This is a genomic window from Aeromonas oralensis, from assembly GCF_049665575.1.
Lineage (GTDB): Bacteria > Pseudomonadota > Gammaproteobacteria > Enterobacterales > Aeromonadaceae > Aeromonas > Aeromonas hydrophila.
The window spans coordinates 4,705,001-4,761,755 of sequence record NZ_CP187186.1; the positions used below are offsets into that span (position 1 = coordinate 4,705,001).

Here is a 56,755-nt window from a genome sequence, read left to right on the forward strand (position 1 = left end):
GGTGAGTCGACCCCTAAGGCGAGGCCGAAAGGCGTAGTCGATGGGAAGCAGGTTAATATTCCTGCACGACTTGTAATTGCGATGGGGGGACGGAGAAGGCTAGGTGGGCCAGGCGACGGTTGTCCTGGTGAAAGTGCGTAGGTGGTGTTTCTAGGCAAATCCGGAGACACAACACTGAGACACGAGACGAACGCACTACGGTGCGGAAGCCATTGATGCCCTGCTTCCAGGAAAAGCCTCTAAGCTTCAGATTACAAGTCATCGTACCCCAAACCGACACAGGTGGTCGGGTAGAGAATACCAAGGCGCTTGAGAGAACTCGGGTGAAGGAACTAGGCAAAATAGAACCGTAACTTCGGGAGAAGGTTCGCTCTTGACAGTGAAGTCCCTTGCGGATGGAGCAGTTGGGAGTCGCAGTGACCAGATGGCTGGGACTGTTTATCAAAAACACAGCACTCTGCAAACACGAAAGTGGACGTATAGGGTGTGACACCTGCCCGGTGCCGGAAGGTTAATTGATGGGGTTAGCGCAAGCGAAGCTCTTGATCGAAGCCCCGGTAAACGGCGGCCGTAACTATAACGGTCCTAAGGTAGCGAAATTCCTTGTCGGGTAAGTTCCGACCTGCACGAATGGTGTAACCATGGCCATGCTGTCTCCACCCGAGACTCAGTGAAATCGAATTCGCCGTGAAGATGCGGTGTACCCGCGGCTAGACGGAAAGACCCCGTGAACCTTTACTACAGCTTGGCACTGAACATTGAACCTACATGTGTAGGATAGGTGGGAGGCTTTGAAGGCGTGACGCCAGTTGCGCTGGAGCCGTCCTTGAAATACCACCCTTGTATGTTTGATGTTCTAACGCAGGCCCGTGAATCCGGGTCGCGGACAGTGCCTGGTGGGTAGTTTGACTGGGGCGGTCTCCTCCCAAAGAGTAACGGAGGAGCACGAAGGTTGGCTAATCCTGGTCGGACATCAGGAGGTTAGTGCAATGGCATAAGCCAGCTTAACTGCGAGACGGACAGGTCGAGCAGGTACGAAAGTAGGTCATAGTGATCCGGTGGTTCTGAATGGAAGGGCCATCGCTCAACGGATAAAAGGTACTCCGGGGATAACAGGCTGATACCGCCCAAGAGTTCATATCGACGGCGGTGTTTGGCACCTCGATGTCGGCTCATCACATCCTGGGGCTGAAGTCGGTCCCAAGGGTATGGCTGTTCGCCATTTAAAGTGGTACGCGAGCTGGGTTCAGAACGTCGTGAGACAGTTCGGTCCCTATCTGCCGTGGGCGTTGGATGATTGAAGGGAGTTGCTCCTAGTACGAGAGGACCGGAGTGAACGAACCTCTGGTGTTCGGGTTGTCACGCCAGTGGCACTGCCCGGTAGCTAAGTTCGGAATCGATAACCGCTGAAAGCATCTAAGCGGGAAGCGAGCCCTGAGATGAGTCATCCCTGACCCCTTGAGGGTCCTAAAGGGCCGTTGGAGACCACAACGTTGATAGGTGGGGTGTGTAAGCGTAGTGATACGTTGAGCTAACCCATACTAATTACCCGTGAGGCTTAACCATACAACACCCAAGAAGTGTTTCTGGCCTTGTAGCGAATGAACGAATTACTTACATCAGCTTTCTCAGATTGAAGAATTTGCCTGGCGGCCATAGCGCCGTGGAACCACCTGAACCCATGCCGAACTCAGAAGTGAAACGCGGTAGCGCCGATGGTAGTGTGGCATTCGCCATGCGAGAGTAGGACACTGCCAGGCATCAATTAAGCAATCACAGCGATGTGGTTGGTCGCGATACAACGTCAGGTTGTGTTGGACAGAAGATTTAGATAGCGCACACAGTGCGGTCTTTACCGGTTAGTGTGCTGATATGGCTCAGTTGGTAGAGCGCATCCTTGGTAAGGATGAGGTCCCCAGTTCGACTCTGGGTATCAGCACCATTAAATATTAAAGCCTCCCAATCGGGAGGCTTTTTTGTATCCGCTTTTCTCAGTTTACCGAAATCTGCCTGGCATCGAGATAGAACCGAGCCTGTCCGGAGGCTTCTATCTGAATGGCTGCCACCAGTCGTTCATTGCGAGTGTATTCCCACTGCTTGTCGATCGACGTCAACGGTGGCTTGTTGATACCCAGTGTCTGCAGATACTCGTGAAACAAGCCTGCACTGCCGATCTCGGTCAATCCTGCTTTCATCCCAATCAACTCCCTTTTATTGTTGCTGTTTATCAATAGTAACAGTCTCATATGTATTCAATATGAACGCTTTTCTATCAAATTGATCCAAGCTAAGTTGTGGATTGAAAAAGCCGTTGGTGTTTGAAAAAAGGAAGCAAAAACATGCTGATAAAGAACCTGCGTCTGGTCGGCAGGGAGGGGATGTGGCAGATCCTCTGCCAGGATGGCCAGATCAGTGCCATCGAACCCATGAGCACCCCTCTGCTCGCAGCCCATGAGCTTGATGGTGAGGAGGGGCTCGCCATCGCCCCCTTTGTCGAGCCTCACATCCATCTTGATACCACCCAGACGGGCCGGTGAACCGAGCTGGAACCTCTCCGGCACCCTGTTCGAGGGGATTGAACGCTGGGCTGAGCGCAAGGCACTGCTGACCCACGAGGATGTGAAGCAGCGGGCCATCCAGACGTTGAAGTGGCAGATCGCCAACGGCATCCAGTTCGTCCGCACCCACGTGGATGTCTCCGATCCCAATCTGGTCGCCCTGAAGGCGATGCTGGAGGTGAGGGAGGAGATGAAGGAGTGGGTGGAGCTGCAGATCGTCGCCTTCCCGCAGGAGGGGATCCTCTCCTACCCTAACGGCAAGGCGCTGCTTGAAGAGGCGCTCAGGTTGGGCGCCGATGTGATAGGCGCCATCCCCCATTTCGAGTTCACTCGGGAATATGGGGTCGAAAGTCTGCACTATGTGTTCGATCTGGCCGAGAAGTATCAGGTTCTGGTGGATGTGCACTGTGACGAGATCGATGACGAACAGTCCCGCTTCATCGAGACGCTGGCGACCCTGGCCTACGAGCGGGGCATGGGCCATAGAGTCACCGCCAGCCACACCACCGCGATGCACTCCTATAACGGCGCCTATGCATCCCGCCTGTTCCGGCTGCTGAAGATGGCGGACATCAACTTCGTCGCCAACCCGCTGGTGAACATCCACCTGCAGGGGCGCTTCGACAGCTATCCCAAGCGTCGCGGCATCACCCGGGTGAAGGAGATGCTGGAAGCGAACATCAATGTCTGTTTCGGCCATGACGACGTGTTCGATCCCTGGTATCCCATGGGCACCGCCAACATGCTGCAGGTGCTGCACATGGGGCTGCATGTCTGCCAGATCATGGGTTACGAGCAGATCAACGACAGCCCCAAGCTGATCGGCTGCCACAGCGCGCGCACCCTGAACGTGCAGGATCGCTATGGCATCGAGGTGGGCAAACCGGCCAACCTGCTGATCCTGCCCGCCGAGAGCGGCTTTGATGCGGTGCGCCGCCAAGTGCCGGTGCGTTACTCCATTCGCGGTGGCCGGGTGGTTGCGCAAACCAGTCCATCCCGCACCTCGATTCATCTGGATCAGGTCGAGCCGGTCGACTTTCGCCGCTGATGCGGGTGATGTCGATTAATTGCCCTGCTGTCCCCCAGGCCCGACATTTTGCATAATGTCGGCCCGATACTATGGAGGCGTGATCTCATGCAAACCTGGTTATATGTTGCCGCCGGCGGGGCCATCGGCGCCTGCCTGCGCTTTGGTATCGCCGAACTGATGGCGCTGTTGCTGGGACGCCATTTCCCCTATGGCACCCTGATGGTCAACGTGGTCGGCTCCTTCATCATGGGCATTGCCTTTGCGCTGATCAGCCATGGTCATGTGGTGGAGCACCCGCTGAAGCCGCTGCTGATGGTCGGCATCCTCGGTGCCCTGACCACTTTCTCCTCCTTCGCGCTGGATACAGTGGTACTGGCCCAGCAGGGAGCCTATCTGAAAGCCGCCCTCAATATCGGCCTCAACCTGTTTCTCTGTCTGGCCATGGTAGTGCTGGGGATGCAGTTGGTCGCCAGCCGGGTTTAAGGTGTCCGCACGCCATTGGCTCTGGTAAACTGGCGGCCATTCTTTGCTCTATGGGTGTTTAAGGGATGTCAGAACAGACTACGACAACGCATTTTGGCTTTAAAACCGTGGCCTCGACCGAGAAGGAAACCCTGGTCGCCGGCGTCTTCCATTCGGTGGCAGCCAAGTATGATCTGATGAACGATCTGATGTCGTTCGGCATCCACCGCCTGTGGAAGCGCTTCACCATCGACTGCTCCGGCGTGCGCAAGGGTCAGAAGGTGCTGGATCTGGCCGGTGGTACCGGCGATCTGACCGCCAAGTTCTCCCGCATCGTCGGCGAGACCGGCCAGGTGGTGCTGGCGGATATCAACGACTCCATGCTCAAGGTGGGCCGCGACAAGCTGCGCAATCTGGGGGTGGCCAACAACGTCTCCTACGTGCAGGCGAATGCCGAGGCGCTCCCGTTCCCTGACAACCATTTCGACGTCATCACCATCGGTTTCGGCCTGCGCAACGTCACCGACAAGGACAAGGCGCTCGCCTCCATGTTCCGGGTGCTCAAGCCGGGTGGCCGCCTGCTGGTGCTGGAGTTCTCCAAGCCGGTCAGCGAAGTGATCGCCAAGCTGTACGATCTCTACTCCTTCAAACTGCTGCCTAAAATGGGCGAAATCGTCGCGAACGACAGCGAAAGTTACAAATACCTGGCGGAATCGATCCGCATGCACCCGGATCAGCAGACCCTGGCGGGCATGATGGAGAATGTCGGTTTCGAACAGGTTGAGTTCTACAACCTGACCCAGGGCGTGGTCGCCCTGCACCGCGGTTACAAGTTTTAAGGTCGCCTATGCCGATGGATGCCATGGTTACCGCGCTGATCGAAACCAGCCTCAACCAGCTGCTGCGACTCGACAAGCAGAGTCCGGAGCGGCTGCGCAAATTGACGGGCAAGGTACTCAAGCTGGAGCTGCGCGAGCTCAAGCCACTCTGGTTTGTCTTCTCCGAGCGCCGGCTGGATGTGCTGGCCAAATTCGAAGGGGAGGCTGATGCGGTGCTGAGCCTCTCCCTGACCGCGCTCGGCCTGCTCAAGGACCCCTCCGCCCTGACCCGCTACATCCGCGAGGAGAAGCTGGATCTGAGCGGCGACCCTCAGCTGGTGCAGGCGTTCAGCGTGTTGCTGGGCGAGCTGAATATCGACTGGGAAGAGGAGCTGTCCCGTTATACCGGCGATGTGCTGGCCCACACCCTGCTGCGCGGTGCCAGTCAGGCACGCCGGTTCTTGGGGCGTGAATTGTGCCGTAGCCAGCGCCAGCTGGCCGAATACCTGACCGAAGAGATCCGGCTTGCGCCGGGTCCGCTGGAAGTGGCCAGCTTCAACGACGATGTCGAGTTGCTGGCCCAGCAGATGAAAGCGGTCGAGCTGCGGTTGGCCCGCTTCGAGCAGCAGGTAGCCTGATGACCCTGAAGGAGTTCAAACGCCTCTATCGCATCATCAGCATCCTGCTGGAGCAGGGCATCGACGAGCTGGTGCCCGCCCATTATCAGCCCTGGCCCGGCCGGTTGGCCCGTCGCAGCCTGTTCTGGCTCAAGAACAAACGTCAGGGGCTGAACCGCGGTGCCCGCATCCGGCTCGCCTTCGAGGCGCTCGGCCCCATCTTCATCAAGTTTGGCCAGATGCTCTCCACCCGGCGCGATCTGCTGCCGCCGGACATCGCCGAGGAGCTGGCACTGCTGCAGGACAGGGTGCCTCCCTTCTGTGGTCAGGCAGCCCGCCGCCAGATCGAGGCGAGCCTGGGCTGCACCATTGAGACCCTGTTTGACGATTTCGACGAGACGCCGCTGGCGTCGGCCTCCATCGCCCAGGTGCATACCGCCCGGCTGAAGGAAAACGGCCGCGAGATCGTCATCAAGGTGATCCGTCCCGATATCGAGCCGGTCATCGAGGCCGATCTGCGGCTGATGCAGGCGCTGGCCCGTCTGGTGGCCCGTTTCGTGCCCCAAAGCGGACGACTGCGCCCCATCGAGGTGGTGGAAGAGTATCGCAAGACCATCCTCGACGAGCTCAACCTGATGCGCGAGGCGGCCAACGCCATCCAGCTGCGCCGCAACTTCACCGGCTCCGAGGCGCTCTACGTGCCCGAGGTGTTCACCGAGCACTGCCGTGAGCAGGTGCTGGTGATGGAGCGGATCTACGGCATTCCGGTCTCCGACATTGCCGCGCTGGAGGCCAACGGCACCAACATGAAGCTGCTGGCCGAGCGCGGGGTGGAGGTGTTCTTCACCCAGGTGTTCCGCGACAGCTTCTTCCACGCCGACATGCACCCGGGCAACATCTTCGTCTCCTACGAACATCCGGAGAATCCGCTCTGGATCGGCATCGACTGCGGCATCGTCGGCACCCTCAACCGGGAAGACAAGCGCTACCTGGCCGAGAATTTCCTCGCCTTCTTCAACCGTGACTACCGCCGGGTGGCCGAGCTGCACGTGGAGTCCGGCTGGGTGCCGCCCGATACCAAGGTGGACGAGTTCGAGTTCGCCATCCGCACCGTGCTGGAGCCCATCTTCGAGAAGCCGCTGTCCGAGATCTCGTTCGGTCACGTGTTGCTTAACCTGTTCAACACCGCGCGCCGCTTCAACATGCAGGTGCAGCCGCAGCTGGTGTTGCTGCAGAAGACCCTGCTCTATGTGGAGGGGCTGGGTCGCCAGCTCTACCCGCAGCTCGATTTGTGGCAGACCGCCAAGCCCTACTTGGAGAACTGGATGTACCAACAGGTGGGGCCCAAGGCGGTGTGGAATGCCATCAAGGAGAAGGCGCCATTCTGGGCCGAAAAGCTGCCGGAACTGCCGGAGCTGGTCTACGAGACCCTGCGCCAGACCCGTCATCAGCAGCGCCACTTCGACCAGATGTTTGCCGATTTTCGCCGGCACAGTCGCCGCCAGGGTCAGGCTCGCTACCTCTTAGGGGTTGGAGCCAGCCTGCTATTGGCCGGTGTATTCTTGCTGACCCAAAAACAACACATTGAGTGGGGACAAATCAGCCTCGCCGGCGCCGGGTTATGCTGGCTGCTGGGTTGGTTGCGAACCCGTTCTCATTAAACAAACTGCGCCAGTGGGCGCCAGCTCTGGAGAGAAAGTCATGGGTGGTATCAGTATTTGGCAATTGTTGATCATCGCAGTCATCGTCGTGCTGCTGTTCGGTACCAAGAAACTGCGCGGTATCGGTGGTGATCTGGGTGCCGCGGTCAAAGGTTTCAAGAAGGCGCTGTCCGATGAGCCGGAGACCAAGTCCGAGCAGAAGGATGCTGAGTTTCCCCCGAAACAGCTGAACGAAGCGGCCACTCAGAGCAGTGAGACCGCCAAACAGAAAGACAAAGACCAGGCCTAAGCCATGTTCGATATCGGTTTTTGGGAGCTGGTCGTTATCGGTGTGGTAGCACTGGTGGTACTGGGGCCCGAGCGGCTGCCGGTTGCCATCCGCACGGCTGCCCACTGGATCCGCCTCATTCGTTCGACCGCGAACTCGGTCAAGTCCGAGCTGGAGCAGGAGCTCAAGTTGCAAGAGCTGCACAACGACCTGAAGAAGGCCGAACAGTTGCAGATGAACAACCTGAGCCCCGAGCTACAGGAGTCTATCGAGCAGCTCAAGGCGGCGGCACAGTCGGTCAATCGCCCCTATCAGGGGGAGAACGAGATCCGTCCTCCACGTCCCGAACCGGTCGCTCAGGCTGAACCTGCCACGCCGGTTGAGCCTGCTGTGCAGCTGAGCTACGACGTGCCGCCGGTCAACAGCCAGCGGGAGAGCGAGCCGGTGCCAGTCAGCGACTCCGCAGTAAAAGGGGAGGTGAAGCCATGAGTCAGGCCGAGCAACCCCTGATCAGCCATCTGGTCGAGCTGAGAACGCGCCTGCTGCGCTCCATCTCGGCCATCCTGCTGGTGTTCATCGCGCTGATCTACTTCTCCAACAACATCTACGACTTCGTGGCCCAGCCACTGCTGAGTCAGTTGCCGGAAGGGACCAGCATGATAGCGACGGATGTGGCGACCCCCTTCCTTACGCCGATCAAGCTGACCCTGGTGGTCTCCTTCTTCGTGGCGATCCCCTATCTGCTCTATCAGGCCTGGGCCTTCATCGCTCCCGGTCTGTACCAGCATGAACGGCGCCTGATCATGCCGCTGGTCGCCTCCAGTGCCGTGCTGTTCTATGCCGGCATGGCGTTCGCCTACTACGTGGTGTTCCCGCTGGTGTTTGGTTTCTTCACCAGCACCGCGCCCGCCGGGGTGACGGTGGCGACCGATATCGCCAGCTATCTGGACTTCGTGCTGACCCTGTTCTTCGCGTTCGGGGTGGCGTTCGAAATTCCGGTGGCCACCATACTGCTCTGCTGGACCGGGGTGACCAGTCCCAAGAGCCTGCGGGAGAAGCGTCCCTACGTCATCGTCGGGGTGTTCGTGGTCGGCATGCTGTTGACGCCGCCCGATGTCTTTTCCCAGACCCTGCTCGCGATCCCCATGTGGGGTTTGTGGGAGATAGGTCTGTTCTTCGCCCGCTTCTACGTGAAAGAAGAGAGCGAAGAGAAGCAGGAACAGACTGAAGAGGGGAGCTGAGGCTCCCTTCCTCTTTTCATGCCCCCGTTCGAGGCGTATGGTAAGGCCCCATTGAGTAGATGGTTTTCAAATACCTGATATGTCTTCCTTTTGTTCGGACCCGCTGACCCCATGATCGACATAGGTGTAAACCTGACCAGCAGCCAGTTTGCCGATGAACAGGCCGATCTGGTGGCGCGCGCCCTCGCCGCCGGGGTGGAGGCGCTGATCCTGACCGGCACCGATCTGGTCGGCAGCCGCGAGAGCGCCACCCTTGCCGCCCGCTGGCCGGGTTACTGTTTCTCTACCGCCGGGGTCCACCCCCACGACGCCAAGAGCGTCGATGAGGCGACCCTGCCCGCCCTGCGCGAGCTGGCAGCCTTGCCGCAAGTGGTGGCCATCGGCGAGTGCGGTCTCGACTACAATCGCGACTTCTCCCCCCGTCCGGTGCAGGATGCGGTATTCGACGCCCAGCTGGCGCTGGCCGCCGAGCTCGGGATGCCGGTGTTTCTCCACTGCCGCGATGCGCACGCCCGTTTCATCGAGATCCTGCGTCCCTGGTTGCCGAGGCTGCCGGGAGCCGTGCTGCACTGCTTCACCGGCTCCGACGAGGAGCTGGACGAGTGTCTGGCGTTGGGGCTGCACATCGGGGTGACCGGCTGGCTGTGCGACGAGCGTCGTGGCCAGTTGCTGCGCGAGCAGGTGGCCCGCATTCCGGCCGCCGGCTGATGATCGAGACCGATGCCCCCTATCTGGTGCCGCGGGATCTGAAGCCCAGACCAAAACGCAACGAACCCGCTTTTTTGCCGCACATCGCCCAGGTGGTGGCGGCCTGCCGTGGTGAAGCGCCCGAGGCCTTGCTGGCCCACACCCGGGCCACCTCCGCCGCGTTCTTCCAACTTCCTCTTCAGGAGTGATTCATGGCTACAACTCTTCCAGGCGCCTTTCCGGGTCGCCGTCTGCGCCGGGTGCGCAAACATGATTTCAGCCGTCGTCTGGTGCGCGAGAACGTACTGACCGCCAACGATCTCATCTATCCCGTGTTCGTGCTGGAGGGGGAGAACCGTCGTGAGGCCGTCACCTCCATGCCGGGAGTGGACAGGCTCTCCATCGATCTGCTGCTGAAAGAGGCTGCCGAGCTGGTTGCGCTGGGCGTGCCGGCCATCGCCCTGTTCCCGGTCACCCCGCTGGAGCAGAAGAGTCTGCTGGCGGAAGAGGCCTACAACCCGGACGGGCTGGCCCAGCGGGCGACGCGCGCCCTCAAGGCAAGCTTCCCGGAGCTGGGGGTCATCACCGACGTGGCGCTCGATCCGTTCACCACCCATGGTCAGGACGGCATCATCGATGACGAAGGCTATGTGCTGAACGACATCACCACCGAGATCCTGGTGAAGCAGGCTCTTTCCCACGCCGCTGCCGGGGTGGATATCGTGGCACCGTCCGACATGATGGATGGCCGCATCGGCGCCATCCGCGCGGCGCTGGAAGAGAACGGCTTCATCAACACCCAGATCATGGCTTACTCCGCCAAGTACGCCTCCTGCTACTACGGCCCCTTCCGCGACGCGGTGGGCTCTGCCGGCAACCTCGGCAAGAGCAACAAGGCCACCTATCAGATGGATCCGGCCAACAGCAATGAAGCCCTGCACGAGGTGGCACTGGATATCCAGGAAGGGGCCGACAGCGTGATGGTCAAGCCGGGCATGCCCTATCTGGACGTGATCCGCCAAGTGAAGGATCAGTTCGGCGTGCCGACCTTCGCCTATCAGGTGAGCGGCGAGTACGCCATGCACATGGCGGCCATTCAAAACGGCTGGCTGAAGGAGAAAGAGAGCATCATGGAGTCCCTGCTCTGCTTCAAGCGGGCCGGTGCCGACGGCATCCTCACCTACTTCGCCAAGCGCGTGGCGCAGTGGCTGAAGGAAGATGCCCGCTAAGCTGATGTGTCCGAGCGTGTAACGGATAGAAAAGAGGGGAGCCGATGGCTCCCCTCTTTCGTTACTGATAGCTGATTACAGCTTTATCCAGGCATCGCTCCAGGCAGTGCCGGTAGCGGTTGATGTATAGTGGCTGAGGGAGCCAACGGCTCCCTTTTTTATGACCGGCTAATTACAGCTTGATCCAGGCATCGCTCCAGGCTGTGCCGGTACCCGGCGCATAGTGGCTGGTCGAGCCGCCACACCAGCCGCTGTAGGGCCAGGGTTTGCACTCGTAGTTGCCACCGGCATTGCTGACCCGATCACCGGCCTGATAGCTGGTATTGGGGGCGTAGGCCGGGTAGTCACCCTCGCCACCGCCGCTGCTCTGTTCGGTCAGCGCAACCGGGAAGCGCTGTACCACCGGCTGCTGGCCATCTGCCAGACCGTTGATCACCACTTCATAGCTACCATTGGTCACATTGCTGCCCTGCAAAACCAGCGCGCTGGTGCCGTTCACCAGACTGGTAGTGTTGCCATAGCTGCGGCCGTGCTGCTCCAGCGTGGCAGAGATCTGCACCGGGTTGGCGGTGGTGATGTTGAAGCGGATGGAGACCTGACCGTTAACTATGGTGTAGTCGGAACCCATAGCACTGACAGTGAAGTCGCTGCTGCCGATCACCGGCGGCTTCTCGCCACCATCGCAGTCGCTGTCTCCCTGCAGACGCCAGACGCCCCACTCACCGGTAGTGCCCGGCTCATCGTTCTGGGTCCACCACTCGGCGCGCCAGCTCTTGCCGTTGTGGCTGACGATGTCGCCGCTGACGTAGGTCTTCTTGGCATCCCAGCTGTTTTGACAGATGGCACCCTGCTCTCTGACGGTCACGTTGCGCAGCTGGGTTACCTGCTGGTTGGCACTGTCGCTCACCTGATAGGTGAGGGTGTAGCGGCCGACCTTGCTGCTGTCGACGTTGCCGCTGACCTGAATGTTGGCGGTCAGATCGCCATCTTCCTCATCGTGGGCGCTGACGCCGGCCATGGCGTTGAACGGCGTACCGAGCTCGATAGTGGTGTCCGCAATACCGGTAAAGACCGGCTTCATGCTGTAGACCTCGACGGTACGCACCTGTTCGGTGACGTTATTGTCGCGATCGCTCACCTTGTAGGTGAGGGGATAGAGACCGATGCGCTGGGTATCGACGCTCCCTTCCACCTGGATCTGACCGGTCAGATCGCCATCTTCCTTGTCGCTGGCGCTGACGCCGGCCAGCGGGTCAAAGCGGGTGCCGTGCTTGACGCGGGCATCGCTCAGGCCACTGAACACCGGCTTGCCGTTTTCGTCCGGCGGGGTGATGTTCTGATCGTGGATGAAGGGGCCGTAGCTCTTGATGAAGGCTTCGTTGTAGGCCTGCCCGGCCGCGTTACGACCCATGTCCCAGTTGATGGACCAGGTCATCACGCCGCGCAGGGGCTGACCCTGGCTCTTGAGGCGGTTGAAGGCGTCGAAGAGATCCTGCGGATTCTTGACGTAACCGGTGGCGGCCGCATCGATATTGGTCGGAATGCCGAATACCAGCTTGTCGTGGGGGATCTTGTAGTAGCCGCGGCTGCCGTTGATCAGCGAGTCCGCCATGTAGTAGATGAACTCTTCTTTCAGGGCATCGTTGTTCTGGGCGATCCAGCCTACCCCGTCGATCCAGATACCGTCGCCACCCTGGTTGTAGAACTGGGGATTGATCCAGTCGTAGTAGCCTTCCAGCGCCCGCAGATAGGGGGTATAGAGCCCGCTGGCGGTCAGGTAGGGGAACTCGGGCGCCATGGTGATGAGGAAGTTTTTACCCTGGGCGCGGTAGTGATCCTTGACCAGCCGCAGGGCTGCCGGGATCACGGTCTGGTTGTTGGCGGCAGTGATGGCGGACTGCTCCAGATCGATGTCCAGACCGTCGAAGCCATAGGTCTCCACCAGACGGATGATCTCGTCGGCGAAGGCTTGCTCCTGACCGGTACGCAGCTCGATATGGGCATCGGCACCGCCCAGCGCCAGCAGCACGGAGCGGCCCTGACGGTTGAGCTCGGCGATCTGCTCGATAAACTGGCTCTCGCTCATGCCGGTAGCCGGGTCGAGTTTGAAGGTGGGGATGGGATCGCTGCCGTACACCTTCATGAAAGAGACATCGACCACGTTGTATTGCGGATTGACCTGGTCGAGCTTGACGCAGGGAGCGGTACCGCCCTGATAGCCAGAGCCACCGCACCAGTTGTGCCAGTAACCCACTACGACACCGGATTGGGGATTGACCATGGCCTGACCGGCCGATGCGGCCTGCGCTATGGGGGCGCCCATGCCGAGCAGACAGCCCAGCAGGGATAACTTCAATTTGTTCATCTTGATATCTCCATACAGTACAAACGGAGCGTCCAGCTATGGCCGAACGCTCCCGGGGGCAGCCCCGCTGTCATAGGAAATCTCCCTTAGACCGGTGGCTTTGCGTCGTGCCCTTTCGGGTCACTTTGCCTTTTTCACCCGTTCTCCGTGCGGCGCGGAGAATCAAGTGACCTGAGTAACAGGCTGCTTATGATACGCACTTAAAAACAAATTAATCAACGTATGTGCATGATTTGTTATGGTTATTAACTTTTTGATTAGTTATTTTCCAAGCGTGGAAAGGGCCGGTGATACGCTGCTGTGAACTACTCCTTTGTCGATTGGATTTGCTCTGCTCCCTTGTGGTTCGAGAGCTGAAAAAGCCGCAAAAAGGGCAAAAAAGTACCGATTATTCATGCTGTTGCCGTTAAGTATCTGGCAGAGAGGTGTTTGAGCTCACAAAGAGGGGAAAACAGTGCTGACAGGCGGATTGAAGCTTGATTATTGCGTGACTTGGCCACATGTTAGAGAACCATGAAGAGCTGCTAAAGCGGTCTGTTCAAGACCAAACAAGAGGTAACCGGGATGAATAACCCTTTGCTGACAATGGACTCGCTGCCCCCTTTCAGCCAGATCCAGCCCGATCAGGTCCAGCCTGCCGTGACGCAGGCCATCGCCGATTGCAAACAGAAGATCAGCGATGTGCTGGCCCAGCGCGACCCGCACACCTGGGACAGCCTGATCGCCCCGCTGGAAGAGGTCAACGACCGCCTGGCGCGGATCTGGTCGCCGGTCAGTCACCTCAACTCCGTACTCAACAGCGAAGCGCTGCGCGCGGCCCACGACGCCTGCCTGCCGCTGCTGTCTGAATTCCAGACCTATGTCGGCCAGCACGAGGGGCTCTATCAGGCCTATCGCGAACTGGCCGAGAGCGACGACTTCCCGCTGCTGAGCGGCGCCCAGCGCAAGGAGATCCAGAACACCCTGCGCGATTTTCGTCTGTCCGGCATCGGTCTGCCCGCCGAGGCGCAGCAGCGCTACGGCGAGATCCAGGCCCGCCTCTCCGAGCTGGCTTCCCGTTTCAGCAACAACGTGCTGGACGCGACCCAGGGCTGGCACAAGCTGGTGACCGACGAGGCCGAGCTGGCCGGTTTGCCGCAGAGCGCACAGGCCGCCGCCCGCCAGCTGGCCGAGCTGAAGGGCAAGGAAGGTTGGCTGTTCACTCTGGACATCCCCTCCTACCTGCCGGTGATGATGTATGCCGACAGCCGTGCGCTGCGTGCCGAGCTGTATGAGGCCTTCACCACCCGCGCCTCGGATCAGGGCCCCTACGCTGGCAAGTGGGACAACTCCGCCATCATGACCGAGCTGCTTGCCCTGCGCCGCGAGCTGGCCCAGCTGCTCGGCTTTGCCAACTACGCCGAGCTCTCCTTGGCCACCAAGATGGCGGACAAGCCCGAGCAGGTGGTGAACTTCCTCACCGATCTGGCGGCCAAGTCCCTGCCGCAGGGCAAGGCCGAGCTGGAAGAGATCCGAGCCTTCGCCGCCGAGCAACACGGTCAGAGCGAGCTGGCCGCCTGGGATCTCGCCTACTACGCCGAGAAGCTCAAACAGCACAAGTTCTCCATCTCCGACGAGCAGCTGCGCCCCTACTTCCCCGCCAGCAAGGTGGTGAAGGGGCTGTTCGAGGTGGTCAAGCGGGTGTTCGGCATGAAGGTGCGCGAGCGCCTCGGCATCGACACCTGGCACCCTGACGTTCGCTTCTACGACATCTTCGACGCCGAGGACGAGCTGCGTGGCAGTTTCTACCTCGACCTCTATGCCCGCGAGCACAAGCAGGGCGGCGCCTGGATGGATGTCTGCCTGGGCCGTCGCTACCGCCAGGATGGCTCGCTGCAAAAGCCGGTGGCCTACCTGACCTGCAACTTCAACGGTCCGGTGGACGGCAAACCCGCCCTGTTCACCCACAACGAAGTGGTCACCCTGTTCCATGAGTTTGGTCACGGCATTCACCACATGCTGACCCGCATCGATGTGGCCGGCGTGGCTGGCATCAACGGCGTGGCCTGGGATGCGGTGGAGCTGCCGAGCCAGTTCCTCGAAAACTGGTGCTGGGAGTCCGAGGCGCTGGCCTTCATCTCCGGCCATCACGAGACCGGCGAGCCGCTGCCTGCTGACCTGCTGGAGAAGATGCTGACCGCCCGCAACTTCCAAGCGGCGATGCAGATGCTGCGCCAGCTGGAGTTCGCCCTGTTCGACTTCCGCCTTCATCAGGAGTTTGACCCGGCCAGCGCGGATCAGATCCCGGCATTGCTGGATGAGGTGCGCAGCCAGGTGGCGGTGATGACGCCGCCGGCTTTCAACCGCTTCCAGCACAGCTTCTCCCATATCTTCGCCGGCGGTTATGCGGCGGGCTACTACAGCTACAAGTGGGCCGAGGTGCTCTCTGCGGATGCCTTCTCCCGCTTCGAGGAGGAGGGGATCTTCAACCCGGCCACCGGCCAGTCCTTCCTGAAGAACATCCTGGAAAAGGGTGGCTCCAAGGAGCCGATGGAGCTGTTCCGAGCCTTCCGTGGCCGCGAGCCTCAGGTGGATGCGCTGCTCCGTCACAGCGGGATTGCCGCGTGAGTTTGCGGGCCCCGGCTGGCGTGAGCTTCAAGCAGGTACAGTTTTGCCACATAGTGGGATCACAGCGTGATTTTTGAGATAAAAAGGGACCTTTTGGTCCCTTTTCTCAAGGCTTTTTAATATCTTGCGGATAGCATGTTTGCACTGTCCCCGGCTCTTCAGTAGAGTCGGGTCCTACCTTCCAAGGAGAGAAAGAACCTTGCCATGAGGCGAGCACTCGAGTCTGTCTATCAAATCATCTCAAGTCTGTCTCATTCGAGTGGTCAGGGATATTTCGATACCTTTGTGAGTGAAATCGCAGCAGCGGTCGGGGCCGACTTCGTCCTGATTTCAGCCAGGGATCAAACGGGGCTCCCTTTCAAGGTGCACGCCGCCCACCCCGCCTCTCTCGACATCACCAACTTCAGCTTTCCGGTCAGCGCCACCCTGGGGGAGATCACCCTGCAGGAGGGAGAGACCTGGTTCAGTGATCGGGTACAGCAGCTGTTTCCCCATGCCGCCGTGTTGCAGGCCTGGCACATCCAGGCCTATGCCGGCATCGCCCTCAAGAGTGCCCAGGGGGAGACGGTCGGCATCTGCAGCGTGCTGTTCAAGCGGCCGCTCACCAACATGGACAAGGTGATGGGCCTGTTGCGCCTGCTGGCTCCGCTGGCCGGGCGCGAACTGGCGCTGATGCTGCAACAGCCGGCACCACCCCAGCCCGAGTACCACGACTTTCTGCACACCATGATGTCCCACGCGCCGGTAGGGATCGGCAAGCTCGATCTGAACGGCAAGGTCCTCTGGACCAATCCGGCCATCGAAAAGATGCTGGGCTACAGCCAGAGCGAGCTGTTGCACCGCACCGCCGCCGAGCTCAATCACCCGGAAGACTGGCTGCGCAGCGCCGCCTGCTATGAAGAACTCAAGCGCGGCGAGCGCACCGCCTTCACCCAGGAGAAGCGCTACCTGCACCGGGACGGTCAGGTGCTGTGGGGGCGGGTCACCGTCACCCTGGTGCGGGACGATCAGTTGCAGCCCGACTACCTGATGGTGGTGCTGGAGAACATCGATCCTCTCAAGCGCCACGCCGAACAGCTCAAGCTCTCCCACCGGGTCTACGACAACCTCTCCGAGGCGATCCTGGTGTGCGATGCCGACAGCCGCATCATCTCGGTCAACCCGGCGTTCGAGCAGATCACCGGTTACAGCGAGGAGGAGGTGTGCGGCCAGCGCCCCAGCATGCTCAAGTCCGGGCTGCACGATCAGGCCTTCTACGCCGACATGTACCACGCGCTGGAGCGGGTGGGGGTGTGGCGTGGCGAGGTGTGGAACAAGCGCAAGAACGGCAAGCTCTACCCCCAGCAGCTGATGATCAGCACGCTGCGGGAAGGGGGGCGCATCAGCCAGTACATCGCCATCTTCAGCGACCTCTCCCAGACCAAGCTGGCGGAGCAGAAGATCGCCGCCCAGGCCAACTATGACAACCTCACCGGGCTGCCCAACCGCTGGCTGTTCGGCCGCTGCCTCAGCCGCTTCTGCGAGCGGGGCGAGCGCTTCGCGCTGATGGTGCTCGACCTCAACAACTTCAAGGCGGTCAACAACAGCATGGATCACCACGCCGGTGATGCCCTGCTGCGGGAGGTGTCGGATCGGCTGGTGAGCCGGGTGCGCACCGAGGACCTGGTGGCTCGCATCGGCGGCGACGAGTTCGCTTTCCTGGTGCCGGGCATCGTCAACCGTCGTCAGGCCGAGGTGTTTGCCAAGCAGGTGATCGGCGGCTTCGCTCGTCCCTTCATGCTAGCCAACCAGCACCTCTACGTGACGGCCACCATCGGTATTACCCTCTGCCCGGGCGATGGCCTGGAGAGCGACGAGCTGCTGCGCAACGCCGAACAGGCGCTGTTTGCCGCCAAGCGGCAGGGACGGCTGCTCGGCAGCTACTGTGCCTCCATGCGCGAAGAGGTGCGCCAGCGCCACCAGATGCAGCAGGATCTGGCGGAGGCGATCAAGCTCGAGCAGTTGACCATGGCCTACCAGCCGATCTGGGACAACCGCAGCGGCCGGGTGGCCAAGCTGGAGGCGCTGGTGCGCTGGTATCACCCTCACTGGGGCCAGGTGTCGCCGGCGGACTTCATTCCGCTGGCGGAGGAGGCGGGGCTCATCCAGGGGCTAGGGGCGCTGGTGCTGTGGCAGTCGTGCCGGGATCTGGCGCGGCTGCAGCAATCCGGCTTCCCGGATCTGCAGATGTCGATCAATCGCTCCACCCTGGAGTTCCAGACCATAGACCCGGAGGCGAGCGAGTGGCTCAAGGTGATCCACCACTTCGGGCTGGACCCGGCGGACATCGTCATCGAGATCACCGAGTCTCTGCTGATGGAGACCAGCGATCAGCACAGGGTGCGGATCGATGCCCTGCGTGAGGCCGGCTGCAAGCTGGCCATCGACGACTTCGGCACCGGCTATTCGGCGCTCAACTATCTGCGCAACTTCCCGGTGGATCTGGTCAAGATCGATCGGGCCTTCGTGCGCCACATCCCGTTCAATGAACAGGACCGGCTGCTGCTGGACGGCATCATCAACATAGTGCACAACCTCGGCATGCAAGTGGTGATCGAGGGGGTGGAGACTCGCGAGCAGCTCAACTTCCTCTGCCAGAAGGGGTGTGCCTTCACGCAGGGCTATCTGCTGAGCCGGCCGCTGGCCTACGACGACCTTACCGAGTACCTGCAGCTCAACGACAAGAGCATGTTCCTGCAGACCAGCTAAGCGTTACTGCGCCGCTTTGATCTTTTCCTGTTTCTCCTTCAGTGTCCGGTAATCCTCCCCGAGGTAGCGCAGATAGATGCGATCCAGCACGCCCTCGTCCAGCATCTGTTGCAGTGCCTTGTTGTAGGCAGGCAGCAGGTCTGCCTTGTGCTTGCCAAAACAGAGGTAGAGCGGGGTCGAGTCCATGAAGGGGGTAAGTGCGCGGATTTTGACGTCCTGTTCTTTGGAGAGAATGGGGGCTGAGAAGTAATCCAGCACTATCATGTCGACCCGGCTCTTCTCCAGCATCAGCAGCAACTGCTTGTCGGAGTGGGCCTTGATGGGCTCCCAGCCGGTGAAACTCCTGATCTTCTCGGTGTAGTCATAGCCCCTGACCATCCCCACTTTCAGCCCCTTGGCCATCTTCCATGAGAAGATTTGCAGCGGGCTGTCGCTGCGCACATAGGCGGCCAGCGGATAGAAGGCGGTGGCAAGATCCGAGTGGTGGCAGCCGGGCAGGGGGCATTGTCGAGAATGCCGTCCGCCAGCTCCGTGTTGACGTACTGTTCGCAGCGTCCCCACGGCAGTTCGAGCAGGGTGAGGCTCATGCCGAGGCGATGTGCCACCTCCTGATGGATCTCGACCGATATGCCCTCCATCAGGTTGCCCTGTTCGGCGTAGGAGAAGGGGGGCCAGTCAACGCCACAGACCTTGAGATGGGGGCTGCTCTGGGTGGCAAGCAGCAAGGCGATAAGCAGGTGCATTGGGTTTCCTCCCTACAGCGACGCAAAGGGGCTGTGATACACTCGGTTCACTGAACTTAGAATGCATCCAGAGACCATGCAAATCCTCCTCGAAGACCCCGCCAAGGTGCCCCAGGCCGAAGTCCTGGCCAGCCAGCTCGGCCAGACCGACCTTCCCCAGTTTGCCCTGGTGTTCACCACAACGCGGCTGGAGCTGCGCAAGCTGGACGAGCCCAAGCTGGGGGCGGTCTACGTGGATTTCGTCGAAGGGGCGGTTGCCCATCGCCGCAAGTTCGGCGGCGGCCGTGGCCAGTCCATCGCCAAGGCGGTGGGGCTCAAGGCGGGTGCCATGCCGCGGGTGGTGGATGCCACCGCCGGGCTGGGTCGCGATGCCTTCGTGCTTGCCTCCCTCGGCTGCAAGGTGACCATGATCGAGCGCAGCCCCGTGGTGGCCGCCCTGTTGCAGGACGGGCTGATGCGGGCGGCGCAGGACCCCGAGATCGGCCCCTGGGTACGCGAGCGGATGCAGCTGCTGCACGGCCCGGCGGTGGAGACCTTGTTGGGGCTGACCGAGCGGCCCGACGTCATCTACCTCGACCCCATGTTCCCCCACAAGCAGAAGTCGGCGCTGGTGAAAAAAGAGATGCGGGTGTTTCAGTCGCTGGTGGGGCCGGATCTTGACGCCGATGCCCTGCTGCCGGCGGCGCTCGCCATGGCGGACAAGCGGGTGGTGGTGAAACGGCCGGACTACGCCGGCTGGCTCAACGAGCACAAGCCGAGCATGGCCATCGAGACCAAGAGCAACCGCTTCGACGTCTACGTGATGGCAGCGCTGGCGAGTTGAGTTGCGACTGGCAGGGAGTCTGAGCGTCAAACGAAGAGGGCCAACCTGATCAGGTTGGCCCTCTTGCTATTCATTGGTTACGGGGTGGAGCGAAGTGGATCCGCTTTTCTTCCCCTTGCCAGACGAGTTTCATGGTCGCTAGGTCCGCTAGACTGAGGCGCTCAGCGGTCTCCAGCAGCAGATATTCCACTCCGTCGCTGGCTTCTATGGTGCGGATCCTGTCCGTCCAGGTTCGTCCATCCCGGTCGGTGATCGTGACTGGCAGTTGCCAGCTGGCGGCGATCTCCAGCCAGTCGTACAGGTCACAGCTGACGGGTTGGTAATCGGCCATGAGGTGTGCGGCTCAGGCTTCCAGCAGCCGGGTGGGCCAGCCCATCTTCTGCTGGCGTTCCACCTCGAAACGCAACTCGCTGGCGCGCAGGTAGTGCTCGTCCAGCCAGCCGCTCGGCAGGGTCAGGGTCAGTGCATCTTCATCGGCTTCGAGGGTGAAGCGGGGCACTGTGCCCTGGGTGCGGCGCATGCAGAGGATCAGCGCGATGCGCAGGATGCGGGCCAGCCGGATCGCCTGGCGACCGGTGACGGCACCCTGCTTCTCCAGCGGTTCCAGCTTGAATTCGTCCCGCTGGTTGAACAGCAGGGCCGACAACAGCTTCTTCTGGGCCGGGGTAAAGCCAGGCATGTCGATGTTGTCGATGATATAGGCGGCGTGTTGCGGCGCCTTCTTGTACTCGATGCACAGACCGATCTCGTGCAGCAGGGCTGCGTAGCGCAGGATCGGGCGTCCGTAGCGTTTCGAGAGTCGCCAGGCCGGCTGCAGCTGGTTGAACGCCTCGACGGCGGTGTCGCGCACCCGTTCGGCGTGCTCCTTGTCCAGCTGGTAGCGATTGATCAGGCTGTCGGCGGTGCGATCGCGGGCATCACAGTCGTGATTGTTGCCGAGCAGGCCATAGATCAGCCCTTCGCGCAGGGCGCCACCCGCCAGGGTCATGCTCTCGATGTTCAGGGTTTCGAAGATGGCGATCAGGATGGCGAGACCGGAGGGGAACACGGTCAGCCGTTCGGCCGCCAGTCCTTCCAGTTGCAGTTGGTCGAGCTTGCCGCAGGCAATGGCCTGCCCCATCAGCTCCTGCAGCTTCGGCAGGGTGACCCGCTCGCTCTTCCCCTGCGCCAGCATGATCTCCTGCAGCGCCTGCACCGTGCCGGAGGCGCCGACACAGGTGCGCCAGCCGAGTGCACGATAATCTTCCGCCACCTTCTCCAGCACCGCCTTGGCGGCGGCGATGGCCTGCTTGAAGCGGGCCTCGGAGAGCTCGCCGTCACCGAAGTGGTTGTTGAGCCAGGTGACGCAGCCCATGTGCAGGCTGTTGAGCAGTTTCGCTTCGCTGTGCTCGCCGATCACCAATTCGGTACTGGCGCCGCCGATGTCGATCACCAGCCGGTTGCCTTCCCCGGCCGAGGTCCAGGAGACCCCCTCATAGATGGTCTTGGCCTCTTCCTCGCCCGAGATGATCTCGATGCTGTGGTTGAGCACCCGTTCCGCTTCGCTGAGGAATTCGTCGACGTTGGTGGCAAGGCGCAGGGTGGCGGTGCCCACTACCCGGATGTTGTCGGCCGGAATGTCCTGCAACTGTTCGGCGAACAGGCGCAGACAGTCCCAGCCCCGCTCCATGGCGGCACGGCTGAGGCGAAACTCCGGATCGAGCCCGGCGGCGAGGCGAACCTTGCGCTTGACCTTGGTGACGGTGCGCAGGGCACCGGCGACCTCGCGCACCACCAGCATATGAAAGCTGTTGGAGCCGAGGTCGATGGCAGCATAGAGCGGCGAGTTGTGCAACTGGGCCAGTCCTTTCAGCTCTTGCGGGGCGGACGACGGCGGTTGTTGCTGTTGCCACCGCCCTGGCGATCGCGCATGTTGCGATTCACCGGCTGACGGTTGCGGAACACCCGCTTCGGTGCGGTCACGTCATCCAGCAGCGCCTCACGGTCATACTTGCTGACCGGGATCGGGTGGTGGATATACTCCTCGATGGCCGGCAGGTTGAAGGCATAGTCTTCACAGGCCAGGCTGATGGAGTGACCGCTCTTGCCGGCACGACCGGTACGACCGATGCGGTGTACGTAGTCTTCGGCGTCGTCGGGCAGGTCATAGTTGAAGACGTGGGTCACGTCCGGAATGTGCAGACCGCGGGCGGCCACGTCGGTGGCAACCAGGATGTCGACCGTGCCCTTGGTGAAGTCTTCCAGGATCTTCATCCGCTTCTTCTGCGGCACGTCGCCGGTCAGCAGGCCGACGCGGTGGCCGTCGTTCTCCAGCCAGGCATGAACGTCTTCACAGACGTGCTTGGTGTTGGCGAAGACGATGGCTTTCTCCGGCCACTCCTCTTCCATCAGGGAGAGCAGCAGCAACATCTTGTCTTCGTTGGAGGGGTAGAACAGCTCCTCCTTGATCCGCACGCCAGTCATCTGCTCCGGCTCGATCTGCACATGTTCCGGGTGGTTCATGTGTTCGTAGGCCAGCTCCTGCACCCGCAGGGAGAGGGTAGCGGAGAACAGCATGCTCAGACGCTCGGTGGCGGGCGGCATGCGGCGGAACAGGAAACGGATGTCCTTGATGAAGCCGAGATCGAACATGCGATCCGCTTCGTCCAGCACCACGACCTGAATATTGCTCAGATCGATGACCTTGGACTTGAAGTAGTCAATGATGCGGCCGGTGGTGCCGATCAGGATGTCGACACCCTGTTCCAGCACGGCCAGCTGCTTGTCGTACCCTTCGCCACCGTAGGCGAGGCCGAGCTTGAGGCCGGTCGAGGCGGACATGCTCTCCGCGTCGTTGTAGATCTGGACCGCCAGCTCCCGGGTCGGGGCCATGATGATGGCGCGCGGCTGGTTGATGAGGCGCGGCTTGGTCAGCGGATGGGTCAACAAATAGTTGAAGGTGGCGGCCAGGAAGGCAAGGGTTTTGCCGGTCCCTGTCTGGGCCTGACCGGCGAGGTCATGACCTTCTACCAGCAGTGGCAGAGACAGTGCCTGGATGGGGGTGCAATAGTGAAATCCCTTTGATTCCAGACCAGCCAGAACTTCGGGTTCGAGGCCCATTTGGGCGAATTTGTCGGTCGTTAAATGTGTTTTGCTCATGGCGGTAGGTTATCAGGTTAGGCTTGCAATAATAAACAGGATCATTTCAAATAGGGCAACTATTGCCTTTGTTGATACGTCAATAAAGCCTTAATTACTGACTGGAGTTGGAGATGAGTGACAAGATTGTTCAGCTGAGCGATGCCAGCTTCGAGGCAGATGTAATCAAAGCCGATGGCGCCGTTCTGGTCGACTTCTGGGCCGAATGGTGTGGTCCGTGCAAGATGATTGCCCCGATCCTGAACGAAGTCGCCCAAGAGTATGCCGGTCGCGTGACCGTGGCGAAATTGAACATCGACCATAACGCCGACACTCCGCCCAAGTATGGCATTCGTGGTATTCCGACCCTCTTGCTGTTCAAGAATGGCGAAGTGGCAGCGACCAAGGTCGGTGCCCTGTCCAAGACTCAGCTGAAAGAGTTCCTGGACGGTAACCTGTAATAATCAAAGAGGAGCGCATTGCAATAATGCGCTCCTTCTGTTTTATCACCTAGACGCTCACCCCGATTGGTGCTAATTTATCGCTCGTTTGCTAACCTTTTTGCCTGACTCTTTGCTCACACATCAGCCTGGCAAATCAAATCCGATCAGCATCAATCCAGCAGACTGTCTCCTCATTTCAATCCTTGCTTACAGACTTTCACCACTATGAATCTGACTGAATTAAAGAACACTCCTGTGTCCGAGCTGGTACAGCTTGGCGAATCCATGGGGTTGGAAAATCTGGCTCGGGCGCACAAGAAAGACATTATTTTCGCGATCCTCAAGGCGCACGCCAAGGGTGGCGAGGATATCTTTGGCGACGGTGTGCTGGAAATCCTGACCGATGGTTTCGGCTTCCTGCGTAGTGCAGACGGCTCCTACTTGGCTGGCCCGGACGACATCTATGTCTCCCCGAGCCAGATCCGCCGTTTCAACCTGCGCACCGGCGATACCATCTCCGGCAAGATCCGGCCGCCGAAAGAGGGCGAACGTTACTTCGCGCTGCTCAAGGTCAACGAGGTCAACTACGACCGTCCGGAAAACTCCCGCAACAAGATCCTGTTTGAAAACCTCACTCCGCTGCACGCCAACGAGCGTCTGCGCATGGAGCGTGGCAACGGTTCCACCGAAGACATCACCGCCCGCGTACTGGATCTGGCTTCCCCGATCGGTAAAGGCCAGCGCGGCCTCATCGTTGCACCGCCCAAGGCCGGTAAGACCATGCTGCTGCAGAACATCGCCCAGAGCATCGCCTACAATCACCCTGACTGCGAACTGATCGTCCTGCTGATCGACGAGCGCCCGGAAGAAGTGACCGAGATGCAGCGCATGGTGAAGGGTGAAGTGATCGCCTCTACCTTCGACGAGCCGGCTTCCCGTCACGTCCAGGTCGCCGAGATGGTGATCGAGAAGGCCAAGCGCCTGGTCGAGCACAAGAAGGACGTGGTGATCCTGCTGGACTCCATCACCCGTCTGGCCCGTGCCTACAACACCGTCATCCCGTCATCCGGCAAGGTTCTGACCGGTGGTGTGGACGCCAACGCCCTGCATCGTCCGAAGCGCTTCTTCGGTGCCGCGCGCAATGTTGAAGAGGGCGGCAGCCTGACCATCATCGCCACCGCGCTGATCGATACCGGCTCCAAGATGGATGAAGTCATCTACGAAGAGTTCAAGGGTACCGGCAACATGGAACTGCACCTCTCGCGCAAGATTGCCGAGAAGCGCGTCTACCCGGCCATCGACATCACTCGCTCCGGCACCCGCAAGGAAGAGCTGCTGACCACCGGCGACGAGCTGCAGAAGATGTGGATCCTGCGCAAGATTGTGCACCCGATGGGCGAGATCGACGGCATCGAGTTCCTGATCGACAAGTTGGCCATGACCAAGACCAACGACGAGTTCTTCGACGCCATGCGGCGCCAGCAGAAGTAACCGACTCGAAAATCATCAAACCGCGGCCCAGGTCGCGGTTTTTGTTTATCTATTTTGCGGTCGCCTGAGTAGTATGAAACCTCGATGTCACAAGGATAGGGACGTCATGAAGCATGTACTCCTGATATTGCTGAGCTGGCTGCTGGTGCTGCCGGTCGGGGCTGCCGAGACGCAGTCGCCCCGGACTGCACTGGTGGCCGATGAGGGGTTGCAGGGTCACCTCGACTATCTGACCGGCCGGCTGCAGCTGGGGCAGTTTGCCGCCATCGACACCCTGCTGGACTCCCTTGCCGTGGGGCAGCGGGAGTATCTGTTGTGCCAGCTGCTGGCTACCCTCAATAGTCAACCCAGGGCCACCAGTCCACAACTGCTGGCCTGGGTGCGTGCCCAGTCGTTCAAGGCCCCCAGCTGGTTGGTGGAAAAAGAGGTGGACGGCTTTCTGGTACAGCAACCCGCCTACGACTTTGCCGCCGCCGCGCGGCAGGTGTTGAGCCGCTGGCAGCAGCAGGCCTGGCAGGACAACTATCGCCAGCAGCTGGAAGAGGGCACGTTCGAGTTCAAGCAGATCTACAACAGCCGCAATCCCGATCTGGCCCAGCAGCAGCAGGCGCTGCTGACCGTACTCGATCGGCAGCCGCTCCCGCTCCTGCAACGGGAGGCGCACACGCTGGCCGCCATGAGCATCTTTCTGCCCGACAACCGGCTGCTGCGGCTGCTGGCCGAGCGTACCGGTGACAGCTCCCTCTATCAGAAGCTGTGGCATCAACCGGTGGATCACGACAGCGTGGCCGCGCTCGCCAGCGTGAGCCGTTTTCATCAGGGCCGGGCGGCCAGTGATCTGCTGATTGCCGCCAGTCGCAATGCCCGTCTCAAGCTGCCCGCTCTGCAGCAACTCAGTCAACTTTCGCCGCTGCCGGACACGGCCCAGCAGTTCCTGCTGGCGGAGCTCGGCAATCGCCAATACAGCGGTCAGGTGGCCAGCCTGCTGCTGCAGATGGACGAACCCAGGCTGCTGGCTCAGCTTGCCGATCGGCTGACCCGGCAGGAAAAGCGCCATGCAAGTCCGGTGATGCTGCCCGATTCGGGTACACCCGCCGCCCGCCCAGGGTTATAATGCGGCATCGCCTGAACACAGGGTACCTGCATGAAATACAAGGATTTGCGTGATTTCATCGCGCAGCTGGAACAAAGCGGACAACTCAAGCGCATCAGTCGCGAGATAGACCCCTATCTGGAGATGACCGAGATCAGCGACCGCACCCTGCGGGCGGGCGGCCCTGCCCTGCTGTTTGAAAATCCCAAGGGTTACACCATGCCGGTGCTGACCAATCTGTTTGGCACCCCGGACCGGGTCGCCATGGGCATGGGCCAGCCCAACGTGGCCGCCCTGCGCCAGGTGGGGATCTGGCTCTCCTACCTGAAGGAGCCGGAGCCGCCCCGCGGCTTCAAGGAGCTGATGGAGAAGCTGCCGATCTTCAAGCAGGTGCTCAACATGCCGACCAAGCGGCTCTCCTCTGCCCCCTGTCAGCAGCGGGTGCTGGAGGGAGAGGCGGTCGATCTGGACCAGATCCCGATCCAGCACTGCTGGCCCGGCGACGTGGCCCCGCTGGTGACCTGGGGTCTGACCATCACCCGCGGCCCCTACAAGAAGCGGCAGAACCTCGGCATCTATCGCCAGCAGAAGATCGGCAAGAACAAGCTGATCATGCGCTGGCTGGATCACCGCGGCGGTGCCATCGATTTTCGCGAGTGGCAGGAGGCCCACCCGGGTGAGCGCTTCCCGGTGGTGGTGGCGCTCGGTGCCGATCCGGCGACCATCCTCGGTGCGGTGACACCGGTGCCGGATACCCTCTCCGAATACGCCTTTGCCGGTCTGCTGCGGGGCAGCCGCACCGAGGTGGTGAAGGCAGTCAGCTGCGATCTGGAGGTGCCCGCCAGCGCCGAGATCGTGCTGGAAGGCTATCTGGAGCCGGGTGAGATGGCCCCCGAAGGGCCTTATGGCGATCACACCGGCTACTACAACGAGGTGGACGAGTTCCCGGTATTCACCATCACCCACATGACGATGCGCAAGGATGCCATCTACCACAGCACCTACACCGGCCGTCCGCCCGATGAGCCGGCGGTGCTCGGGGTGGCGCTCAACGAGGTGTTCGTGCCGCTGTTGCAGAAGCAGTTCCCCGAGATCGTGGACTTCTACCTGCCGCCGGAGGGGTGCTCCTACCGGATGGCGGTGGTGACCATCAAGAAGCGCTACCCTGGCCACGCCAAGAGGGTGATGCTGGGGGTCTGGTCCTTCCTGCGCCAGTTCATGTACACCAAGTTCGTGATCGTCTGCGACGACGACATCAACGCCCGCGACTGGAAGGACGTGATCTGGGCCATCACCACCCGGATGGACCCGGCCCGTGACACCACCCTGATCGAGCACACCCCGATCGACTATCTGGACTTCGCCTCGCCGGTCTCCGGGCTCGGCTCCAAGATGGGGCTAGATGCCACCAACAAGTGGCCGGGGGAGACCAATCGCGAGTGGGGCCAGCCCATCGTCCAGGACGAGGCGGTCAAGCAGAAGATCGATGCCCTCTGGGACGAGCTGAACATTCTCGGCTGATGAGCGGCGGCAGGCCCGACGGGCCGTGCCGCCTGGCCGGGATGCAAAAGATTGATGCCATTTGAGCTGAATTGGGTATGCTCGACTGACCTGACCACTTTGCTGGTCGCCAGTCCACAGTGAATCAAGAGCGAAAGCGGGCCGAGCGAGCCCGTCACAAGGATAAGAATGCAACGTATCAAGTGCCGCGTAGAGGAACTGCGCGAATATGTCGACACCATCTGGCACGTGGCCCTGACGCCGCGGCAAGAGGTCAGCTTCAAGCCGGGCCAGTATCTGCTGGTGGTGATGAGCGATTCGGACAAGCGTCCCTTCTCCATCGCCAACTCGCCGACCCGTCCGGGCATGCTGGAGCTGCAGATCGGCGCCACCCCGGAAAACGCCTATGCCGGCCAGGTGCTGGCCCGCATGCGCGAGCAGGGGGAGATCGAGATTGAACTGGCGGCGGGCAAGGCCTTCCTGCGGGAAGAGTCACCCCGGCCGCTGATCCTGATGGCGGGTGGCACCGGCTTCTCCTATGCCCGCTCCATTCTGGAATACCTGATCGATACCGGCAGCAAGCGCCCGGTGTTCTTCTACTGGGGTGTGCGCCAGGCGCACTGGCTCTACGAGCAGGAGCAGATGCAGCAGTGGGAGCGCGACTACGCCCCGCTCACCTTCATCCCGGTGGTGCAGGAGCCGGAAGCGGACTGGACCGGCAAGACCGGGCTGGTGCACAAGGCCATCATGGATGATTTCGTCAGCCTGCATGACTACGACATCTATGTCGCCGGCCGTTTCGAGATGGCGGGTGCGGCGCGGGAGGAGTTCAAGATCCTGGGCGCCGAGCCAGAACGCATCTTCGGCGACGCCTACGAATTCATCTGAGTTAGGCATGAGGCCGGCCACATAGCGTGACCGAGGAGGCCTCGCTGAATCAGCCTGCTGCTTGTCCTGCGGCAGGCCAGAAACAACAAACCCCAGCCTGGCTGGGGTTTGCTTTATGGGCGACCTGCGTTATTCGCCTTTGGCACCGAGCTGCTGCTCGAGCTGGGCCAGCTTGGCCTCGAGCGCAGTCAGCTTCTCGCGGGTGCGCAGCAGCACCTTGGTCTGCACGTCAAACTCTTCGCGACTGACCAGGTCCAGCTTGCCCAGCTGGGACTGCAGCACCTGACGGATCTTCTTCTCCACCTCTTCACCCATGCTGCGAATGCCGGGCGGCAGGGAGTTGTGCACCTGTTTGGCGATCTCTTCCAGTTTCTTCGGGTCGATCATGTGGTTCTCCTTAAGCAATGCGCCATTCTACCGGCAATTGATCCGCTTTGCCGAGATCGAGGGTCGCTTTTTGCCAGCTGCCATACGGGCAGTCGCTGGTCGGGTCTGGTATTCGGGATGAAGCTGTTAACCTATCGAGTCCCGTTTCTATTCCAATTCCTTGATGCTGTACACAAAAAAAGCAGATCAGATGACCGACCAGAGGCTTAATAATTGTTGCGTTGCTGTTAAGATGTACCGGTCGGGTTCTCACCCAACTCAGTCAGCATTTCATGGATAACAACTAAAAAGAGATAAGGATATGAAAAAGAAGCTAATTTACGCCGCAGTTGTCAGTGCTATGCTGGCTGGCTGTGGTGGCAGTGACGATAACAAAGGCGACACCTCCAGCTATCTCGACTATCTGTTGACCGGTTCCAATGCCGTGCGCCCCAGTGCTCTGGCAGCCCGGGCCAGCGATGGCACCCTGAAATTCTCCACCGAAACGGCAGATCTCTCCAACCCGGTCTCGGCCATGTCGACCCTGGATGGCTGGTCCACGACCCAGGCTATCCAGATCGTGCCCGTGACCTCGTCCGGCATCCAGGTGCAGGCCCCGGCCGCGGCGGAGTTTGCCGCTTCGGTCGCGCCGCTCTACCTGCTGGAGCTGAGCTTTGACAGCGCAGCCCTGCGCCCGAACGGCGTGAAGAAGGTGCTGACCTACGGGGTGGACTTCGTGGTGGCCGCTTCGGCCGGCAAGCTGAACCTGGTGCCGCTCAAGCCGCTGAATCCCTCCTCCTACTACATGATCGTGGCCACCGACTCCCTCAAGGACAGCAGCGGCAACGCGGTCAAGGCCGGCAACGACTACGGCAACTACAAGAACAACGTCGGCAGCAATGCCCAGGAGCAGACCATCAACGGTCTGATCGCCCTGCAGGAAGGCTTGTTCAAGGCTGCCACCGGCGTCTCCACCGATCACGTCATCTTCTCCGACTGGTTCGGTACCCAGTCCGGTGCCGACGTGCTGGTGGCGGTGAAAGGCGCTGCGGCGTCCGTGCTGAAGAGCCCGACCCTGGATGCGGCTGCCCTGTGGAAGCAGGATGCCAAGGGCAACACCAGCCTGCCTGGCACCTATACCCTGGCCGTGACAGGCAGCAATGCCTTCCTGACCCAGCTGGACGATGAACAGTTCCTGCCGCAGGAGCAGAAAGATGCGCTGGCCACCGCCTTCGGCCCAGGCGCCCCGCTCAACCCGATTGCTCAAGCGACCAAGGTCTATACCGGCATCGTCAAGCTGCCTTACTTCCTCTCCTCGCCGGCTACCGCCGGTTCCTGGGACAAGGCCAAGACCCAGTCCTGGCACGGCGCCATCCCCAGCCTGTACGCCATCGCCAATGCCCTGAAAGCGGGCGACAGCGAAGTGATCGCCGGGCTGGTGGGGGCGGGCGTGGATCCGGCTCTGCTGGCGACGCTGATTGCCGATCCGACCCGTCAGGCCGAACTGCTGGCCGAGGCGAGCAAGCTGATCGGGGTGACCCTCACCTCCGGCGGCAAGCCGCTGGATGCCGAGCAGAACATTGGCCGCTTCAACCCGCTGCCCAAGCTGGAAGAGGTGCAGTCGGTGCCGATGCGGGTCTTCGCCAAGGATGCCCTCAATACCATCACCGACGTGATCATCTATCAGCACGGTGTCACCTCGGTGAAAGAGAACGCCTATGCACTGGCGCTGGGTCAGATCTATGCCGGCATGCAGGCAGGCAAGAAGGTGGCGCTGGTGGTGATCGATCACCCGCTGCACGGCGAGCGCGGCTTCGCCCTGAGCGGCAGCATGGCGACCGTGACCACCTCCGAAAATCCGACCCCGTATCTGAACCTGAGCTACCTGACCGTGGCCCGCGACAACCTGAAACAGAGCGTGGCGGATCTGCTGGGCCTGCGTCTGGCGGTCGGTCTGGCCAATGCCAAGAGTGTCATCGGCACCGCCGGCAGCCTCAAGGTGCACTTCCTGGGCCACTCCCTGGGTGCCATCTCCGGTACCAACCTGCTGGCGGTGGCCAACCAGCCCATCGGCAATGTGCAGGCGGATGCCCTGTTCAAGTTCGACACCGGCGGCCTGGCCATGCCGGGTGGCGGCATCGCGCCGCTGCTGCTGAACTCGCCGACCTTCGGCCCGACCATCAAGATGGGCGTGCTGACCAGTGGCAGTGCCGAGCTGAAAGCCGGCTTCACCGCCTACGCGCCCAACTGCAAGACTGCGGTGCCGACCTGCTTCGTCAACGAGTTCCTGCCAAGCCTGAGCACCACCCAGCAGGCGGCGGCGGCCAGCACGTTGCAGAGCTACAGCTTCGCGGCCCAGTCGGTGCTGGATTCGGCTGACCCGATCAACCTCGGTAGCGGCATCCTGAGCAGCTTCCCGCTGTTCGCCACCGAGATCGTCGGCGATGGCGCGCTGAGCCTGTCTGACCAGGTGATCCCGAACAGCATCGCCTCCGCCCCGCTGGGTGGTACCGAGCCGCTGTTCAAGGTGCTGGCTCTGCAGCCGCTGACCGCCACCGGTGCGGCCAGCCACAACGCGGCCCGCTTCGTGGCCGGTGGCCACAGCTCGCTGCTGGCGCCGGACGAGAACTTCGACCCGAGCGGCGATGTGACCACCGAGATGCAGTCCCAGTTCGCCAGCTTCTTCATGAGCGGCGGCACTGCGGTCAAGGTGACCGACAGCAGCCTGCTCAAGCAGTAAGTCAGTCGGCCAATAAAAACGCCGCCCCTCGGGGCGGCGTTTTGTTTTCCAGCATCGCGCTTGTCGCTGGTTCAGGTTGGCCTGGTTGGTGACCGCTCTGGTTGCCGAGCAGCTTGCTGCACCTCGATGACCACCACTCAGGCGGGCTGGTGGTGTCTGTCGAGCCAGCCTTGCAGCAGCCCGACCAGCAGACCGGCCAGGTGAGCAATGTTGGCGGTGCGGGTGCCGAGCAGATCGAAGAAGCCGAGTGCCAGCCAGAACAGCATGAAGCCCATCAGCGCCGGTGGCAGGGTGAGGCCGCAGGCCGGCTGCAACTTGCTGCGCAGCCAGCAGTAGCCGAGCAGGGCATAGACTACCCCGGAGAGGCCGCCAAACAGCGGGCCGCTGGCGAAGAACTCGGCCAGGTTGGGCAGGGCGGCGCCTACCAGCAGCAGGATCAGCAGCTTGCCGCTGCCGAGCCGTTGTTCGATCTGGCCCCCCAGATACCACCACCACAGCAGGTTGAACACCAGATGCAGCACCGAGAAGTGGATGAAGGCCGGAGTGAAGTAGCGCCACGCCTGCCAGTCGGTGAACTGGGCCAGGGTCGGGTGGAAGGCCAGCTCATCAAAGATCGGCAGGCCGATGGCATCGAGTCCGTAGATGGCCAGACAGGCGATGATCACCACCAGGGTCAGCGGCCCGGCCTGATGCAGGAAGTCGGTGACCGGGTCGGTCATCCCCTTGCTGTAGTCGATGCGGGCATCGGCCCGGCCGGATTGCCAGGAGGCTTCCATGTAGCGGGGGTGGGTCGGCTCGGCCAGGAAGCGTTTCACCTCCAGCTGGGCCTGAGCGAGGCGCTGTTCGTCCGCCAGCCAGACCGAGACGCCAAGCTCGGACTGGGTCAGTTCGCATGAGATACCGAGGGTGGAGAGATAGTCCACCAGCGCCTGGGCCATGCGGGCATTGTCGAGCACCAGCAGCTGGATCATGCGTCGCCCGCCTGGATCGGGAACTCCCTGCGCCACGCCTCGAAGCCGCCATCCAGGCTGTAGACCTCATCGTACCCCTGTTGCAGCAGGTACTGGGCGGCACCCTGGCTGCTGTTGCCGTGATAGCACATCACGATCACCGGGGTATCGAAGTCCACCTCGTTCATGAAACGCACCAGGGTGCCGTTGGTGAGGTGGAAGGCGCCGACCGCGTGGGCCGTCTCGAACGACTGGGGGTCGCGAATATCCACGAGGCGGGCTGCACCGGCGGCAAGCTTCTGGTGGGCATCATGGGCACTGATATGGGCAAACTGGTCCATTAACATGTCCTGCGAATAGGTGATTGAGGGTCAGTTTACCGCAAGCGGGGGCCGGCGCTAAGCCCGCAATGTATCCGGTTATTGCCGTGACCGAGCGCAATTTCCTTCAATACCGGGGGCGGGGTGCCGGCTAGGCTGGGGGCTCCTTTTGCCGATACGGGCGTTATTCATGGAGACGAGTCTGCTGTTATCCATGGCAGGGTTTGCCCTGGCCATGTCCATCACCCCGGGGCCGGTCAATCTGGTCGCCCTCGGCAGCGGCGCCAGGCACGGCTTTGTGGCCAGCCTGTGGCACGTGGTCGGGGCGACCCTGGGGTTCATTCTGTTGCTGCTGTTGATGGGACTGGGGCTGGGCGCCACCCTGCTGCAATGGCCGCTGGCGGCGGATGCACTGCGCTGGGCCGGGGTGATCTTTCTCGGCTGGATGGCCTGGCAGCTGCTGGTGGACAGCGGCCGGGTGGAGGGGGTCGACGGGGTGGCCCCCTCCTTCTGGTATGGGGCACTGATGCAGTGGCTCAACCCCAAGGCCTGGCTCGCCGCCAGCATGGGGATGGGCGCCTATGGCAGTGCGGGCGGGGTGGGGCAGGTGGCCCTGTTCAGCGGCCTCTACCTGGTCATCTGTCTGTGCTCCATCGCCTGCTGGGCCTATGCCGGCAGCCGATTGCAGGGGTTGCTGCTCGCGCCGCAGCGGCTGCGCTGGTTCAACCGGGCGATGGCGCTGTTGCTGCTGCTCTGCGCCACCTATCTGGTGCGCTAGCCTTGCCGGATCAGCTGATTGCGGTAGTGACCCGGGGTGGCAGCGACCCGCCGCTTGAACTGGCGCTGGAAGTGGGCCTGATCGGCAAAACCGCTGGCCAGTGCCACCTCCGCCAGCGGCTCTCCCCGCTTGAGCAGGGTGCGGGCATGGCGGATGCGCTGATCGAGCAGGTAGGCGTGGGGCGTCATGCCGTAATGGCGGCTGAAGCTGCGCACGAAGTGGGAGGGGGTAAGCCCTGCCACTGTACTCAATTGCGCGAGGGTGAGGGGGCTGCTGCAGTCGTCCTGCATCAGTTCGGCGGCCCGCTGCAGGTGCTGCGGCGGCCGATCGTCCCAGCTGGCCGGGGTGAGCCTGGCCAGCAACTGGCGACTGAACTGGTGGCAGGCCACCTCGCGCGCGAGCGGTTCCGACTCCTGCCACAACTGCCGATGGAGCCAGCACAGCCCTTGGTAGAGCTGTGGATCCCGGCTTGCGGTCATGTCGAAGGGACGAAAGGCATTGCCCAGTCCCGCCTCTTCCTGCTGGCGCTGCAGCCAGCCGGTATCGAGGTAGAACATCAGATAGGACCAGGGCTCATCCGCAACGGGGTTGCAGGCGTGCACTTCTTCCGGGTTCATCAGCACCAGGTGGCCGCGGCCGACCTCCTGCCGGCTGCGCTGATTGAGGTAGTGGCTGTGGCCGCCGGTGATGGCGCCGATGGAGAAGTGGGGGTGGCTGTGTTTGTCGTAGCAGACGCGGCGGCCATCCTGCACCGCCCGCGCCTCGATGAAAGGCAGGGCCGGATCGTGCCAGAAATTGTGGTGATCCGGCGCCGTGTCGGCCCTGCTCATGGGTCAGCCGCCGAGATAGGCCTGGCGGACGGCCGGGTTGGCCAACAGGGCCGCCCCCGTGTCCTGCAACACCACGTGGCCGTTCTCCAGCACATAGCCGCGATCGGCCAGCTTGAGCGCCTGGTTGGCGTTCTGCTCTACCAGGAAGATGGTCATGCCGTCGCGGCGCAGCTGCTCTATGGTGTCGAAGATCTGCTGGATGACGATGGGGGCCAGCCCCAGCGAGGGTTCATCCAGCAGCAACAGGCGCGGCTTGCTCATCAGGGCGCGGCCGATGGCCAGCATCTGCTGCTCGCCGCCGGACATGGTGCCGGCGCGCTGCTCCAATCGCTCGTGCAGGCGGGGGAACAGGGTGAAAATCTGATCCAGCAGGCCGCGCTGCTCGGCCTTGTCGACGAAGAAGGCTCCCATCAGCAGGTTCTCTTCCACCGTCAGGCGAGCGAAGATGCGGCGCCCCTCCGGCACCACGGCGATGTCTTTACGCATGATGCGGGCGGTGGAGAGCGAGTCTATCTGCTCTCCCTCAAACCAGATGGAGCCGCTGCTGGGCTTGGGCTCGCCGCACAGGGTCATCAGCAAGGTGGTCTTGCCGGCGCCGTTGGCGCCGATCAGGGTGACGATTTCCCCCTCTTTTACCTGGACGCTGACGTCGTGCAGCGCCTGAATTTTGCCGTAGTGGGTCGATACGTTGCGAAGTTCTAACATCTTTTTGTCCTTACGACTCGCCCAGATAGGCCTTGATCACTGCCGGATTGCTGCGGATTTCGTCCGGCTTGCCGTGGGCCAGCGGGGTGCCCTGGTTGACCACGAAGATGCGGTTGGAGATCTCCATCACCAGCTTCATGTCGTGCTCGATCAGCAGCACCGAGACCCCGAACTCGTCCCGCAGGTTGGAGATGAGCTCGTTCAGCTCGTCGGTCTCGTGCGGGTTGAGGCCGGCGGCCGGCTCGTCCAGCATCAGCAGCTCGGGCCGGGTCGCCATGCAGCGGGCAATCTCGAGCCGGCGCTGCTGGCCATAAGCCAGGTTGCCGGCGGCGCGGTTGGCGAGATCCTTGAGCCCCACCTTCTCCAGCCAGAAGGCGGACTGCTCCAGCCCCTCCCGTTCGGCGCGGCGAAAGGCCGGGGTCTTGAACAGTCCGGCCAGAAAGCCGGTGTTGAGGTGCCTGTGCTGGGCTACCAGCAGGTTTTCCACCGCCGTCATGTCCTTGAACAGTCGCACGTGCTGAAAGGTGCGCACTATCCCCTTGCGGGCGATGAGGTGGCCGGGCAGCCCCTGGATCTCCTCGCCCTTGTAGCGGATGATGCCGCCGCTCGGACGGTAGAAGCCGGTCAGGCAGTTGAAGACGGTGGTCTTGCCCGCCCCGTTGGGGCCTATGATGGAGATCACCTCCCCCTTCTCCACGTCCAGCTTGACGCCGTTGACGGCCAGCAACCCTCCGAAGCGCATCGACAGATCAGAGACTTCCATTAACTTCTGATGCGTACTCATTTTTTCAACTCCAGATGCGGACGGGTCATCGGCAGCAATCCCTGTGGCCGCCAGATCATCATGAACACCATCAAGAGACCGAACATCAGCATGCGGTACTCGTTGAACTCGCGCGCCAGCTCAGGCAGCACCGTCATCACGATGGCGGCCAGCACCACTCCGATCTGGGAGCCCATGCCGCCCAGCACCACGATGGCGAGCACGATGGCCGACTCGATGAAGACGAAGGATTCCGGACTGATGAAGCCCTGGCGCGAGGCGAAGAAGCTGCCGGCGAAGCCTGCAAAACAGGCGCCAATGGTGAAGGCGGTCAGCTTGATGATGGTGGGGTTGAGCCCCAGCGACTTGCAGGCGATCTCGTCTTCCCGCAATGCCTCCCAGGCGCGGCCGAGCGGCATGCGCAGCAGGCGGTTGATGACGAACAGGGTGGCGATCACCAGCACCAGCGCCATCAGGTAGAGGAAGATCACCTTGTGGTTGGCGTTGTAGGCGATGCCGAAGAACTCGTGGAAGGTCTCGAAGCCGCCATCCTTGACGGTGCGGTTGAACTCCAGACCGCCCAGGGTCGGCTTGGGAATGCCGGAGATGCCATTCGGGCCGCCGGTCAGGCTGGTCATGTTGTTGAGCAGGATGCGGATGATCTCGCCAAAACCCAGGGTGACGATGGCCAGATAATCCCCCCGCAGTCGCAGCACCGGGAAGCCGAGCAGGAAGCCGAAGGTGGCCGCCGTCAGCCCGGCGATGGGCAGACACTCCCAGAAGCTGAGCCCGAAGTAGCTGTTGAGCAGGGCATAGCTGTAGGCGCCGACCGCGTAGAAGCCGACATAGCCGAGATCCAGCAGGCCGGCGAGGCCGACCACCACATTCAGGCCCAGCCCCAGCATGATGTAGATGAGGGCCAGGGTTGCCAGATCGATGGCACCGCGCGAGGCCATGAAGGGCCAGCTCACCGCAAACAACAGCACCAGCACGGCGGTGAGGTTATAGAGCTTGGGGGCCTCTTCGGGGCTCGGCAGCACCAGCTTGGTGAAGCCGACCGAGAAGCCGCTGATGGAGGCCTGAAACAGCCGGCTTATCTGGCCGCGCAGCATCTGGAACCAGAACACCAGGGTGGCGCCGCCCAGCAGCCAGGCCAGCGACACGTCGAGCCGGCTGGTCACCAGCAGGCGAGTACCGTCGGTTTCGAGCTTGAAGCCGAGCAGCCAGAAGGAGAGCACCAGCAGCACCAGGCTGGCGATGCAGGCATGAATGAATTGTTTTTTCATACCTTTTCGACCTCCGGGCGACCCAGAATGCCGGTGGGCATGAACAGCAGCACGCCGATCAGCAGGGCAAAGGCCATCACATCCTTGTATTCGGTGCTGAGGTAGCCGGCGGTGAGCGCCTCGACCACGCCGAGCAGCAGGCCGCCCAGCACGGCGCCGGGAATGCTGCCGATACCGCCCAGTACCGCTGCGGTGAAGGCTTTCAGCCCGGCCATGAAGCCGAGGTAGGGGTTGATGACGCCGTAATACATGCCGAGCAGCACGCCGGCGACGGCGGCCAGGGTAGCCCCCAGCACGAAGGTGATGGAGATGACCACGTGGGTGTCTATCCCCAGCAGGTTGGCCATCTTGATGTCTTCTGAACAGGCGCGGCAGGCGCGGCCCATGCGGGAGCGACCGATGAACTGGGTCAGCGCCAACATGGTGATGAAGGTCACCACGAAGATGATGAGTTGCATCCAGGAGAGGCTGGCCTGGAAGCCGTCGGCTTCACCCAGGGTCCAGCCGCCGGAGATCAGGGTGGGCATGGCGATGTCGCGCGAGCCCTGGGCCATCCGCATCATGTTCTGCAGGAAGATCGACATGCCGATGGCGGAGATGAGGGGGATCAGCCGGTTGCCGCCCCGCAGCGGGCGGTAGGCGACCCGCTCTATGGTCCAGCCATAGGTGCCGGTGATGACGATGCTGACCAGGAAGGCGCCCCCCAGCAGCAGAAAGGTGCTGTCGATGCCCATCATCATGAGCCCCGCCATCACCATGAAAGCGACATAGGAGCCGATCATGTAGACCTCGCCGTGGGCGAAGTTGATCATGCCGATGATGCCATAGACCATGGTGTAGCCGATAGCGATCAACGCATAGGTGCTGCCTATGGTTAACCCGTTCAGCAACTGCTGAACCAGGTAAAGGAAGTGTTCGGACATACTGCGTTCCCTGTACTTGCCCGCAAAGAAAGGAGGGGTGACTCATGTCACCCCGACCGGCAGATTATTTGACTTGAGTGGAGGTACCGTCGGCGTGCCACTGGAACACACCGAATTCAAAGCCTTTCAGGTCGCCACTCGGCGCCCAGCTCAGGGTGCCCATGACGGTATCGATCGGTGCGGCCTTGATGGCGGCAGCAACGGCAGCCGGGTCATCCTCACCCGCCTTGGCGATACCGGCCGCCAGGGTTTGCACTGCGGCATAGGTGGTCCATACGAACGGACCGGAGGAGTCCTGGCCCTTGGCCTTGAACGCGGCAACCAGCGGGGCGTTGGCCGGCACCAGGTCATATTTGTTCGGCAGGGTCACCAGCAGGCCTTCGGAGGCCGGACCGCCGATGGCGGAGATATCCTTGTTGCCGACCCCTTCCGGACCCATGAACTTGGCCTTGAGCCCCTTCTCGCCAGCCTGACGCAGGATCAGACCCAGCTCGGGGTGATAGCCGCCGTAGTAGACGAAGTCGACGTTCTCTTTCTGCAGCTTGGCGATCAGGGCGGAGAAGTCCTTGTCGCCGGCGGTGATGCCTTCAAACGCCACCACCTTGACGCCGGCCTTGTCCAGCGCCGCTTTCACGCTGGAGGCAATGCCTTCGCCGTACTGTTTCTTGTCGTGGATGACGGCCACGCGCTTGGGCTTGACCTGCTCGATGATGTACTTGGCGGCGGTCGGCCCCTGGTCGCTGTCCAGGCCGATGGTACGCAGCACCAGCTGATAGCCGCGCTCGGTGATCTTGGGGTTGGTGGAGGCCGGGGTGACCATCAGCACGCCTTCATCTTCATAGATGTCGGAAGCGGGCAGGGTGTTGTCGGAGCAAAGGTGGCCGACCACGAACTTGACGCCGTCGTTGATCACCTTGTTGGCGACCGCCACGGCCTGCTTGGGATCGCAGGCGTCGTCATAGATGACGGCTTCGATCTGCTTGCCCTTGATGCCACCGGCCTTGTTGATCTGCTCGACCGCCATCTTGCCGCCGGTGAACTGCATGTCGCCGTACTGGGCGACCGGGCCGGTGACCGGACCGGCGATGCCGATCTTGATGGTATCCGCCGCGTGGACCAGTGATACCGATCCGAACAGGGCCATAGAAACCGCTGTCCTGACTGCCATTTTGCTCAACTTATTCATCGATTCGTCCCTTAATCAGTGGATTGTTTCATTTTCCGTGTGCCATTCCGAACCGTGATCCCGCCAGTCCGGCAATAGGTATGGTTCTATCATTCCTCGCTGGGCAATAACAAGCTGTTAAAGATACTAACCAGAGAGGGTGGAATAGTGCTTTTTTGAAACAAATAACCAATATTGAAATCTGATTTAGATATTGATGCTAAATGTGTTGATTAACATCTTCTCAACAAGGTGTTCTTTCGATAAATGATAGATGAAAAAACTGACGATATTTTACCCTGACACTGCTCCCATTTTGACCAAAATCCGTTTGCGCAAATAGAAATGAGCGCCTAGATTAGCCAGCATTGACAATTCATTGGCAGTGCTCGTTAAAACCAAGCCTTTATTCGGGAAATCTGCTAATGTTCCGCCTTTGATCTTCAGGAGACAGAGATGGCCACTATCAAGGATGTCGCCTCCCGCGCAGGCGTATCCATCTCCACCGTCTCACATGTACTCAATCACACCCGTCGGGTCAGCGAAGACGCAACCCAAAAAGTGCTTGAGGCGGTGGCAGAACTCAACTACGCGCCCAACTCGGTAGCGCGCAGCCTCAAGATAAACTCGACCAAGACCATCGGCATGCTGGTGACCACCAGTGCCAACCCCTTCTTTGCGGAAGTGGTGCAAGGGGTGGAGGCGTACTGCTTCGAGCAGGGCTACAGCCTGATCCTCTGCAACACCGAGAACCAGCCGCCCCGTCAGCAGCACTACCTGCGCATGCTGATGGAGAAGCGGGTCGACGGCCTGTTGGTGTTGGGAACCGATATCGACACCCAGTTCAGGGACATGCTGCGTATCCACAAAAATGTGCCGCAGGTGGTGCTGGACTGGGGCAACGAGTGCGATTTCGCCAACGTGATCAACGACAACGCCCGCATCGGCGCGCGTCTGGCCGTGCGCCATCTGCTGGAGCAGGGTCACCGCGACATCGTCTGCATCACCGGCCATCTCGCCAAGCCGACTACCCAGCAGCGGCTGGATGGGGTGCGCGATGCCCTGGCCGAACAAGGGTTGACCCTGAAAGACGAGCAGATCTTCGAAGGGGATTACGAGAGCCAGAGCGGATTCGATGCCATGCAGCGGATCCTGGCCCTCAAGCCGCGACCGACCGCGGTATTCGCCTTCGACGATCCCATGGCGATCGGCGCCATCTGCGCTGCCTGGGAAGCCGGGGTCAAGGTGCCGGACGACATCTCCATGATCGGTTATGACGACGTGGAGATGGCGCGCTTCTCCAGCCCGCCGCTGACCACCATCCGCCACCCCAAGGCCGAGCTCGGCCTGTTGGCGGTGCAGCAGCTGGTGAGCCGGATCCGCAACAAGGAGCTGGAAGTCGAGTCGATGACGGTCCAGCCGGAGCTGATCGTCCGCCGCTCGGTCAAGTCCCTGCGCTGATCGCGCCACGGCAGAGCCATCAACAAGAAAACCCCCTCGCCAGCGAGGGGGTTTTTGTTTGGCCCGCGTTTATTGCAAAGGCGGCCAGTACTCCTTGTTGGCGGCGATCAGGTCGTCCAGGATGGCTTTGGCCACCGAGGCGCTCGGCACCGTCTTGGAGAGGGTGATTGCCTGCCACAGCTTCTGATAGGAGCGCTCGATCCACGCCTCCACCACCAGCTTCTCGACGGCCACCTGCTGACCCATCATGCCCTGCTGGAACAGCGGTATGTTGCCCACCTGCAGCGGCTCGGGGCCGCTGCTGCCCACCAGGCAGGGGATCTCAACCATGGCCTCCGGGTCGAAGTTGGGGATGGCGCCCCGGTTCGGCACGATCAGCAGCATCCGCTCCTGGGTGTTGAAGGCGATGGCGGTAGCCAGATCCACTATGTAGGAGGCGTGCTCGTCGATCTCCAGCTCGCCGGCTGCGGCGTTGCCGGCTGCCACGATGGCGCGGCAGGCGCTGAACACGTGCTTCTCGCGGTGCTCCATCACCTCGTTGGCGCGGGTGTGCTCCGGATTGGAGTGGGCCACCACATAGTCCGGGTAGAGGTAGTACTTCAGATAGGTGTTGGGCAGGGTGTCCGGATCAAGGGCCCACACGTCCCTGGCCTTGGCGAAGGTGTCGTTCCAGCTGGCCTCGGCGTGGCCGGCCTGCTTGGGCACATAGCCGTGTTGGGCCACGTGGGCCTTGATGGCCGGCATCAGGTCGTTACCCGCCAGATCCTCGATGCGGGTCCACCAGCCGAAGTGGTTGAGGCCGTAGTAGCGAACCCGCATCTCCTTGCGTGACGGCAGGCCGGCGATCTGGGCCATCCGCCCTTCGATGCCGATGGGCATGTCGCAGATGTTGAGGATCCTGGCGTGGGGGCGCAGGCGACGGGTCGCCTCGGCCACGATGGCGGCCGGGTTGGAGTAGTTCAGCATCCAGGCATCCGGCGAGTACTGCTCCATGTAGTCGACCAGCTCCAGCACGCCGCCGATGGAGCGCATGCCGTAGGCGATGCCGCCCGGGCCGCAGGTCTCCTGGCCGACCACGCCATGGCGCAGGGGGATCTTCTCGTCCAGCTCGCGCATGGGGTACTTGCCGACCCGGATGTGGGCCATCACGAAGTCCACCCCGCTGAAGGCCGCCTTGGGGTCGGTGCCATAGCTGAAGGCGATGTCAGGGGCCTGCTCCCGCAGCAGGACGCGGCAGGCTTCGGCGATCACCTCCTGGCGGGCGCCATCGTTGTCGTAGAACTTGATCTCCCGCAGCGGGAAGCGGTGCTGGTTCTCCAGCAGCATGAGAACGATGCCCGGGGTAAAGGTGCTGCCACCGCCGGCAATGACGACAGAGAATTTTTTCATGATCATGACTCCGTTACGAAAGAAGAGGAGGAGGGGTTGTTCATCAGGCTCTCCATGTTTTCCCTCAGCTGGGGGACATGCAGACCGATAATGATCTGGATGCTGTCACCGTGGCGGACTACGCCGTGGGCACCCAATTGTTTGAAAGCATCATCCGCTGCCGCCAGGCTCGCATCGCGTAGCGATATGCGCAGCCGGGTGGCGCAGTTGTTCAGACTGTTGATATTTTCCGCGCCACCGAGCGCCGCCAGAATATGACCGGCAATATCATGGCCACGCTGTTTTTTGGCGGCCTGATAATCAGCCTTGGAATACAGTTTTATTTCGCTGTCATCCCGCCCAGGGGTTTTCAAATTGAATTTCAGAATGATCGTGCGGAATATCAGGAACCAGATCCCGGTAAAGGTCAGGCCGATGGCAATCTGGGTAAACATCATGCCGGCGTGATTGTGGAACATGGGGATCCAGTTCTGCGGCAGGAACTGGTCGAGCAGACCGCCGCCCATGTTGCCGACGACCCCGAACAGGTACATCACGGTCGCCATGGTGGCAGCCAGCAGGGCATGGATGGCGAACAGCAGGGGCGAGATGAAGAGGAAGGTGAACTCGAGCGGCTCGGTGATCCCCACCAGCATGGCGGTCAGGGTGGCCGGGATCAGCAGGCCGGCCACCTTAGCCTTGTTCTCTTTGGCGGCGGTGGCGTAGATGGCGAGCGCAATCCCCATGGCCCCGAAGATCTTGGAGTTGCCGTGCAGGGCGAAGCCGCCCTGGGGGAACAGCTCGATCAGCGGTCGGGTGCTCTGGCTGAACTCCAGCATGTGCTGGGCCCAGTAGAGCTGGATGCCGCCTTCCACCGCGGCCGGGCCGAAGATGAAGGGGCCGTAGATGAAGTGGTGCAGGCCGGTCGGGATCAGAATCCGCTCGAGGAAGGTGTAAACCCAGACGCCGAGCGGGCCGGAGACCAGCATGAACTCCTGCAGGGAGGCGATGCCCATCTGTACCTTGGGCCAGCCCAGCAGGGTCAACCAGGCGCAGGGGATCATCACGAAGAAGGCGACGATGGTGACGAACGAGCTGCCCTGGAAGATGCCGAGAAAGACCGGCAGTTGCCGATCGAACAACCGGTTGTGCAGGGCGGTGACGATGCCGGAGATGGCGATGGCACCTATGATGCTGGTGTCCAGGGTCTTGATGCCGGCCACCATGGCCAGCCCGCTCTCGCCACCCACCGCCTGGTTGAAGTCGACCCCGAAATAGTCGCCCCAGGTCATCCCCATGGCATTGATGAAGTAGTTCCAGGTCATGAAGCTGACCAGCACGGAGAGGCAGGCGCGGGCCTGAGCCTTATTTGCCAGCCCGATCGGCAGGCCGATGGCAAATATCAGCGGCATATTTCGAAATACCGTCCAGCCACCCTCTTCAATAATATGAACTATTTGAAAAAACAGTCCCTGAGGATTGGCCAGCGTCTCTCCCACGAACATGGGATTTTTCAGCATGATTGCAATGCCTACCACCATACCTGCGAATGGAAACAGTAATACAGGCGTAAACATTGCCCCGCCAAAACGTTGAATTTGACTGAGCATATAGCGTCCCTTTTTATTAGAGAATTGTCTGACTGCTGTTGTCGTATTGCTGAATTGAACCTAACAACAAGCGATCAGGCCCTCATGAAATATGTGGTGGTTATGTGATCCGGCGCATGCACTTATTTAGACAAAGAGATCTAAATTTTGCGATATTGTTGTACGTCTTGTTTTTGTGACGTTTTTATCGGGTTATTTGAATTTAAAATTGTTTATTTTCAGCTGGTTGAAATAAAGGCGAGCAAATGGGCCACCACCCCGGCTGGGTAAAGAGAGGTCTAGCAGTGATCTACAAATCGGTGGCGGATCGATTGCGTATCCGGGTCAACGGGGCGGATTGCCGGGTGGGGGATGTCCTGCCGAGCGAGAAAACCCTGGCGAGTCAGTTCGGGGTATCGCGGATGACGGTGCGCAAGGCGGTGGACATGCTGATCGAGTGGGGGCTGGTGGAGCGGCGCCACGGCAGCGGCACCTACGTGACCAAGAAGGACGTGCAGCACGAGACCAAGGGGCTGAGCGGTTTCACCGAGTTGATGCGTGAACAGGGCCGCACCCTGACCAGCGAGGTGCTGGAGTTTCGCACCATGCCGGCCCCGCCCGCCATCGCCAGCCAGCTCAGGATCAAGGTGAACGAGCCGGTCTACTTCTCCAACCGGGTGCGCTCGGTGGACGGCCGGGCCCTGCTGGTGGAGGAGAGCTACATGCCGGTGCGGCTGTTTCGCACCCTCTCGGTGGCCCATCTGGAGGGATCCAAGTTCGCCTACATCGAGAACGAGTGCCAGCTCCCCATCGCCGGCAACTACGAGAGCTTCAGCGCCGTGCTGGCCGACCGGCGCATGGCCGAGCTGTTGCATATCGAGCAGGGGGCGCCCATCCTGCGGCTCACCTCGCTCTCCTACGGTGAGAACGGCGAGTTTCTCAACTACTCCATCATGTTCCGCAATGCCAACGACTATCACGTCGACTACCACCTGCGCCGTTTTCGTTAATCCGCTCGCCAGCCCGCGTGCCAAGATGCATGGCCTCTCGCAAATCAGGAAATGGCTCTCTATCTGGTGAATATTCAATCCGTTTGATCTACCTCGCATTTTGTCTGTTAATCGTTTGATCAATATCAACAAACAAACGAGTTCTGATGGACTCCCACCTTATTCGTTCCATCCTGTAAGTTGGATATGATTGTCAAGGATGGTGTCTTATGTTCCCCCCTAGCAAGTTGGGTCACCAGATCACGCTGCTGGCAATCAGCGGCATCGTATTGCTCGCCGTGGTGCTGCTTACCTTCAACCTGTTTGAAAACCGTCAGCGGGCCATGACAGCCGAACAGGACACACTACAAACAGAGTTGCAAAATATAGAATCGGTGATCCGCAATGCCAGCCATGAAACCGTGCTGGCGGCAACCCTGATTGCGCAGCGACCGGATGCCGCCAAGGCGGTGGCAGACCAGGATTGGCAGACTCTCGCCAGCCTGTTCGACCCGCTCTGGCCCGCCCTCAAGGCGCAGGGGATCCAGCAGTTTCACTTCCACGTTCCCCCTGCCATCTCCCTTTATCGGGTGCATAAACCCGCGAACCATGGCGATGACCTCTCTACCACTCGGTTGGCGGTGGTCGAGGTGAACCGCAATCATCAGCCGGTCGGCGGGCTGGAGACCGGTCAGGGTGGCACCGGGATCCGCGGCGTGGTACCGGTCACCTTCAACGGTCAGCCGGTCGGTTCGGTGGAGTTTGGCCGAGCCCTCGATACCTCGTTGTTTGCTGACCTGCTGGGCAAGGACAGTCGGCTGGCCATCTATTTGTTTGAACAGGGCAAACCTGTGATGCTGACCGGCACCTCCCTGCTCGGCGAGTCGGCGGGCTGGTATCAGGGGGTACTGGAGGGCGAGAACCGCTTCACCACCATCAAGCAGCAGGGAAGCGATTTTCTGGTGATGGCGGCGCCGCTGCGCGACTTTTCCGGCAAGGCGGTCGGGGTGATCGAGCTGGCGCGGGATCACAGTGAGGTCGTGTCCGCGCTGGCGCGCCAGAGCTGGCAGATGGTGATGATCGCGCTGCTTGGCACCGCCCTGATTGCGGTGGCGCTGGTGTGGCTGCTGGGACGTCTTAACCGCCCGCTGCTGGAGAGCGTCAAGGCGCTGGAGGCGCTGGCCAATGGTTCCGGCGATCTCGGCAGCAAGTTGCCGGTGACGGGGCCGGAGGAGATCCGCCGTCTTGGGTCGGCGTTTAATGCCTTCGTCGGCAAGATCCGCGACACCATCAGTCAGCTTACTGCCACCTTGGGTGAATTAGCTGGCGAGAGTGAGCGGTTGTCGCGCAGTGCGGCGGGCAACCTTGGCAGCATGACACGCCAGCAAGAGCAGACCACCCAGCTCGCCACCGCCATGACCGAGATGACCAGCACGGTACATGAAGTGGCCAACAACACGGCGCAAGCTGCCGAAGCGGCCAACGAGGCGGACAATCAGGCGGTTACCGGCGATGAGGTGGTGCAGCAGAGCGTCAACATGATCGAACAGCTGGCCGAGGAGATCGCCAGCGCGGGCAACACGGTAAAAGAGGTCGCCAGGGCCAGCGAGCAGATTGGCTCGGTGCTGGCAGTAATTCAGTCCATCGCCGAGCAGACCAACCTGCTGGCCCTCAACGCAGCCATCGAGGCGGCTCGGGCCGGTGAACAGGGGCGCGGTTTTGCGGTGGTTGCTGACGAGGTACGCTCACTGGCGGGCCGCACCCAGCACTCTACTGCCGAGATCCGCAGTACCATCGAGCAGTTGCAACGGGCTGTCGGCACTACGGTGACCATGATCGAACACAGTGTCTCGCGGGCGGGGGAATCGGTAGAGCGGGCAAATCAGGCGGGGGAGGCCCTCAGCCGGATCAAGGGGGCGGTCAACAGCATTCGCGACATGAACACCCAGATCGCCGCCGCCTCGGAGGAGCAATCCTCAGTGAGCGACGAGATCACCCGCAATATCGTCAGCGTCCACGAGATCTCCCAGTCCACCACGCTGGTTGCGCGGGATACCGCCCAGATTGCGACCCATGTGGCGACCTTGGTGGACAAGCTGGGGGATCTGGCCGGGCAGTTCCAGGATGGTTCCAACGTGCGGATGGTGCTGATCCGCGCCCGTGCCGCTCACATGGGCTGGAAGACCCGGGTACGTGCCTATCTGGATGGGCAGGAGGGGCTGTCTCGCAGTGAGGCTGTCAGTGACAAGGAGTGCCGCCTCGGCCGCTGGTACTTCAGCGAGGGGGCATCCTGCTGCAGTGCGCATCCTGCCTTCAAGGCGATCGCGACTCCCCACGCCAGACTGCATCAGGTGATCCAGCAGATCATCGAGTTGAAAAACCAGCACAAGCAAGACGAGGCGGAGGCTCTCTATCGAGAGATCGAACAAAACTCCGGGCTGGTGGTGGGCTATATCGATCAGCTGTTGCAGGAGATGACCAAACCGGCGCACTAGGTGTGGCGTGGATAGCCAAAGGGCTGACAGCGATGTCAGCCCTTTTTCATCTTACCGTGCAAAAAGCCGTCACTCCTTAAGCTCCGATACAAGGGGACTATTCGATAATGCCCGCCGCCAGAGCAAGCTGCCGATGGACATGGCGAGCGATGGCCGTACCAGCGAGCAGGATCTGGTGATCGCAGCGATCGGCCTGCGGCCGAATCTGGCCCTAGCCCGCAGGGCCGGGCTGGAGGTGGATCGCGGCATCCTGGTCGATGATAGGCTGCAGACCAGCGATCCCCACATCTTCGCGCTGGGGGATTGCGTGCAGTGGCAGGGTCAGCTTGCAACCCATAGTGCTGGGGGCCAATGCGCTGGCACGTACCCTGCTCGGCACGCCGACCCCGCTGACCCTGCCGCCCATGCTGGTGAAGGTAAAGACGCCGCGCTACCCGCTGCAACTGGCCGGCCGCACCAAGGGCGAGGATCTCGCCTGGCAGTGCCGCTGGAACAGCCACGGCATGGTGGCCGAGGCGCGCGATGACGCCGGCGAGCTGTGCGGTTTCGTGGTGGGGGCGACCAGATGAGCGCCGCTTTCCCGCTGTTGCGTCAGCTGCCCCGTTAACCCCTTTCATTGCACCGGCCGGGTCGACCCGGCCACTCGAGGAGAACCGATATGGCCATGCAACTGATTCCGTCTCACTGGGTAGTGCGCCGCTCCACCCCCTTCTTCACCCGCCAGAATGTGCCCCAGGCCCTGCTCACCCACCACAACACCGCGGCCGGGGTGTTCGGCCAGCTCTGCGTGATGGAGGGCACCGTCACCTATCACGGCTTTGCCAATCCGGGCCGGGGAGTTTGCCACCAGCCCGCCCCAGCACTGGCACAGGGTCGAGCTGTCGGAGGATGCCCGCTTCAACATCCACTTCTGGGCCGAGCAGGCCGAATCCGACCAGCCGCTGTTCAACAGCCGCAGGCATAAGGTGCAACCATGGGGGCATTGGGCGCAAATGTCCCCCTCTGCCCATGCAGATCAAAATAATCAATTCAGATGTCCGTTATCCTTGCCGCCAGTGGTGGATGAGGCAGTGAGGGAAACATGAGCGTGATCGAAGCCGTGACCATGGCCGCCGGCCTGGCCTATCTGGTGCTGCTGGCGTGGCAGGCGCGATCGGGCTGGCAGTGGCGTCTTGCCCTCGGCCTGCTGCTCATGCTCTGGTTGCTGGCGGCAGACAACCTGCTCTGGCTCGGCGTCGGGCTGGTGGCTGGCGCGCTTGCCCTCTGGCACCAACGGCGGCCGCTGCCCGCCCTCGAGGCGCTCGACAGCCAGTGGCTGCGGGCACGCACGCGCCAGCTGCTGCTGCTCTGCTGGGGGCTGGTGACGCTGCAGTACGGCCTGCATGTCTGGCAGCTGGGGCAGGGGATGAACCCCTGGCTGGTGCGTCCTGACGTGGTGGACGGCTTCCTGCCCATTGCCGGCGGGCTCGGGCTGCGGGCCTGGCTCGGGCAGGGGCTGGTGGATCCGCACCATCCGGCGGCCACCGTCACCGTGCTGGTGCTCTCGCTGTCGGCCCTGCTGCTGGGGCGGGCGTTCTGCGCCTGGTTCTGCCCGCTCGGGCTGGTGGGTGAATGGCTGCACGGCCTGCGCAGCCGATGGCTGGCGGGGGAGTGGACGCCGCCGCGCTGGCTCGATGTCGTGTTGCGTGGCCAGAAGTTTCTGGTGCTCGCCTTTCTGCTGTTTATCGTGCTGATCGCGGTGCCAAGCGCCGCCCTGCCCGGCTACTTCACCAGCCCCTACCATCAGGCGGCGGACATGAAGATGGGGGCCTTCTTCTTCAGCCTGACCCTGATCTCGGCTCTGTGCCTTGGCTGGGTGCTGCTGCTCACCGCCACCTTCCGGCAAGGGTTCTGCCGCTACCTCTGTCCCTATGGCGCCTGGCTGGCCCTGCTCGGCCTGCTGACCCCATTGCGCATTCGCCGTGACCCGGCCCGTTGCCTGCGCAGCGCGGGCCACGACTGCGACAAGTGCAGCCGGGCCTGCCCGTCGCGCATCCAGGTACACCAGCTCATCGCGGTACGCAGTCTCGAGTGCACCAGCTGTCTGAGCTGCGTGGCCGCCTGCCCCAAGCGGGCCGATGCGCTGCACTTGGGCACGCAGGGGCACCGGCTCGCGCCTCGCCAGCTGCTGGGGCTGCTCTGCCTGTTGCTGCTGGTGCTGCCGCTGCTCGCTTACGGCCTGCTGGGGATCTGGGTCAGCCAGACGCCGCTGGCGGATCGCGCCCAGCTGCTGCAACTGCTGCCGCAACTGACCCATTGAGTCACAAGAAGCCAGTTGCAGGGTGTCTGTTGAGGGCCCGTTGGGCAGCCTGAACATGCACCCGCATTTGATACCTGAGGGGTAGCAGGGTAAAGTCCCTTCCCCGACATGCGGCCCTGCTGCCGTGTCGGGCCGGCAGCCCGCCTTGAGCGCACCTTGCTTCCCTTGCGAAGCAGCCAGCGCCGGGCGCCGGCACCTAGATGAGCGCGATCTACCATGACAACCGGCGTAGCAAATGCAACGGTCCGCGGTCGCGATCAGATCCACAATCGTCTTTGGAGAAGTAAATGGGACAGAAACCATCGTTGGTGGGCGGGGCATGCATCATTGCCGGCGTCTGTGTAGGGGCCGGCATGCTGGGCTTGCCGAGTGCGGGGGCGGGCGCCTGGACCATCTGGTCGGTGCTGGCCATTACCCTGACCATGATCGTGATGACGCTCTCCGGCTGGATGCTGCTGGAGTCCTATCAGGGCTATCCGCTGCGTGTGTCGTTCGATACCGTTACCCGCGAACTGCTGGGGGAGAAGCTCAACGCCATCAACAACCTCACCGTCTATTTCGTTGGTGGCATCCTGCTCTACGCCTACATCACCTCGGCCGGCCTCATCATTGACGGCATGACCGGCATCGGCAGCCAGTTGGGCTCAATCCTGTTTACCCTGGGCTTCTCTGGCCTGGTGTGGCACTCCACCCGGGCGGTGGATCGCATCTCAGTGGTGCTGGTCATCGCCATGGGGCTGAGCTTCGTGTTCGGCATCTCTGGGCTGTCGCTCAACATCAAGCCGACCCTGCTGTTCGATACCCTGAGCGAGCATGCCAGCTATGCCCCCTATGCGCTGGCCATGCTGCCGGTGGCACTCACCTCGTTTGGCTATCACCACTCGGTGTCGTCCATGCGCGCCTACTACGGTGAGGAGCGCCGCGCCCGTTACGCCATCCTCGGCGGCACCGCCATCGCGCTGCTGTTCTACCTCATCTGGCTGGTGAGCGTGTTCGGCAACCTGCCGCGCAGCGAGTTCGGCCCTGTGGTGGCCCAGGGTGGCAACGTCGACGTGCTGCTCAAGGCACTGGCCTCGGTGATCGAATCCGATGCGGTCGCCAACGCTCTCAACCTTTTCTCCATGGCCGCCATCCTCTCCTCCTTCATCGGGGTGGGACTGGGGGTGTTCGACTATCTGGCGGATCTGTTCAAGTTCGACAACGGCCGAGGCGGCCGCGCCAAGTCGTGGGCGGCCACCTTCCTGCCGCCGCTGCTGCTCTCCCTGCTGTTCCCGTTCGGCTTCCTGATGGCCATCGGCTATGCGGGCGCCGTGGCTACCCTGTGGACCTGCATCATCCCGGCCCTGCTGGCCTGGAAGGTGCGCGCCGGCAAGGGCAAGCAAGGGGATAAACAGGATGGCTTACGGGTGCCGGGCGGCATGCCGATGATCGCCGGCGTCTTCCTGTTCGGGGTGCTGACTGCGGCATTCCACCTGCTCAACATGGCGGGCATGCTGCCCGTCTACACCGGCTGACCACCTCGGTCTGCCCCGGCAGACTGCGACAAAAAACGGCGCCTGATGGCGCCGTTTTGCGTTCCAAATAGTGATACAGGCAGACAGGTTGGTGTCGTTCGGGCTCGCCAGTGGGATGGTGTGCACTATAGTTTGGTTCTCTTTGGAGCAAAAATAGGAGCTGGCTATGGCATGGACTATCGATGATTCGCAACCCCGCATCCTCTACAACAAGGACAAGCACGTGGCCGTGACGGCGTCGGCCATGAGCAAGTACCACGAGTGGCGCCGGGAGATAGTGCGGGGTACCGATCCCAAGAACGCAGCCGACAAGGTGGGCGACATGCACTACGAGCAGTTGAGCGGCAAGAATAAAGGGATCTACACGATCCGCCTCAGCCAGGAGCACAGGGTCGCTTTTACCATCAACAGCACCCTGCAGCAGGTGAAGGTGATCAGCATTGGTGGCCACTTCCCACCGAGCTGAGTGGTCTGACTGAGTCTAAAAAGGCGCCTTATGGCGCCTTTTTTATTGGCTTGCAACCGCAGCCCCGTTGGACTGGGGGTAGTGTGGTCAGCAGCCGGTTATACGGCCCTGCTGCGGGCGAGTCAGATCGCGCCAATCTCGCTGGCGGCGTGTACCAGCTGCTCCAGCTGATGATGGATTTGGCCGCGATCGAGCTGTTGCAGTGGCTGACGGCTCCAGAGTACTGGGGTCAGGTTATCCGGATCGAATGCCAAAATCGGTTTGCAGGGGTCCTGGCTGAACAGGTTCTGTGCTGCGGCTTGTGCGCTGGTGGCGGCTTCCAGGCGGGTAAACATCAGCAGGTAGTTGGCCGGGTGTTCGGTCAGGTGATAGGTTTGCTCGCCGATCTGCAGGCTGGTGACGCTCTCTTCCTGCGCTGGTATGGGGAGAGAGAGGGAAAGAAACAGCTGGTGGAGGGCGGCGTGATAGAGAGAGTTCATCGAGGGCTCCAAATTGGTGATGGTGCAATTAGAGCATCTCACCGCTGACGACACTGTTAATGGTGGCTCTGTTTTTTTAGCTTTCCGGTCAGTTGGATGGCGTGTCGCACTCAGTGCAAAAATCCCGACCAATCGCGATAGTCCGCCCCCATTGCCTCTCCTAGACTGAGCGCGAAACATCACGAGAAGATAAACACCATGCAGATTCAAACACATAATGGCGGCCTGCAGGCCGTCGCCCAGCACAGTGATGCTGCGGCCGGGGTTGGCAAGTTCGGCCAGCTGGATGCTCGTCAGGTTGCCACCAGTCAGGATGCCCTTCAGCTGGGCAGCCGCAGTGAACCGCAAAAAGGAGAGGGTCTGCTGTCCCGTTTGGGAGCCCAGTTGGCCCGTCCGTTTGTGGCATTGAAAGAGTGGATCGGCAATCTGCTGGGGGCTCGCCCCGCAGCGCCCGCCCGCTCCGCACCGCCGGCAGACAACCTCTCCCTGGCCGACCAAAAGCGTCTGCTGCTGCAAAAGGCGCTGCCTTTTACCCTGGGTGGCCTCGATAAGGCGAGCGAGCTCAATAACATAGATGCACAGCAGTTGGGGCGGGAACATGCCCGGCTGGCGACCGGCAATGGCGCCCTGCGCTCGCTGGCAACCTCACTGAACGGGATCAAGGATGGCTCCATGCGGCAGGAGAACCAAACCTTGGCGGCCGGGTTGCTTGAACGTCCCATCGTCGGTATCCCGCTCCAGCAGTGGGGCACGGTGGGCGGCAAGGTAACTGAGTTGATCGCCAGTGCCACCCCGGAGCAGTTACAAGAGGCGATGAGCCAGCTGCACGCCGTGATGGCGGAAGTGGCCGACTTGCAGAGTGCAGTCAAAGCCGAGGTCGCCGGCGAACCGCTGCCGGCCACCACCAATGCCGAGGTTGTGGCGGCTCCACATGGGGAGGCCAAGCCTGCCGCTCGCGAAACCGTCACCATGGCACGCCAGACCGAGGCCACCGGTTACAAGCTGGCGCTGGAGCTCATCAGCTACCAGGCCAGCTACCTGCTGCGGGATCAGGCTTCGACCGAGGTTACCCTGAGCAGTGATGACCTCAATGCCTTGCACCAGCACATTGCCGATGGCTCCATCAATGGCTCCCATATGACCAAGCTGCAAACCCGGGGTGACCTGCAGATCCTGCGTACATTGGCACTCTCTCTTGCGGGCGGCAGCGATGCCAATGGTGCTTCTCTGGGCAATGCGCTCGACAGTCTCGCCTCGGCGCGTCCCAATCAGCGGTTGGTGCTGGGCGGCCTGATGCAGTTTGCCGGTCAGACCGATCAGGCATGGGCAGACCAGACCGCCGGCAAGCCGGAGGATCGCCTCGATGCGGGGGCAAGACTGCGCTTTGATACCGGCCACATGAAGGCGGAACTGGCTCGTCTTGACGACAGTGCGGCGCGGCAGGTGCTACTACAGCTGGAGGGGGATTTTGGTGATCGAGCCAAGGCCGTCTGCGACTTCGCGGTGGCGCAGGTCTCTACCTTTGCCGACAGCGAGAGCAGCCAGGAAGCCGTATTGGTCTCCCGCCTGACCCGCATGGGCAATCTGGTGGGCAGCCTGACCGACGAGCTGAAGGTGCGCCTCCAGTTGCCAGAGTCTGCACGCGGTGAGCCGACCATGATCGACTCCATCAGCCAGCTGACCCCGTTGGAGCTGGCGGCACTGGCCCATATCGGTGTCGAGGCCGATTATCTCGAGTAATTGGCTCCCTACAAGGAAACTGCATGTAATAACGGACACCTCTGGGTGTCCGTTATTACATGGTGAGTAGCCCGGTTGCGGGGCTACTGCCGGTAGCGGGCGGCGGTGATGAACTGGCCGAAGGTTTCGCACCAGATGATCACGCTGTCGTAGTCGGCCGGGTTCACATCGGCAGGGAGGGGGACGATAAAGTTGTCGAAGGTCTTCACCGGCCCGATTTTCACCATCTTCTCCTTCAGGCGGGCAAAGTCGGCCTCGGTCTCGACGAAGGTGGGTGACAGGTAGAGCTGGTAGTCGGGCCCAGGTGCCAGCTTGCCCATCAGGCTGATGGTATCGGGCCCTATGCTGACCTGCCCCTCACCCCAGTGCAGCCGGTCGCTGTCTTGCAGATCCCGGCGAAAGGTGCCGTGAAAGCTGGCCTGAGCCTGCCGGGCGGCAACCTGTTCGTTGGTGGGGGCGGCTGGGGCTATCAGGATCGGCAGGGCATAGATGCCGGCCGCAAAGCCGGCGGCGCCCACCAGCAGATGGCTGGCCAGCAGCAGGGCCAGGGTTTTGCGTTGCATGGCTGTCTCGGTCGTTGATTAATTGATGGCACCACCCTACCAGCAGGCCGCCGTCATGCCCACCCCGGAATGGGGGCATGACGGTGGTTGTACGGGCAACGTGTGGGCGGGGTTTACTGGATGCTGACCGCCAGGGTGTGGGGCACTTGCTCGCCACGGCGGGCGGAGGCACGCATCTGATAGACCTGGATCAGGTACTTGCCGGAGGCGGGCAGGGCGCCTTGCCACTGACCATCGCCATCGTTGCTGCCCAGCGCCTCGGCCTGACCGGGTTGGGCGCCGGGGGCGAAGACATTGAAGTTGGCGTTGCTGCTGCCGCCGATCTTGACCGTCATGGTCTGGCCAGCCTTGGCCACCAAGGTGTAATGGATGGTGTCATAGCCGGTGAAGTTGCCCTTGAGCTGGGCGCTGTGTGCCCCCTTGGCAAACTGCACCGGAACCGTGGTGACCTTGTCGGCGGCCTGCGCACCGGCGGCCATGGTGATGGCCAGCAGGGCGGCCTGGATTGCTCGTTTCATCGTTGCACCTCGTGAAGAGGCCCTGTCACCCTGGCAGAGCCGCCTCGACAAGATATGCCCAAATCGGCGGGTTGCCTATCCGGCTCAGAGATATCGTCCCGGCCGAGTTGGCATGAACAGGTGAGATAGGTGGCGACGCTGCTTCGCATGTTGCAGCGCAAGGCAAGCGACGGTCGTGCGGGTTGTTAAAGCCGGGCGCAGCTGCCTGGCCCGGCTTGGTGTTCACTCCCTTTATCACACGAATCAGTGCGCGGGCAGGATTAGGGGTTGAAGCTGCGGGTAATCTTCAACTGATGAATCCCACCGGAGCATTGGGAGTCATTGCCCCAGGCACTGACCGGCAGGCCGCGATCCAGCGCCAGCAGGGCCATCTCGAACATGCCTCTGCCGGGGTAATCATTCAGGTTTTTGAAGACATGGAAGCTCGTGCTGCCCTGCTCATAATTCTTTTCCCATGAAATCACCACCGCATTGCCGGCGTCGGGGCCGCCACTGGCCGATTTGATATAGCCGGCATGCACATCGGTCAACATGACCCGATCAAGACACTGCACGTCGACCCGGTAAGTGGCCAAGGCACTGGTAGATAACATCAGGGTGGACAAGGCGGCCAACATAACGAACTTCTGTTTCATTATCATTCTACACATCTCCATTTGTGTGTTTTGGGTGAATGGCGGAAATTAAAATGGGGAGGTGGAAAAGGCCATGCCTATTTAATTCTGATAAGTCTGATATTGATTTTATATATTGCTTTGCAAGTGCATTGTTTGGGCGCCCTATTTTTACTTGAAAATAAGGCATTGATTTTCAAAGGTTTGTTTTTGAATTCGGATGTCACTATTTTTCATCATCACGGTGATATGAAAGATGGTTGGATATATAAAATAACGCCATTTTAATGCCGCGTTGTTTATTTTTAGGTATGTCTTGGCATAAAAAACAGCTTCATTGATGAGGCACAACAAGAAGAAATGGGGGGTACAAAATATCTTTTGTGGTTATTGCTATCCATCAGCCAGCCTGCATATGAATTTGGATGATCGGTAGAGAGGCAGGCTTATATTCGCGCGTATTCGATGATGGCTGTCGAGCAACAGAAGCCACTGGCGGGCATATCCCGTGCAGCCCTGAACAAGATGCTGTGGGCGCGATGACAATCCGATACCCTATGGCTCGGATTCTTCTCTTATCACGGGAATGGGACATGCTGATCATCTTCAGTGGTTTGCCGGGCAGCGGAAAAAGCACCATAGCGCGAGCCCTGGCCCGGCGGCTGGGGGCCGTCTACCTGCGCATTGATACCATAGAGCAGGCCATTCGTGCCGCTGAACTGACGGGTGAAGAGATGGGGCCGGCCGGTTATTTCGTCGCCTATGGGCTGGCTCGAGAGAACCTGGCACTTGGCTCGATCGTCATCACGGATTCCGTTAACCCCATCCAGCTCACCCGCGATGCCTACCACGACATCGCCCGCTCGGTCGGGGTGCCCTGTCTCGATGTCGAAGTGGTCTGCTCCAACCCAAGTCTGCACCGCGAGCGGGTCGAAAACCGGACGGTGGATATCGAGGGGCTGGCATTGCCGGATTGGCTGGCGGTGATCACACGCGATTATGAACCCTGGGAGAGTGAGCGTCTGGTGCTGGATAGCGCCACCCTGTCGGTCACCCAGAGCGTGGAAAAGATTGTCGCTGCGTTGGCAAAGGAATCGTAGGTTCGATTAGCGTAGCGTAATCGGACGAATGAAAGGCTTTGATTGCATTTGTTGCCGTCAAACAGGGGGGGCAGTCGGAGGGGGGAATTCTGCTGGCCCGTTATGGTGGGAGAATCCATTGACGCGAACGTCCGATTACGCCTGACGGCTAATCGAACCTACGGGCAGAGTTGAAGGTGGTATTATATGATAGGCTCAACGGTATAACATATGTAAGATAAAAACGTAAAATTTCATTTTTGGGAAATTATATATGGAACAGCTCTTTTATTTAGGGAAACGATTTGAGCGTCAGTTGTACTCGAGTGTTTTTGTTATTGTGGTATGTATATTTTTTTACTATCT

At 61.2% G+C, this 56,755-nt stretch carries 47 protein-coding genes, 1 tRNA gene, 2 rRNA genes, 5 pseudogenes and 1 riboswitch (2 of these 56 cut by a window edge); of the genes and pseudogenes, 34 read left to right on the forward strand and 21 right to left on the reverse strand.

Annotation, left to right across the window (positions count from 1 at the left end):
* The 3 genes from ACPDZI_RS22055 to ACPDZI_RS22065 all read left to right on the forward strand — a co-directional run.
* Positions 1-1,566: ribosomal RNA gene (locus tag ACPDZI_RS22055) — 23S ribosomal RNA — on the forward strand (it extends 1,323 nt beyond the left edge of the window).
* Between the two features lie 79 nt (positions 1,567-1,645).
* Positions 1,646-1,760: ribosomal RNA gene (gene rrf / locus ACPDZI_RS22060) — 5S ribosomal RNA — on the forward strand.
* A 106-nt stretch (positions 1,761-1,866) separates the two neighbouring features.
* Positions 1,867-1,942, forward strand: a tRNA-Thr gene (locus tag ACPDZI_RS22065).
* Positions 1,943-1,991: 49 nt separating this feature from the next.
* On the opposite strand, the gene ACPDZI_RS22070 is transcribed toward ACPDZI_RS22065, so the two are convergent.
* Positions 1,992-2,246, reverse strand: coding sequence for a hypothetical protein (locus ACPDZI_RS22070; protein WP_016348944.1), 255 nt, complete (start codon positions 2,244-2,246; stop codon positions 1,992-1,994).
* 93 nt (positions 2,247-2,339) lie between these two features.
* Here ACPDZI_RS22070 and ACPDZI_RS22075 point away from each other — a divergent pair.
* From ACPDZI_RS22075 to hemB, 10 genes and pseudogenes are all read left to right on the forward strand, one after another.
* Positions 2,340-3,606, forward strand: a pseudogene (locus tag ACPDZI_RS22075) (cytosine deaminase).
* A gap of 87 nt (positions 3,607-3,693) precedes the next feature.
* Entirely contained in the window at positions 3,694-4,071 is a 378-nt protein-coding gene (gene crcB, locus ACPDZI_RS22080; RefSeq protein WP_016348946.1) for a fluoride efflux transporter CrcB, read from the forward strand.
* Between the two features lie 65 nt (positions 4,072-4,136).
* On the forward strand, positions 4,137-4,889 hold the full coding sequence (gene ubiE, locus ACPDZI_RS22085) for a bifunctional demethylmenaquinone methyltransferase/2-methoxy-6-polyprenyl-1,4-benzoquinol methylase UbiE (protein WP_011704116.1): 753 nt from the start codon (positions 4,137-4,139) through the stop codon (positions 4,887-4,889).
* 8 nt (positions 4,890-4,897) lie between these two features.
* Positions 4,898-5,506, forward strand: a complete 609-nt coding sequence (locus tag ACPDZI_RS22090; protein WP_202012692.1) for a ubiquinone biosynthesis accessory factor UbiJ — start codon at positions 4,898-4,900, stop codon at positions 5,504-5,506.
* Positions 5,506-7,146 carry a ubiquinone biosynthesis regulatory protein kinase UbiB gene (gene ubiB / locus ACPDZI_RS22095; RefSeq protein ID WP_202012691.1) on the forward strand — a complete coding sequence of 547 codons (1,641 nt, stop codon included), beginning with the start codon at positions 5,506-5,508 and terminating at the stop codon, positions 7,144-7,146. The genes ACPDZI_RS22090 and ubiB overlap by 1 nt, the downstream gene beginning before the upstream one ends.
* 40 nt (positions 7,147-7,186) lie before the next feature.
* A complete protein-coding gene (gene tatA, locus ACPDZI_RS22100; protein ID WP_076362821.1) occupies positions 7,187-7,435 on the forward strand; it encodes a Sec-independent protein translocase subunit TatA in 249 nt (82 codons plus the stop codon).
* 3 nt (positions 7,436-7,438) lie between these two features.
* Complete coding sequence (gene tatB / locus ACPDZI_RS22105) at positions 7,439-7,903, forward strand: Sec-independent protein translocase protein TatB (protein WP_146061131.1); 465 nt, start codon at positions 7,439-7,441, stop codon at positions 7,901-7,903.
* Complete coding sequence (gene tatC / locus ACPDZI_RS22110; RefSeq protein WP_011704121.1) at positions 7,900-8,655, forward strand: twin-arginine translocase subunit TatC; 756 nt, start codon at positions 7,900-7,902, stop codon at positions 8,653-8,655. The genes tatB and tatC overlap by 4 nt, the downstream gene beginning before the upstream one ends.
* 111 nt (positions 8,656-8,766) lie before the next feature.
* A pseudogene (locus tag ACPDZI_RS22115) lies at positions 8,767-9,551 on the forward strand (TatD family hydrolase).
* 3 nt (positions 9,552-9,554) lie between these two features.
* Positions 9,555-10,571 (forward strand): porphobilinogen synthase, encoded by a 1,017-nt coding sequence (gene hemB / locus ACPDZI_RS22120; protein ID WP_049045681.1) that lies wholly within the window; start codon positions 9,555-9,557, stop codon positions 10,569-10,571.
* 172 nt (positions 10,572-10,743) lie between these two features.
* Here the strand turns inward: hemB and ACPDZI_RS22125 are convergent, their stop codons facing one another.
* Positions 10,744-12,936: an immunoglobulin-like domain-containing protein gene (locus ACPDZI_RS22125; protein WP_318528691.1), complete on the reverse strand. Its 2,193-nt coding sequence runs from the start codon at positions 12,934-12,936 to the stop codon at positions 10,744-10,746.
* A 54-nt stretch (positions 12,937-12,990) separates the two neighbouring features.
* Positions 12,991-13,076: riboswitch (cyclic di-GMP riboswitch) on the reverse strand.
* A 424-nt stretch (positions 13,077-13,500) separates the two neighbouring features.
* Here ACPDZI_RS22125 and prlC point away from each other — a divergent pair.
* Together prlC and ACPDZI_RS22135 are read left to right on the forward strand one after the other, a co-directional pair.
* Positions 13,501-15,543, forward strand: coding sequence for an oligopeptidase A (prlC, locus tag ACPDZI_RS22130; RefSeq protein WP_263681224.1), 2,043 nt, complete (start codon positions 13,501-13,503; stop codon positions 15,541-15,543).
* 204 nt (positions 15,544-15,747) lie between these two features.
* Positions 15,748-18,291 (forward strand): sensor domain-containing phosphodiesterase, encoded by a 2,544-nt coding sequence (locus tag ACPDZI_RS22135; protein WP_438833797.1) that lies wholly within the window; start codon positions 15,748-15,750, stop codon positions 18,289-18,291.
* A gap of 3 nt (positions 18,292-18,294) precedes the next feature.
* On the opposite strand, the pseudogene ACPDZI_RS22140 reads toward ACPDZI_RS22135, so the two are convergent.
* Positions 18,295-19,034: pseudogene (locus ACPDZI_RS22140) on the reverse strand (substrate-binding periplasmic protein).
* 76 nt (positions 19,035-19,110) lie between these two features.
* Between ACPDZI_RS22140 and ACPDZI_RS22145 the strand changes: the two are divergent.
* Positions 19,111-19,857 carry a class I SAM-dependent methyltransferase gene (locus ACPDZI_RS22145; protein WP_438833798.1) on the forward strand — a complete coding sequence of 249 codons (747 nt, stop codon included), beginning with the start codon at positions 19,111-19,113 and terminating at the stop codon, positions 19,855-19,857.
* A gap of 70 nt (positions 19,858-19,927) precedes the next feature.
* Here ACPDZI_RS22145 and ACPDZI_RS22150 read toward each other — a convergent pair whose 3' ends face one another.
* From ACPDZI_RS22150 to rhlB, 3 genes are read right to left on the reverse strand one after another with little or no spacing between them, the layout of a single operon-like run.
* Positions 19,928-20,188: a Rho-binding antiterminator gene (locus ACPDZI_RS22150; RefSeq protein ID WP_438833799.1), complete on the reverse strand. Its 261-nt coding sequence runs from the start codon at positions 20,186-20,188 to the stop codon at positions 19,928-19,930.
* Between the two features lie 12 nt (positions 20,189-20,200).
* Positions 20,201-21,691, reverse strand: a complete 1,491-nt coding sequence (gene gppA / locus ACPDZI_RS22155; RefSeq protein ID WP_438833800.1) for a guanosine-5'-triphosphate,3'-diphosphate diphosphatase — start codon at positions 21,689-21,691, stop codon at positions 20,201-20,203.
* A 14-nt stretch (positions 21,692-21,705) separates the two neighbouring features.
* Entirely contained in the window at positions 21,706-22,995 is a 1,290-nt protein-coding gene (gene rhlB / locus ACPDZI_RS22160; RefSeq protein WP_011704129.1) for an ATP-dependent RNA helicase RhlB, read from the reverse strand.
* Positions 22,996-23,108: 113 nt separating this feature from the next.
* Here rhlB and trxA point away from each other — a divergent pair, with 113 nt between their 5' ends.
* The 5 genes from trxA (at position 23,109) to fre (ending at position 28,389) form a co-directional block, all read left to right on the forward strand.
* Entirely contained in the window at positions 23,109-23,435 is a 327-nt protein-coding gene (gene trxA / locus ACPDZI_RS22165; RefSeq protein ID WP_005307306.1) for a thioredoxin TrxA, read from the forward strand.
* 207 nt (positions 23,436-23,642) lie between these two features.
* Complete coding sequence (rho, locus tag ACPDZI_RS22170) at positions 23,643-24,908, forward strand: transcription termination factor Rho (RefSeq protein WP_005307308.1); 1,266 nt, start codon at positions 23,643-23,645, stop codon at positions 24,906-24,908.
* Positions 24,909-25,014: 106 nt separating this feature from the next.
* Positions 25,015-26,022, forward strand: a complete 1,008-nt coding sequence (locus tag ACPDZI_RS22175; protein WP_438833801.1) for a hypothetical protein — start codon at positions 25,015-25,017, stop codon at positions 26,020-26,022.
* A 30-nt stretch (positions 26,023-26,052) separates the two neighbouring features.
* Complete coding sequence (gene ubiD, locus ACPDZI_RS22180) at positions 26,053-27,522, forward strand: 4-hydroxy-3-polyprenylbenzoate decarboxylase (RefSeq protein ID WP_011704131.1); 1,470 nt, start codon at positions 26,053-26,055, stop codon at positions 27,520-27,522.
* Positions 27,523-27,690: 168 nt separating this feature from the next.
* On the forward strand, positions 27,691-28,389 hold the full coding sequence (gene fre / locus ACPDZI_RS22185) for an NAD(P)H-flavin reductase (RefSeq protein ID WP_268031877.1): 699 nt from the start codon (positions 27,691-27,693) through the stop codon (positions 28,387-28,389).
* Between the two features lie 129 nt (positions 28,390-28,518).
* Here the strand turns inward: fre and ubiK are convergent, their stop codons facing one another.
* Positions 28,519-28,776 (reverse strand): ubiquinone biosynthesis accessory factor UbiK, encoded by a 258-nt coding sequence (ubiK, locus tag ACPDZI_RS22190; RefSeq protein ID WP_005307315.1) that lies wholly within the window; start codon positions 28,774-28,776, stop codon positions 28,519-28,521.
* Positions 28,777-29,077: 301 nt separating this feature from the next.
* On the opposite strand from ubiK, the gene ACPDZI_RS22195 reads away from it, so the two are divergent.
* Positions 29,078-31,495 (forward strand): VolA/Pla-1 family phospholipase, encoded by a 2,418-nt coding sequence (locus tag ACPDZI_RS22195; RefSeq protein WP_438833802.1) that lies wholly within the window; start codon positions 29,078-29,080, stop codon positions 31,493-31,495.
* Between the two features lie 137 nt (positions 31,496-31,632).
* On the opposite strand, the gene glpG is transcribed toward ACPDZI_RS22195, so the two are convergent.
* Both glpG and glpE read right to left on the reverse strand, forming a co-directional pair.
* Entirely contained in the window at positions 31,633-32,466 is an 834-nt protein-coding gene (gene glpG / locus ACPDZI_RS22200; protein WP_029302600.1) for a rhomboid family intramembrane serine protease GlpG, read from the reverse strand.
* Complete coding sequence (glpE, locus tag ACPDZI_RS22205; RefSeq protein WP_011704135.1) at positions 32,463-32,786, reverse strand: thiosulfate sulfurtransferase GlpE; 324 nt, start codon at positions 32,784-32,786, stop codon at positions 32,463-32,465. The genes glpG and glpE overlap by 4 nt, the downstream gene beginning before the upstream one ends.
* A gap of 169 nt (positions 32,787-32,955) precedes the next feature.
* Here glpE and ACPDZI_RS22210 point away from each other — a divergent pair, with 169 nt between their 5' ends.
* Positions 32,956-33,543, forward strand: a complete 588-nt coding sequence (locus tag ACPDZI_RS22210; protein ID WP_236663041.1) for a LysE family translocator — start codon at positions 32,956-32,958, stop codon at positions 33,541-33,543.
* On the opposite strand, the gene ACPDZI_RS22215 is transcribed toward ACPDZI_RS22210, so the two are convergent.
* From ACPDZI_RS22215 to ACPDZI_RS22240, 6 genes are all read right to left on the reverse strand, one after another.
* On the reverse strand, positions 33,540-34,373 hold the full coding sequence (locus ACPDZI_RS22215) for an AraC family transcriptional regulator (RefSeq protein WP_202012674.1): 834 nt from the start codon (positions 34,371-34,373) through the stop codon (positions 33,540-33,542). The two genes, ACPDZI_RS22210 and ACPDZI_RS22215, sit on opposite strands and share 4 nt — an antisense overlap.
* A 3-nt stretch (positions 34,374-34,376) precedes the next feature.
* Positions 34,377-35,078 carry an ABC transporter ATP-binding protein gene (locus tag ACPDZI_RS22220; RefSeq protein WP_011704138.1) on the reverse strand — a complete coding sequence of 234 codons (702 nt, stop codon included), beginning with the start codon at positions 35,076-35,078 and terminating at the stop codon, positions 34,377-34,379.
* A gap of 10 nt (positions 35,079-35,088) precedes the next feature.
* Positions 35,089-35,862, reverse strand: a complete 774-nt coding sequence (livG, locus tag ACPDZI_RS22225; RefSeq protein WP_102989739.1) for a high-affinity branched-chain amino acid ABC transporter ATP-binding protein LivG — start codon at positions 35,860-35,862, stop codon at positions 35,089-35,091.
* Complete coding sequence (locus ACPDZI_RS22230; protein WP_101150826.1) at positions 35,859-37,127, reverse strand: high-affinity branched-chain amino acid ABC transporter permease LivM; 1,269 nt, start codon at positions 37,125-37,127, stop codon at positions 35,859-35,861. Before ACPDZI_RS22230 ends, livG begins: the two co-directional genes overlap by 4 nt.
* Positions 37,124-38,050, reverse strand: coding sequence for a high-affinity branched-chain amino acid ABC transporter permease LivH (livH, locus tag ACPDZI_RS22235; protein ID WP_011704141.1), 927 nt, complete (start codon positions 38,048-38,050; stop codon positions 37,124-37,126). The genes ACPDZI_RS22230 and livH overlap by 4 nt, the downstream gene beginning before the upstream one ends.
* 64 nt (positions 38,051-38,114) lie before the next feature.
* Positions 38,115-39,236, reverse strand: coding sequence for a branched-chain amino acid ABC transporter substrate-binding protein (locus ACPDZI_RS22240; protein ID WP_016348967.1), 1,122 nt, complete (start codon positions 39,234-39,236; stop codon positions 38,115-38,117).
* 435 nt (positions 39,237-39,671) lie between these two features.
* Between ACPDZI_RS22240 and ACPDZI_RS22245 the strand changes: the two genes are divergently transcribed.
* On the forward strand, positions 39,672-40,676 hold the full coding sequence (locus tag ACPDZI_RS22245) for a substrate-binding domain-containing protein (protein WP_073348574.1): 1,005 nt from the start codon (positions 39,672-39,674) through the stop codon (positions 40,674-40,676).
* Between the two features lie 69 nt (positions 40,677-40,745).
* Here the strand turns inward: ACPDZI_RS22245 and ACPDZI_RS22250 are convergent, their stop codons facing one another.
* Both ACPDZI_RS22250 and ACPDZI_RS22255 read right to left on the reverse strand, forming a co-directional pair.
* Entirely contained in the window at positions 40,746-42,071 is a 1,326-nt protein-coding gene (locus tag ACPDZI_RS22250) for a 6-phospho-alpha-glucosidase (protein ID WP_268031875.1), read from the reverse strand.
* Positions 42,068-43,654 carry an alpha-glucoside-specific PTS transporter subunit IIBC gene (locus tag ACPDZI_RS22255; RefSeq protein ID WP_438833803.1) on the reverse strand — a complete coding sequence of 529 codons (1,587 nt, stop codon included), beginning with the start codon at positions 43,652-43,654 and terminating at the stop codon, positions 42,068-42,070. Before ACPDZI_RS22255 ends, ACPDZI_RS22250 begins: the two co-directional genes overlap by 4 nt.
* A 284-nt stretch (positions 43,655-43,938) precedes the next feature.
* Between ACPDZI_RS22255 and ACPDZI_RS22260 the strand changes: the two genes are divergently transcribed.
* The 7 genes and pseudogenes from ACPDZI_RS22260 (at position 43,939) to ACPDZI_RS22290 (ending at position 51,396) form a co-directional block, all read left to right on the forward strand.
* The gene (locus ACPDZI_RS22260) at positions 43,939-44,643 is read left to right on the forward strand and encodes a GntR family transcriptional regulator (RefSeq protein WP_263681234.1); all 705 of its coding nucleotides are present in this window, start codon (positions 43,939-43,941) and stop codon (positions 44,641-44,643) included.
* 209 nt (positions 44,644-44,852) lie between these two features.
* The gene (locus tag ACPDZI_RS22265; protein ID WP_263681235.1) at positions 44,853-47,117 is read left to right on the forward strand and encodes a methyl-accepting chemotaxis protein; all 2,265 of its coding nucleotides are present in this window, start codon (positions 44,853-44,855) and stop codon (positions 47,115-47,117) included.
* A 145-nt stretch (positions 47,118-47,262) separates the two neighbouring features.
* Positions 47,263-47,724, forward strand: a pseudogene (locus tag ACPDZI_RS22270) (FAD-dependent oxidoreductase); the annotation flags it as partial.
* Between the two features lie 51 nt (positions 47,725-47,775).
* Positions 47,776-48,076 (forward strand): annotated as a pseudogene (locus ACPDZI_RS22275) (DUF1971 domain-containing protein); the annotation flags it as partial.
* A gap of 122 nt (positions 48,077-48,198) precedes the next feature.
* Complete coding sequence (locus ACPDZI_RS22280; protein ID WP_438833804.1) at positions 48,199-49,416, forward strand: 4Fe-4S binding protein; 1,218 nt, start codon at positions 48,199-48,201, stop codon at positions 49,414-49,416.
* A gap of 287 nt (positions 49,417-49,703) precedes the next feature.
* Positions 49,704-50,930: an aromatic amino acid transporter gene (locus tag ACPDZI_RS22285; protein ID WP_336989234.1), complete on the forward strand. Its 1,227-nt coding sequence runs from the start codon at positions 49,704-49,706 to the stop codon at positions 50,928-50,930.
* A 166-nt stretch (positions 50,931-51,096) separates the two neighbouring features.
* Entirely contained in the window at positions 51,097-51,396 is a 300-nt protein-coding gene (locus ACPDZI_RS22290; RefSeq protein WP_029302610.1) for a hypothetical protein, read from the forward strand.
* 122 nt (positions 51,397-51,518) lie between these two features.
* On the opposite strand, the gene ACPDZI_RS22295 is transcribed toward ACPDZI_RS22290, so the two are convergent.
* Entirely contained in the window at positions 51,519-51,875 is a 357-nt protein-coding gene (locus ACPDZI_RS22295) for a CesT family type III secretion system chaperone (RefSeq protein ID WP_336759239.1), read from the reverse strand.
* A 198-nt stretch (positions 51,876-52,073) separates the two neighbouring features.
* On the opposite strand from ACPDZI_RS22295, the gene ACPDZI_RS22300 reads away from it, so the two are divergent.
* Positions 52,074-53,615 (forward strand): ADP-ribosyltransferase, encoded by a 1,542-nt coding sequence (locus ACPDZI_RS22300; protein WP_438833805.1) that lies wholly within the window; start codon positions 52,074-52,076, stop codon positions 53,613-53,615.
* An 83-nt stretch (positions 53,616-53,698) separates the two neighbouring features.
* Here ACPDZI_RS22300 and ACPDZI_RS22305 read toward each other — a convergent pair whose 3' ends face one another.
* From ACPDZI_RS22305 to ACPDZI_RS22315, 3 genes are all read right to left on the reverse strand, one after another.
* Positions 53,699-54,178, reverse strand: a complete 480-nt coding sequence (locus ACPDZI_RS22305) for a DM13 domain-containing protein (protein ID WP_438833806.1) — start codon at positions 54,176-54,178, stop codon at positions 53,699-53,701.
* 113 nt (positions 54,179-54,291) lie between these two features.
* Positions 54,292-54,696 (reverse strand): g-type lysozyme inhibitor, encoded by a 405-nt coding sequence (locus tag ACPDZI_RS22310; protein ID WP_076362839.1) that lies wholly within the window; start codon positions 54,694-54,696, stop codon positions 54,292-54,294.
* Positions 54,697-54,956: 260 nt separating this feature from the next.
* Positions 54,957-55,337, reverse strand: coding sequence for a hypothetical protein (locus ACPDZI_RS22315; RefSeq protein WP_025202441.1), 381 nt, complete (start codon positions 55,335-55,337; stop codon positions 54,957-54,959).
* A 566-nt stretch (positions 55,338-55,903) separates the two neighbouring features.
* Between ACPDZI_RS22315 and ACPDZI_RS22320 the strand changes: the two genes are divergently transcribed.
* Positions 55,904-56,410 carry an AAA family ATPase gene (locus ACPDZI_RS22320; protein ID WP_438833807.1) on the forward strand — a complete coding sequence of 169 codons (507 nt, stop codon included), beginning with the start codon at positions 55,904-55,906 and terminating at the stop codon, positions 56,408-56,410.
* A 253-nt stretch (positions 56,411-56,663) separates the two neighbouring features.
* On the forward strand, positions 56,664-56,755 hold the 5' portion of the coding sequence (locus ACPDZI_RS22325) for a hypothetical protein (protein ID WP_438833808.1). Its footprint extends 1,048 nt past the window's final position; the window shows 92 of its 1,140 coding nt (coding positions 1-92); it begins with the start codon at positions 56,664-56,666; the stop codon falls past the right edge of the window.

Coding starts and splice junctions, on each gene's coding strand:
- fre (WP_268031877.1), top strand. CDS start 27,691: ATGCAACGTATCAAGTGCCGCGTAGAGGAACTGCGCGAATATGTCGAC.
- ACPDZI_RS22175 (WP_438833801.1), top strand. CDS start 25,015: ATGAAGCATGTACTCCTGATATTGCTGAGCTGGCTGCTGGTGCTGCCG.
- tatB (WP_146061131.1), top strand. CDS start 7,439: ATGTTCGATATCGGTTTTTGGGAGCTGGTCGTTATCGGTGTGGTAGCA.
- livH (WP_011704141.1), bottom strand. CDS start 38,050: ATGTCCGAACACTTCCTTTACCTGGTTCAGCAGTTGCTGAACGGGTTA.
- ubiK (WP_005307315.1), bottom strand. CDS start 28,776: ATGATCGACCCGAAGAAACTGGAAGAGATCGCCAAACAGGTGCACAAC.
- glpG (WP_029302600.1), bottom strand. CDS start 32,466: ATGATCCAGCTGCTGGTGCTCGACAATGCCCGCATGGCCCAGGCGCTG.
- ACPDZI_RS22265 (WP_263681235.1), top strand. CDS start 44,853: ATGTTCCCCCCTAGCAAGTTGGGTCACCAGATCACGCTGCTGGCAATC.
- ACPDZI_RS22300 (WP_438833805.1), top strand. CDS start 52,074: ATGCAGATTCAAACACATAATGGCGGCCTGCAGGCCGTCGCCCAGCAC.
- ACPDZI_RS22310 (WP_076362839.1), bottom strand. CDS start 54,696: ATGAAACGAGCAATCCAGGCCGCCCTGCTGGCCATCACCATGGCCGCC.
- ubiD (WP_011704131.1), top strand. CDS start 26,053: ATGAAATACAAGGATTTGCGTGATTTCATCGCGCAGCTGGAACAAAGC.
- rho (WP_005307308.1), top strand. CDS start 23,643: ATGAATCTGACTGAATTAAAGAACACTCCTGTGTCCGAGCTGGTACAG.
- ACPDZI_RS22285 (WP_336989234.1), top strand. CDS start 49,704: ATGGGACAGAAACCATCGTTGGTGGGCGGGGCATGCATCATTGCCGGC.
- rhlB (WP_011704129.1), bottom strand. CDS start 22,995: ATGAGCAAAACACATTTAACGACCGACAAATTCGCCCAAATGGGCCTC.
- ACPDZI_RS22320 (WP_438833807.1), top strand. CDS start 55,904: ATGCTGATCATCTTCAGTGGTTTGCCGGGCAGCGGAAAAAGCACCATA.
- ACPDZI_RS22145 (WP_438833798.1), top strand. CDS start 19,111: ATGCAAATCCTCCTCGAAGACCCCGCCAAGGTGCCCCAGGCCGAAGTC.
- prlC (WP_263681224.1), top strand. CDS start 13,501: ATGAATAACCCTTTGCTGACAATGGACTCGCTGCCCCCTTTCAGCCAG.
- ACPDZI_RS22245 (WP_073348574.1), top strand. CDS start 39,672: ATGGCCACTATCAAGGATGTCGCCTCCCGCGCAGGCGTATCCATCTCC.
- ACPDZI_RS22220 (WP_011704138.1), bottom strand. CDS start 35,078: ATGTTAGAACTTCGCAACGTATCGACCCACTACGGCAAAATTCAGGCG.
- tatC (WP_011704121.1), top strand. CDS start 7,900: ATGAGTCAGGCCGAGCAACCCCTGATCAGCCATCTGGTCGAGCTGAGA.
- ACPDZI_RS22150 (WP_438833799.1), bottom strand. CDS start 20,188: ATGGCCGATTACCAACCCGTCAGCTGTGACCTGTACGACTGGCTGGAG.
- ACPDZI_RS22290 (WP_029302610.1), top strand. CDS start 51,097: ATGGCATGGACTATCGATGATTCGCAACCCCGCATCCTCTACAACAAG.
- ACPDZI_RS22315 (WP_025202441.1), bottom strand. CDS start 55,337: ATGATAATGAAACAGAAGTTCGTTATGTTGGCCGCCTTGTCCACCCTG.
- crcB (WP_016348946.1), top strand. CDS start 3,694: ATGCAAACCTGGTTATATGTTGCCGCCGGCGGGGCCATCGGCGCCTGC.
- ACPDZI_RS22125 (WP_318528691.1), bottom strand. CDS start 12,936: ATGAACAAATTGAAGTTATCCCTGCTGGGCTGTCTGCTCGGCATGGGC.
- ACPDZI_RS22295 (WP_336759239.1), bottom strand. CDS start 51,875: ATGAACTCTCTCTATCACGCCGCCCTCCACCAGCTGTTTCTTTCCCTC.
- ubiE (WP_011704116.1), top strand. CDS start 4,137: ATGTCAGAACAGACTACGACAACGCATTTTGGCTTTAAAACCGTGGCC.
- ACPDZI_RS22250 (WP_268031875.1), bottom strand. CDS start 42,071: ATGATCATGAAAAAATTCTCTGTCGTCATTGCCGGCGGTGGCAGCACC.
- ACPDZI_RS22210 (WP_236663041.1), top strand. CDS start 32,956: ATGGAGACGAGTCTGCTGTTATCCATGGCAGGGTTTGCCCTGGCCATG.
- trxA (WP_005307306.1), top strand. CDS start 23,109: ATGAGTGACAAGATTGTTCAGCTGAGCGATGCCAGCTTCGAGGCAGAT.
- tatA (WP_076362821.1), top strand. CDS start 7,187: ATGGGTGGTATCAGTATTTGGCAATTGTTGATCATCGCAGTCATCGTC.
- ubiB (WP_202012691.1), top strand. CDS start 5,506: ATGACCCTGAAGGAGTTCAAACGCCTCTATCGCATCATCAGCATCCTG.
- ACPDZI_RS22090 (WP_202012692.1), top strand. CDS start 4,898: ATGCCGATGGATGCCATGGTTACCGCGCTGATCGAAACCAGCCTCAAC.
- glpE (WP_011704135.1), bottom strand. CDS start 32,786: ATGGACCAGTTTGCCCATATCAGTGCCCATGATGCCCACCAGAAGCTT.
- ACPDZI_RS22135 (WP_438833797.1), top strand. CDS start 15,748: ATGAGGCGAGCACTCGAGTCTGTCTATCAAATCATCTCAAGTCTGTCT.
- ACPDZI_RS22195 (WP_438833802.1), top strand. CDS start 29,078: ATGAAAAAGAAGCTAATTTACGCCGCAGTTGTCAGTGCTATGCTGGCT.
- hemB (WP_049045681.1), top strand. CDS start 9,555: ATGGCTACAACTCTTCCAGGCGCCTTTCCGGGTCGCCGTCTGCGCCGG.
- ACPDZI_RS22305 (WP_438833806.1), bottom strand. CDS start 54,178: ATGCAACGCAAAACCCTGGCCCTGCTGCTGGCCAGCCATCTGCTGGTG.
- ACPDZI_RS22215 (WP_202012674.1), bottom strand. CDS start 34,373: ATGAGCAGGGCCGACACGGCGCCGGATCACCACAATTTCTGGCACGAT.
- ACPDZI_RS22240 (WP_016348967.1), bottom strand. CDS start 39,236: ATGAATAAGTTGAGCAAAATGGCAGTCAGGACAGCGGTTTCTATGGCC.
- livG (WP_102989739.1), bottom strand. CDS start 35,862: ATGAGTACGCATCAGAAGTTAATGGAAGTCTCTGATCTGTCGATGCGC.
- ACPDZI_RS22070 (WP_016348944.1), bottom strand. CDS start 2,246: ATGAGACTGTTACTATTGATAAACAGCAACAATAAAAGGGAGTTGATT.
- ACPDZI_RS22280 (WP_438833804.1), top strand. CDS start 48,199: ATGAGCGTGATCGAAGCCGTGACCATGGCCGCCGGCCTGGCCTATCTG.
- ACPDZI_RS22230 (WP_101150826.1), bottom strand. CDS start 37,127: ATGAAAAAACAATTCATTCATGCCTGCATCGCCAGCCTGGTGCTGCTG.
- ACPDZI_RS22255 (WP_438833803.1), bottom strand. CDS start 43,654: ATGCTCAGTCAAATTCAACGTTTTGGCGGGGCAATGTTTACGCCTGTA.